62 protein-coding genes and 1 pseudogene (2 of these 63 running past the window's edge) are annotated in these 53,831 nt (G+C 68.3%); 20 read left to right on the top strand and 43 right to left on the bottom strand.

All coding sequences use genetic code 11. The annotated features are described in order from the left end of the window. The 7 genes from I8J34_RS11795 to metK form a co-directional block, all read right to left on the bottom strand. On the bottom strand, positions 1–237 hold the 5' portion of the coding sequence (locus I8J34_RS11795) for a hypothetical protein (RefSeq protein ID WP_214361605.1). Its footprint begins 39 nt before the window's first position; only the first 237 of its 276 coding nucleotides appear in the window; the start codon lies at positions 235–237; its stop codon lies off the left edge, out of view. A 2-nt stretch (positions 238–239) separates the two neighbouring features. Further along, complete coding sequence (gene ruvC / locus I8J34_RS11790) at positions 240–794, bottom strand: crossover junction endodeoxyribonuclease RuvC (protein ID WP_214361604.1); 555 nt, start codon at positions 792–794, stop codon at positions 240–242. After that, positions 791–1,348 carry a DinB family protein gene (locus I8J34_RS11785; protein ID WP_214361603.1) on the bottom strand — a complete coding sequence of 186 codons (558 nt, stop codon included), beginning with the start codon at positions 1,346–1,348 and terminating at the stop codon, positions 791–793. Before I8J34_RS11785 ends, ruvC begins: the two co-directional genes overlap by 4 nt. 10 nt (positions 1,349–1,358) lie before the next feature. Next, positions 1,359–1,679, bottom strand: a complete 321-nt coding sequence (locus tag I8J34_RS11780) for a heavy metal-binding domain-containing protein (RefSeq protein WP_214361602.1) — start codon at positions 1,677–1,679, stop codon at positions 1,359–1,361. Between the two features lie 57 nt (positions 1,680–1,736). Continuing rightward, entirely contained in the window at positions 1,737–2,345 is a 609-nt protein-coding gene (locus I8J34_RS11775) for a histidine phosphatase family protein (protein ID WP_230411805.1), read from the bottom strand. Between the two features lie 66 nt (positions 2,346–2,411). After that, the gene (locus tag I8J34_RS11770; RefSeq protein WP_214361601.1) at positions 2,412–3,293 is read right to left on the bottom strand and encodes a DMT family transporter; all 882 of its coding nucleotides are present in this window, start codon (positions 3,291–3,293) and stop codon (positions 2,412–2,414) included. Positions 3,294–3,413: 120 nt separating this feature from the next. Further along, positions 3,414–4,580 carry a methionine adenosyltransferase gene (metK, locus tag I8J34_RS11765; protein WP_214361600.1) on the bottom strand — a complete coding sequence of 389 codons (1,167 nt, stop codon included), beginning with the start codon at positions 4,578–4,580 and terminating at the stop codon, positions 3,414–3,416. A 229-nt stretch (positions 4,581–4,809) separates the two neighbouring features. On the opposite strand from metK, the gene I8J34_RS11760 reads away from it, so the two are divergent. Both I8J34_RS11760 and I8J34_RS11755 read left to right on the top strand, forming a co-directional pair. Beyond that, positions 4,810–5,670, top strand: a complete 861-nt coding sequence (locus I8J34_RS11760) for a lysophospholipid acyltransferase family protein (protein WP_214361599.1) — start codon at positions 4,810–4,812, stop codon at positions 5,668–5,670. 40 nt (positions 5,671–5,710) lie between these two features. Further along, the gene (locus I8J34_RS11755) at positions 5,711–6,583 is read left to right on the top strand and encodes a lysophospholipid acyltransferase family protein (protein WP_214361598.1); all 873 of its coding nucleotides are present in this window, start codon (positions 5,711–5,713) and stop codon (positions 6,581–6,583) included. Here I8J34_RS11755 and I8J34_RS11750 read toward each other — a convergent pair. Continuing rightward, positions 6,577–6,807 (bottom strand): hypothetical protein, encoded by a 231-nt coding sequence (locus I8J34_RS11750; RefSeq protein ID WP_214361597.1) that lies wholly within the window; start codon positions 6,805–6,807, stop codon positions 6,577–6,579. The genes I8J34_RS11755 and I8J34_RS11750 overlap by 7 nt on opposite strands. A gap of 1 nt (position 6,808) precedes the next feature. Continuing rightward, positions 6,809–8,362, bottom strand: a complete 1,554-nt coding sequence (locus tag I8J34_RS11745; protein ID WP_214361596.1) for a sigma 54-interacting transcriptional regulator — start codon at positions 8,360–8,362, stop codon at positions 6,809–6,811. 266 nt (positions 8,363–8,628) lie between these two features. Between I8J34_RS11745 and I8J34_RS11740 the strand changes: the two genes are divergently transcribed. From I8J34_RS11740 to xerC, 4 genes are all read left to right on the top strand, one after another. After that, a complete protein-coding gene (locus I8J34_RS11740) occupies positions 8,629–9,087 on the top strand; it encodes an Lrp/AsnC family transcriptional regulator (RefSeq protein ID WP_323132710.1) in 459 nt (152 codons plus the stop codon). Between the two features lie 83 nt (positions 9,088–9,170). Continuing rightward, positions 9,171–10,004, top strand: coding sequence for a diaminopimelate epimerase (dapF, locus tag I8J34_RS11735; RefSeq protein ID WP_214361595.1), 834 nt, complete (start codon positions 9,171–9,173; stop codon positions 10,002–10,004). 34 nt (positions 10,005–10,038) lie between these two features. After that, entirely contained in the window at positions 10,039–10,689 is a 651-nt protein-coding gene (locus I8J34_RS11730; RefSeq protein WP_214361594.1) for a DUF484 family protein, read from the top strand. A gap of 318 nt (positions 10,690–11,007) precedes the next feature. Continuing rightward, positions 11,008–11,928 carry a tyrosine recombinase XerC gene (gene xerC, locus I8J34_RS11725; RefSeq protein ID WP_214361593.1) on the top strand — a complete coding sequence of 307 codons (921 nt, stop codon included), beginning with the start codon at positions 11,008–11,010 and terminating at the stop codon, positions 11,926–11,928. A 3-nt stretch (positions 11,929–11,931) separates the two neighbouring features. On the opposite strand, the pseudogene I8J34_RS25100 reads toward xerC, so the two are convergent. Next, a pseudogene (locus I8J34_RS25100) lies at positions 11,932–12,042 on the bottom strand (DUF2242 domain-containing protein); the annotation flags it as partial. A gap of 194 nt (positions 12,043–12,236) precedes the next feature. After that, positions 12,237–12,725 (bottom strand): DUF2242 domain-containing protein, encoded by a 489-nt coding sequence (locus I8J34_RS11715; protein WP_214361592.1) that lies wholly within the window; start codon positions 12,723–12,725, stop codon positions 12,237–12,239. Between the two features lie 183 nt (positions 12,726–12,908). On the opposite strand from I8J34_RS11715, the gene I8J34_RS11710 reads away from it, so the two are divergent. From I8J34_RS11710 to I8J34_RS11695, 4 genes are all read left to right on the top strand, one after another. Further along, a complete protein-coding gene (locus tag I8J34_RS11710) occupies positions 12,909–14,096 on the top strand; it encodes a class I SAM-dependent rRNA methyltransferase (RefSeq protein WP_214361591.1) in 1,188 nt (395 codons plus the stop codon). Positions 14,097–14,229: 133 nt separating this feature from the next. After that, positions 14,230–14,892, top strand: coding sequence for a Z-ring associated ZapG family protein (locus I8J34_RS11705; protein ID WP_214361590.1), 663 nt, complete (start codon positions 14,230–14,232; stop codon positions 14,890–14,892). 48 nt (positions 14,893–14,940) lie between these two features. Next, positions 14,941–15,666: a polyamine aminopropyltransferase gene (locus I8J34_RS11700; protein WP_214361589.1), complete on the top strand. Its 726-nt coding sequence runs from the start codon at positions 14,941–14,943 to the stop codon at positions 15,664–15,666. A gap of 129 nt (positions 15,667–15,795) precedes the next feature. Further along, positions 15,796–16,125: a DUF2249 domain-containing protein gene (locus tag I8J34_RS11695; protein ID WP_214361588.1), complete on the top strand. Its 330-nt coding sequence runs from the start codon at positions 15,796–15,798 to the stop codon at positions 16,123–16,125. Between the two features lie 68 nt (positions 16,126–16,193). Here I8J34_RS11695 and I8J34_RS11690 read toward each other — a convergent pair whose 3' ends face one another. The 23 genes from I8J34_RS11690 to I8J34_RS11580 form a co-directional block, all read right to left on the bottom strand. Next, positions 16,194–17,243, bottom strand: a complete 1,050-nt coding sequence (locus I8J34_RS11690; RefSeq protein ID WP_214361587.1) for a 2Fe-2S iron-sulfur cluster-binding protein — start codon at positions 17,241–17,243, stop codon at positions 16,194–16,196. A 70-nt stretch (positions 17,244–17,313) separates the two neighbouring features. Beyond that, positions 17,314–18,336 carry a diiron oxygenase gene (locus tag I8J34_RS11685; protein ID WP_214361586.1) on the bottom strand — a complete coding sequence of 341 codons (1,023 nt, stop codon included), beginning with the start codon at positions 18,334–18,336 and terminating at the stop codon, positions 17,314–17,316. A 350-nt stretch (positions 18,337–18,686) separates the two neighbouring features. Beyond that, positions 18,687–19,046: a hypothetical protein gene (locus I8J34_RS11680; protein ID WP_214361585.1), complete on the bottom strand. Its 360-nt coding sequence runs from the start codon at positions 19,044–19,046 to the stop codon at positions 18,687–18,689. Then, positions 19,043–19,702 carry an SGNH/GDSL hydrolase family protein gene (locus I8J34_RS11675; protein WP_214361584.1) on the bottom strand — a complete coding sequence of 220 codons (660 nt, stop codon included), beginning with the start codon at positions 19,700–19,702 and terminating at the stop codon, positions 19,043–19,045. The genes I8J34_RS11680 and I8J34_RS11675 overlap by 4 nt, the downstream gene beginning before the upstream one ends. A gap of 22 nt (positions 19,703–19,724) precedes the next feature. After that, complete coding sequence (locus I8J34_RS11670; RefSeq protein ID WP_214361583.1) at positions 19,725–20,375, bottom strand: glycine-rich domain-containing protein; 651 nt, start codon at positions 20,373–20,375, stop codon at positions 19,725–19,727. Between the two features lie 3 nt (positions 20,376–20,378). Continuing rightward, entirely contained in the window at positions 20,379–21,431 is a 1,053-nt protein-coding gene (ruvB, locus tag I8J34_RS11665; RefSeq protein WP_214361582.1) for a Holliday junction branch migration DNA helicase RuvB, read from the bottom strand. Positions 21,432–21,517: 86 nt separating this feature from the next. Continuing rightward, on the bottom strand, positions 21,518–22,015 hold the full coding sequence (locus I8J34_RS11660) for a GNAT family N-acetyltransferase (protein ID WP_214361581.1): 498 nt from the start codon (positions 22,013–22,015) through the stop codon (positions 21,518–21,520). Positions 22,016–22,069: 54 nt separating this feature from the next. Further along, positions 22,070–22,585 (bottom strand): DUF4442 domain-containing protein, encoded by a 516-nt coding sequence (locus tag I8J34_RS11655; RefSeq protein WP_214361580.1) that lies wholly within the window; start codon positions 22,583–22,585, stop codon positions 22,070–22,072. Then, positions 22,585–23,184, bottom strand: a complete 600-nt coding sequence (gene ruvA / locus I8J34_RS11650) for a Holliday junction branch migration protein RuvA (protein ID WP_214361579.1) — start codon at positions 23,182–23,184, stop codon at positions 22,585–22,587. The genes I8J34_RS11655 and ruvA overlap by 1 nt, the downstream gene beginning before the upstream one ends. A gap of 10 nt (positions 23,185–23,194) precedes the next feature. Then, complete coding sequence (locus I8J34_RS11645; protein ID WP_214361578.1) at positions 23,195–23,803, bottom strand: glutathione S-transferase family protein; 609 nt, start codon at positions 23,801–23,803, stop codon at positions 23,195–23,197. A 30-nt stretch (positions 23,804–23,833) separates the two neighbouring features. Continuing rightward, positions 23,834–24,505: an HAD family hydrolase gene (locus tag I8J34_RS11640; protein ID WP_214361577.1), complete on the bottom strand. Its 672-nt coding sequence runs from the start codon at positions 24,503–24,505 to the stop codon at positions 23,834–23,836. 103 nt (positions 24,506–24,608) lie between these two features. Beyond that, complete coding sequence (locus I8J34_RS11635; RefSeq protein ID WP_214361576.1) at positions 24,609–25,310, bottom strand: VIT1/CCC1 transporter family protein; 702 nt, start codon at positions 25,308–25,310, stop codon at positions 24,609–24,611. 46 nt (positions 25,311–25,356) lie between these two features. Then, a complete protein-coding gene (rng, locus tag I8J34_RS11630; protein WP_214361575.1) occupies positions 25,357–26,811 on the bottom strand; it encodes a ribonuclease G in 1,455 nt (484 codons plus the stop codon). A gap of 25 nt (positions 26,812–26,836) precedes the next feature. Beyond that, positions 26,837–27,445 (bottom strand): Maf family protein, encoded by a 609-nt coding sequence (locus tag I8J34_RS11625; RefSeq protein ID WP_214361574.1) that lies wholly within the window; start codon positions 27,443–27,445, stop codon positions 26,837–26,839. Positions 27,446–27,582: 137 nt separating this feature from the next. Beyond that, entirely contained in the window at positions 27,583–28,053 is a 471-nt protein-coding gene (gene rlmH / locus I8J34_RS11620; protein WP_214361573.1) for a 23S rRNA (pseudouridine(1915)-N(3))-methyltransferase RlmH, read from the bottom strand. Then, positions 28,050–28,400, bottom strand: a complete 351-nt coding sequence (gene rsfS / locus I8J34_RS11615; RefSeq protein ID WP_214361572.1) for a ribosome silencing factor — start codon at positions 28,398–28,400, stop codon at positions 28,050–28,052. The genes rlmH and rsfS overlap by 4 nt, the downstream gene beginning before the upstream one ends. 4 nt (positions 28,401–28,404) lie before the next feature. After that, positions 28,405–29,067, bottom strand: a complete 663-nt coding sequence (gene nadD / locus I8J34_RS11610; protein WP_214361571.1) for a nicotinate-nucleotide adenylyltransferase — start codon at positions 29,065–29,067, stop codon at positions 28,405–28,407. Next, positions 29,060–29,833 carry a BPSS1780 family membrane protein gene (locus tag I8J34_RS11605; RefSeq protein WP_214361570.1) on the bottom strand — a complete coding sequence of 258 codons (774 nt, stop codon included), beginning with the start codon at positions 29,831–29,833 and terminating at the stop codon, positions 29,060–29,062. Before I8J34_RS11605 ends, nadD begins: the two co-directional genes overlap by 8 nt. Before the next feature lies 1 nt (position 29,834). Beyond that, positions 29,835–30,593: a BPSS1780 family membrane protein gene (locus I8J34_RS11600; protein ID WP_230411802.1), complete on the bottom strand. Its 759-nt coding sequence runs from the start codon at positions 30,591–30,593 to the stop codon at positions 29,835–29,837. A 49-nt stretch (positions 30,594–30,642) separates the two neighbouring features. Further along, complete coding sequence (locus tag I8J34_RS11595; RefSeq protein WP_214361569.1) at positions 30,643–31,590, bottom strand: homoserine kinase; 948 nt, start codon at positions 31,588–31,590, stop codon at positions 30,643–30,645. 48 nt (positions 31,591–31,638) lie between these two features. After that, positions 31,639–31,983, bottom strand: coding sequence for a DUF2782 domain-containing protein (locus I8J34_RS11590; RefSeq protein WP_214361568.1), 345 nt, complete (start codon positions 31,981–31,983; stop codon positions 31,639–31,641). Positions 31,984–32,058: 75 nt separating this feature from the next. Next, on the bottom strand, positions 32,059–32,910 hold the full coding sequence (locus I8J34_RS11585; protein WP_214361567.1) for a fumarylacetoacetate hydrolase family protein: 852 nt from the start codon (positions 32,908–32,910) through the stop codon (positions 32,059–32,061). Between the two features lie 234 nt (positions 32,911–33,144). Continuing rightward, the gene (locus I8J34_RS11580; RefSeq protein WP_214361566.1) at positions 33,145–33,870 is read right to left on the bottom strand and encodes an LOG family protein; all 726 of its coding nucleotides are present in this window, start codon (positions 33,868–33,870) and stop codon (positions 33,145–33,147) included. Between the two features lie 66 nt (positions 33,871–33,936). Here I8J34_RS11580 and polA point away from each other — a divergent pair, with 66 nt between their 5' ends. After that, positions 33,937–36,696 carry a DNA polymerase I gene (gene polA / locus I8J34_RS11575; RefSeq protein WP_214361565.1) on the top strand — a complete coding sequence of 920 codons (2,760 nt, stop codon included), beginning with the start codon at positions 33,937–33,939 and terminating at the stop codon, positions 36,694–36,696. 26 nt (positions 36,697–36,722) lie between these two features. Next, entirely contained in the window at positions 36,723–37,301 is a 579-nt protein-coding gene (locus I8J34_RS11570) for a hypothetical protein (RefSeq protein ID WP_214361564.1), read from the top strand. 389 nt (positions 37,302–37,690) lie between these two features. Here the strand turns inward: I8J34_RS11570 and I8J34_RS11565 are convergent, their stop codons facing one another. After that, complete coding sequence (locus I8J34_RS11565; protein ID WP_214361563.1) at positions 37,691–38,071, bottom strand: T6SS amidase immunity protein Tai4 family protein; 381 nt, start codon at positions 38,069–38,071, stop codon at positions 37,691–37,693. Beyond that, the gene (locus tag I8J34_RS25340; RefSeq protein WP_214361562.1) at positions 38,068–38,229 is read right to left on the bottom strand and encodes a T6SS effector amidase Tae4 family protein; all 162 of its coding nucleotides are present in this window, start codon (positions 38,227–38,229) and stop codon (positions 38,068–38,070) included. The genes I8J34_RS11565 and I8J34_RS25340 overlap by 4 nt, the downstream gene beginning before the upstream one ends. A gap of 345 nt (positions 38,230–38,574) precedes the next feature. On the opposite strand from I8J34_RS25340, the gene I8J34_RS11555 reads away from it, so the two are divergent. The 4 genes from I8J34_RS11555 to I8J34_RS11540 all read left to right on the top strand — a co-directional run bounded on the left by I8J34_RS11555 (position 38,575) and on the right by I8J34_RS11540 (position 44,357). Next, positions 38,575–40,464, top strand: coding sequence for a putative bifunctional diguanylate cyclase/phosphodiesterase (locus tag I8J34_RS11555; protein WP_214361561.1), 1,890 nt, complete (start codon positions 38,575–38,577; stop codon positions 40,462–40,464). Between the two features lie 207 nt (positions 40,465–40,671). Further along, the gene (locus tag I8J34_RS11550) at positions 40,672–42,012 is read left to right on the top strand and encodes a beta/alpha barrel domain-containing protein (protein WP_214361560.1); all 1,341 of its coding nucleotides are present in this window, start codon (positions 40,672–40,674) and stop codon (positions 42,010–42,012) included. Then, positions 42,009–42,950 (top strand): sensor domain-containing diguanylate cyclase, encoded by a 942-nt coding sequence (locus I8J34_RS11545; protein ID WP_214361559.1) that lies wholly within the window; start codon positions 42,009–42,011, stop codon positions 42,948–42,950. Before I8J34_RS11550 ends, I8J34_RS11545 begins: the two co-directional genes overlap by 4 nt. A gap of 474 nt (positions 42,951–43,424) precedes the next feature. Further along, on the top strand, positions 43,425–44,357 hold the full coding sequence (locus I8J34_RS11540; protein WP_214361558.1) for a PEP-CTERM sorting domain-containing protein: 933 nt from the start codon (positions 43,425–43,427) through the stop codon (positions 44,355–44,357). 33 nt (positions 44,358–44,390) lie between these two features. Here the strand turns inward: I8J34_RS11540 and I8J34_RS11535 are convergent, their stop codons facing one another. After that, positions 44,391–44,828 (bottom strand): DUF2721 domain-containing protein, encoded by a 438-nt coding sequence (locus I8J34_RS11535; protein ID WP_214361557.1) that lies wholly within the window; start codon positions 44,826–44,828, stop codon positions 44,391–44,393. Positions 44,829–44,914: 86 nt separating this feature from the next. Here I8J34_RS11535 and I8J34_RS11530 point away from each other — a divergent pair, with 86 nt between their 5' ends. From I8J34_RS11530 to I8J34_RS11520, 3 genes are all read left to right on the top strand, one after another. After that, complete coding sequence (locus I8J34_RS11530) at positions 44,915–45,748, top strand: DNA ligase (RefSeq protein WP_214361556.1); 834 nt, start codon at positions 44,915–44,917, stop codon at positions 45,746–45,748. Positions 45,749–45,790: 42 nt separating this feature from the next. Further along, positions 45,791–46,975, top strand: a complete 1,185-nt coding sequence (locus I8J34_RS11525; RefSeq protein WP_214361555.1) for a lytic murein transglycosylase — start codon at positions 45,791–45,793, stop codon at positions 46,973–46,975. Between the two features lie 128 nt (positions 46,976–47,103). Further along, positions 47,104–47,301, top strand: coding sequence for a zf-HC2 domain-containing protein (locus tag I8J34_RS11520; RefSeq protein WP_214361554.1), 198 nt, complete (start codon positions 47,104–47,106; stop codon positions 47,299–47,301). Positions 47,302–47,303: 2 nt separating this feature from the next. Here the strand turns inward: I8J34_RS11520 and I8J34_RS11515 are convergent, their stop codons facing one another. Genes I8J34_RS11515 through I8J34_RS11490 form a run of 6 tightly spaced genes read right to left on the bottom strand, consistent with a single transcriptional unit; the run spans position 47,304 to position 53,621 of the window. Further along, positions 47,304–48,074 (bottom strand): polysaccharide deacetylase family protein, encoded by a 771-nt coding sequence (locus I8J34_RS11515; protein ID WP_214361553.1) that lies wholly within the window; start codon positions 48,072–48,074, stop codon positions 47,304–47,306. Between the two features lies 1 nt (position 48,075). Beyond that, positions 48,076–49,146, bottom strand: coding sequence for a glycosyltransferase (locus I8J34_RS11510; RefSeq protein ID WP_214361552.1), 1,071 nt, complete (start codon positions 49,144–49,146; stop codon positions 48,076–48,078). Next, positions 49,143–50,225, bottom strand: a complete 1,083-nt coding sequence (locus I8J34_RS11505; RefSeq protein WP_214361551.1) for a glycosyltransferase — start codon at positions 50,223–50,225, stop codon at positions 49,143–49,145. Before I8J34_RS11505 ends, I8J34_RS11510 begins: the two co-directional genes overlap by 4 nt. Then, entirely contained in the window at positions 50,222–51,256 is a 1,035-nt protein-coding gene (locus I8J34_RS11500) for a glycosyltransferase family 9 protein (RefSeq protein WP_214361550.1), read from the bottom strand. Before I8J34_RS11500 ends, I8J34_RS11505 begins: the two co-directional genes overlap by 4 nt. Continuing rightward, on the bottom strand, positions 51,253–52,542 hold the full coding sequence (locus I8J34_RS11495) for an O-antigen ligase family protein (RefSeq protein WP_214361549.1): 1,290 nt from the start codon (positions 52,540–52,542) through the stop codon (positions 51,253–51,255). Before I8J34_RS11495 ends, I8J34_RS11500 begins: the two co-directional genes overlap by 4 nt. Further along, the gene (locus I8J34_RS11490) at positions 52,539–53,621 is read right to left on the bottom strand and encodes a glycosyltransferase family 4 protein (protein ID WP_214361548.1); all 1,083 of its coding nucleotides are present in this window, start codon (positions 53,619–53,621) and stop codon (positions 52,539–52,541) included. The genes I8J34_RS11495 and I8J34_RS11490 overlap by 4 nt, the downstream gene beginning before the upstream one ends. A 119-nt stretch (positions 53,622–53,740) precedes the next feature. Between I8J34_RS11490 and I8J34_RS11485 the strand changes: the two genes are divergently transcribed. Next, positions 53,741–53,831, top strand: the 5' portion of a protein-coding gene (locus tag I8J34_RS11485; protein WP_214361547.1) for a glycosyltransferase. It continues 1,022 nt past the right edge of the window; 91 of the gene's 1,113 nt are visible here — the first part of the coding sequence; its start codon is at positions 53,741–53,743; the stop codon falls past the right edge of the window.

The raw sequence follows: 53,831 nt of genomic DNA, 5'->3' as shown, positions 1-53,831 counted from the left end.
GCGCTTTCGCAGGAGGAGCCAAGTGACGATGCCGATGAGCACGCTGCCGAGCAAAGTGAGCGGAAAAACCACCAGTCCAATCAATATGCCGAAACCGAAGTCGTCCCCGAGCGCTTCACGTGTCGGCGTATTGGTACTGACCATTTCATGGTGAATGGCAATTTCAACGAACAGCCACCACAGTACAAAGGCGCTGAGGGCGCAGCTGAGGACGGAATAAAGCAGTCGCTTGAACACGGCTATCGCGCGCTGATGCGCCCACCGCGTCGGCGCATGCCCGCCGTGGCCAGCGCCCCCAGCCCCAGCCCGCCATGCGCATGGCAGATGGCGCAGGCCAGCGCGTCGGCGGCGTCGGCCTGCGGCGCGGCGGACAGCTCGAGCAGGCGCTGGACCATGTGCTGCACCTGGTCCTTGTGCGCCTTGCCATGGCCGACCACGGCCTGCTTGACCTGCAGCGCGGTGTATTCGAGCACCGGCAGATCGCAGGACACCGCGCCGCAGATCACCGCGCCGCGGGCCTGACCGAGCAGCAGGGTGGATTGCGGGTTGACGTTCACGAACACTTTCTCGACCGCCACTTGGTCGGGCTGGTAGGTGGTGATGACTTCGCGCACGCCGTCGAGCAGCGTCTTGAGCCGGCCGGGCAACTCGCCATCCTGGGTCTTGATGCAGCCGCTGGCCACATAGCGCAGCTGCTGGCCGAGGGTGTCGATGACGCCGAAGCCGGTCACCCGCAGGCCCGGGTCGAGCCCGAGGATGCGGGTGGCGGTGATGGCCGAGGCGGTGCCGTTCACGGGGTGGCGACCGGCGGGTCGGTCAGGTCGGGGATCAGCAGTAGCAGGTCGGTCGCGCCCATGTCGACGCCGGACTGCGAGAGCAGGGTAGTGGCCTGGCCGCGGTGATGGGTCTGGTGGTTGAAAAAGTGCATCAGCAGGGCGAAGAAGTTGCGCGTGGCCGGTACGCCGCGCATGTTCTTGTACGGCAGCGCGACATCGAGGTCGGCCTCGGTCAGTGTGCCGGCCCAGTCGTGGATGAGGGCGTCGAGCTTGGTGCGGTGCTCGGTCAGCGTTGGCAGGTCGGGGCAGCGCGGTGCGTCGAGCCCGGCGGGCATCGGCTCGTCGCGCAGCGGGGCCAGTGCCGTGAGGCAGGCCGGGTGGGTGGCGAAGCGCTTGAGCCAGATCGTGTCGGCGATCACGATGTGGTTGAGCGTGCCGAACAGCGAGCCGAAGAAGGCGCCGCGGTCGTCGTAGAGGGCCTTGTGGTCAAGCGTGGCGGCGGCCGCGTAGAGGCGCTCGTTCATCCAGCGGTTGTAGTGCGCCATGCTGCGCACATGGGCGATGCGGTCCATGGCCCTGCGCTCAGCCGACGACCACGGCGGTGCCGCTGACACACACCATCAGCATGCCGTTGTCGGCACCGAGCACTTCGTAGTCCACATCGATGCCGACGATGGCGTTGGCGCCGAGCCTGGCCGCGGCCTCGGCGGCTTCGTCGAAGGCGATCTGGCGGGCATCGGCGAGGGTGCGCTCGTAGGCCCCGGCGCGACCACCGACCACGTTGCGCACGGCGGCGAACATGTCCTTGAAGATGTTGGCGCCAATGATGGCTTCGCCATTGACGACGCCCAGGTAGCGGGTGATGGTCTGGCCTTCGAGGGTGGGGGTGGTGCTCATCAGCATGATCGAGGTCTCCGAGGGGCGCGATGACAGGATTCTACCGCCGTGCGCCGTTGCCGGTCAGGCGGGGTGCAGCCGGCCGAGCAGTTCGAGGCGCCAGCCGCCGTCCGCGGTGCGCGCCGGGCGCATCACCACCATCTCGCCGCTGGCCGGAAACACCCCGCTGAGGGCGGTGATGTTGACCTGGTGCGTCACCCAGATGCGGTTGCCGGCCACCGGCTCGGCGAGGCCGGCCAGCGCGGCCGCGGTGGCAGCGGGCTCGCGCTCTCGCGCCTCGAAGAACGAGTCGAGCGGCGGCCAGGGCGAGACCGGATGCGTATCGCCGAAGGCCAGGGTGGCCGTGTCCAGGCAGCGGCACCAGCGGCTGCTGCGCACCTCGCCCACCGAGATGCCCTGATCGCGAAACCAGCGGCCCAGGGCGCGCGCCTGCTCCCGGCCGGCCTCGGAGAGGTTGCGCTGGGTCGCGCAGTCGCCGAGCCGGAACTGCGGCGGGTCGCCGAGGCCCGGCACCGTGACAGCGTGCCGCACCAGCACTACCAAGCCGCCCCGGCGCAGTGCGTCGACGAGGGCGTCGTCGGCCAAGGCGGCCGGCGTCAGGCCGAGCAGCATGCAAAGGGCGGCGACCTGCATCAGTGCGCGGCGCAGCCGGTTCCGGCAGCGGTGGATCATCGGTGTTTCCTCCGTCCTGGGTCGCGCGGTCTCGAACCTCTATGAGCGCGACCGCGGACGGAAGGTTCAGCGTGCGCTGCGCTGGCGCGCCAGCCACACACCGCTGACGGCCACGGCCATGCCGACGATCGCCATCGGCGAGAGGGTCTCGTCGAACAGCGCCCAGGCGATGATGGCGGTCACCGGCGGGGTGAGGTAGAACAGGCTGGCCACATGGGTGGCGCTGCCCTGGCGGATCAGCAGGTTGAGCAGGCTGATGGCGCCGACCGACAGCACCAGCACCAGCCACAGCAGGGCGAAGATGAAGCGGCCGTGCCACTCGATATGCAGGGTTTCGGTCTGCGCGGCGACCAATGCGGTGAGCAGCAGCGCCGGCACGAACTGGATGACGCTGCCGGTGCGCAGGTCGAAGCTCGGGCAGTGGCGCTTCTGGTATAGCGTGCCGGCGGTGATGCCGAGCAGCGCCACCAGCGCCGGCCAGATCATGTGCCATAGGTCGCCGGCCGGCAGGCCCAGTTGGGCGCGGCCGCCGACCACCAGCGCCACCCCGACGAAGCCGAGCACCAGGCCCAGCCACTGGCGCGGGCTGACGCGCTCGCCCAGCAGCGCACCGGCGCCGACCGCGGTGAGCAGCGGCTGCATGCCCACGACCAGGGCCGTCACGCCGGCGGGCAGGCCATGCTTGATCGACATGAACACGCCGCCCAGGTAGAGGCCGTGCACCATCAGGCCGGTGGCGGCGATGTGGGCCGTCGCGCCCCAGCTGCGCGGCCACGGAGCGCGGCTGACGATGACGACCGCCAGCATCACCGCGATCACCAGCACATAGCGGGTGCTGAGGAAGGTCAGCGGTTCGGCGTAGGGCAGCCCGAGCTTGGCGCCGATGAAGCCGGTGCTCCACAGCAGGACGAAGAGCAGGGGAAGGAAGGCTTGGGCGCGAGGGTTCATGCGGCATTGTTGCGCAAGCGCCGGGGTTTGACCCGGAACGCATCGGCTCGGGGCGACCGGGCCAGTCAACGAAAAACCCCGCCACGCGGGCGGGGTTCGTCATGCCGGATGCAGCGCTGCTTACAGGCCGGCGTCGGCGCGCAGCTGGGCGGCCTTGTCGGTGGCCTCCCAGGTGAACTCCGGCTCGTCGCGGCCGAAGTGGCCGTAGGCGGCGGTCTTGCCGTAGATCGGGCGCAGCAGGTCGAGGGTCTGGATGATGCCTTTCGGACGCAGGTCGAAGTGGCGGCGCACCAGCGCTTCGATGTGGTCTTCCTCGATCTTGCCGGTGCCGAAGGTGTTGACCATCAGCGACACCGGCTGGGCCACGCCGATGGCGTAGGCGATCTGCACCTCGCACTTGTCGGCCAGGCCGGCGGCGACGATGTTCTTGGCCACGTAGCGCCCGGCGTAGGCGGCCGAGCGGTCGACCTTGGACGGATCCTTGCCCGAGAAGGCGCCTCCGCCGTGGTGGGCCGCGCCGCCGTAGGTGTCGACGATGATCTTGCGGCCGGTCAGGCCGCAGTCGCCGTGCGGGCCGCCGACCACGAAGCGGCCGGTGGGGTTGATCAGGTAGCGCACCTTCTCGCCGAGCATCTCGCTGGGCAGCACCGGCTTGATGATCTCCTCGATCACCGCCTCGGACAGCTGGGCATGGGAGATGTCCGGATGGTGCTGGGTCGACACCACCACGGTGTCGATCGCGACCGGCTTGCCATCCACATACTTGACGGTCAGCTGGCACTTGGCGTCCGGGCGCAGCCAAGTGAGGCGGCCGTCCTTGCGCAGCTCTGCCTGGCGCTGCATGACGCGGTGCGCGTAGTAGATCGGCAGCGGCATCAGTGCCGGGGTTTCGTTGCAGGCGTAGCCGAACATCAGGCCCTGGTCGCCGGCGCCCTGGTCGAGGTCCAGGCCTTCGCCTTCATTCACGCCTTGCGCGATGTCGGCCGACTGGCGGTTGATGGCGGTGAGGATGGCGCAGGACTTGTAGTCGAAGCCGGAGGACGAGTCGTCGTAGCCGATGCGGCGGATGGTGTCCTGGGCGACTTCGCGGTAGTTGATGTGCGTGCTGGTGGTGATCTCGCCCGAGATGACGACCAGACCGGTCGACACCAGGGTTTCGCAGGCGACGCGGCCGTGCGGGTCGTCGGCCAGGATGGCGTCGAGAATCGCGTCCGACACCTGGTCGGCGACTTTGTCGGGATGGCCTTCGGAGACGGACTCCGAAGTAAACAGGAAGGCATTGGCCATGAATCGGGTGCTCCAGAAACAAAATCCCCGTCAATCGCTGGCGAAGCCAGCTCCGGGGATTTCGGTCGAGCGGCGACGCTTTAGCAGTATTTGGCCGCGTTCGCAGCCTGCCGCCCTGCAAGTTGTCTTTAACTCGGCGGTAGGCGCGGATTATAAGTCAACTCATCGTGCATGCAAAATCGCCGGACCGCCCGCCCGCTGAGCGGCGGAATCGGTTATAAACGCGCTCGTGTTCGCCCAGTTTCTGTTCCGCATCCTTGCCGCCCTGCCGCTCTCGGTCGTCCACCGTCTCGGTGCGCTGATCGGGGTGATGGCTTATGCGCTGTCGCCGAAATACCGCGCGCGGCTGTGCGGCAACCTGACCCAGGCGATGGGGCCGCCGGCCACCCGGCTGCGCGGCGCCGTGATGCGCGAATCGGGCAAGCAGGCGCTGGAGCTGCCGTGGGTCCTGCTGCGCCCGCATGCCGAGGTGGTGGCCAAGGTGGTGAAGGTGAGCGGCTGGGAGCTGGTCGACGCCGCGCATGCCGAAGGCGCCGGCATCCTGTTTCTGGTGCCGCATCTGGGCTGCTTCGAGATCACCGCCCAGTACTACGCCTCGCGCGACCGGATCACGGTGCTGTACCGTCCGCCCAATTTTTCCGCCTTGATGCCGTTGATTGCCGCCGGCCGTCAGCGCGGCGGCATGAGCATCGCGCCGGCGGCAATGAGCGGGGTGCGCAAGCTGGTCAAGGCGCTGCGCAGCGGCGAGGCGATCGGCATGCTGCCGGATCAGACACCGGACGTGGGCGAAGGCATGTGGGCGCCCTTTTTCGATCGCCCGGCGTGGACCATGACGCTGGCGGCGCGGCTGAGCGAGGTCAAGGGCGTGCGGGTGATCTGCTGCTGGGCCGAGCGCCTTCCCGGCGGGCGTGGCTACCATGTGCGCTTCCAGGCGCCGACCGCGCCCATCGAGGGCGACACCGCCGCTCGGGTGGCGGCCATCAATCGCGAAATGGAAGCGATGATCCGCGCCTGCCCGACCCAGTATCTGTGGGGCTACCACCGCTACAAGCGCCCGTCCCGGGTGCCGCTGCCGGAGGGCGAGGCATGAGTGCATCCGACGGGCGCATCCGCGACAGGAGGGTCGGCCGATGAGCCGTGTGCTGGTGGGTCTGCTGTGGCTGCTGCACTGGCTGCCCTTGGCGGTGCTGGCGCCGATCGGCGAAGCGCTGGGGCTGATCCTGTACCGGGCGGCGCGCACGCGGCGCAAGGTGGTGCTGACCAACCTGCGCCACTGCTTTCCCGAATGGACGGAGGGTGAGTGCCGCCTGATGGCCGAGCGCCACTTCCGTTTGCTGGGGCGCAGCCTGCTCGAGCGCGGCCTGCTGTGGTGGGCGCCGCGCGAGCGGCTCGAACGGCTGATCCGCATCCGCGGCATCGAGCGGGTGCAGGCCTTGCTCGATGCCGGCACGCCGGTGATCCTCATGGCGCCGCATTTCGTCGGCCTCGATATGGGCGGCACGCGCGTCACCATGGCCTTCGACATCGTCAGCATCTACGCGCGTCAGCATGACGCGGTGATCGATCGCTGGCTCCATCACGGGCGCAGCCGCTTCGGCGATCAGCGCCTGTTGCCGCGCGACGAGAGCATCCGCAGCACGGTCAAGGCGATGAAGGCGGGGCGGCCGTTCTACTACCTGCCGGACATGGACCACGGGCGCAAAGAGTCGATCTTCGTGCCCTTCTTCGGTATTTCCACGGCGACCATCACCGGCCTGCCGCGCTTTGCCCGCATGGCCGGCGCGGCCGTGGTGCCGTGCCAGACGCGCATGCTGCGCGGTGGGGCGGGTTACGAGGTGACGCTGGGCGAGCCGTGGGCCGATTATCCGTCCGGCGACGTGACCGCCGACGTGGCGCGGATGAATGCCGAGATCGAGCGCATGGTGCGTGCCGAGCCCGAGCAGTACTACTGGGTGCACCGGCGCTTCAAGACCCGGCCCGAGGGCGAGCGGCGCTTCTACTGACGCGGTTCGCGGTCGTCGGCCGACAGGCGGGCGAACACCAGCGGAAAGGCGGCGCTGCCGGCCAGCGCGATCCCCGAGACGATGAACACGATGCCGGCGCCGTCGCTGGCCAGCAGCGGATGCCAGCCGGTGCCGATGCCGGCCGTCAGCGCCAGGCCGAAGAGCACGCACAGCGCGCCGAGTCCGATCAGCCACACGGGCAGGCGGGGCAGGGTGCGCGGCATCTCAGGCGCTCCGGGGGATGCTGTGCTTGCGCAGCTTGTTGGCGATCATGGTGTGCGAGGTCTTGAGCCGTGCCGCCAGGCGCCGGCTGGAGGGAAAGTGCGGGTACAGGCGCGTCAGCAGCTTGTGCTCGAAGGCCTCGATGGCGCTTGTCCAGTCGGCGATCGCTTCCGGGTGCAGGGCCTCGTCGGCCGGCCCGCCGGCGCCGGCCAAGTCGACGTCCTCGGCGTCGATCAGCGGGCGATCCTGCATGGTCACGGCGCGGAAGATCACGTTCTGCAACTGGCGCACATTGCCTGGCCAGTCGCTGGCGGTGAGCTTGTCGAGGGCCGCGCCGGACAGGCGCACCGGCGGCCGGCCGGACTGGGTGCAGGCGCGGCGGATGAAGTGGTGCGCCAGCAGCGGGATGTCCTCGCGCCGCTCGCGCAGCGGCGGCACCTGCAGTGTCAGCACGTTCAGCCGGTAGTACAGATCCTCGCGGAAATCGCCCTCGGCGACCATGCGCTCGAGGTGGCGATGGGTGGCGCTGATGATGCGCACGTCCACCTGCGTCTCGCGCGCGCCGCCGACGCGGCGGAAACGCCCGTCGTTGAGGAAGCGCAGCAGCTTGGCCTGCAAGTAGGGCGACATCTCGCCCACTTCGTCCAGAAACACCGTGCCACCGTCGGCCATCTCCAGCAAACCCGGCTTGCCACCGCGCTGCGCGCCGCTGAAGGCGCCGGGCGCGTAGCCGAACAGCTCGCTCTCGGCCAGGCTCTCGGGCAGGGCTGCGCAGTTGAGCGCCAGGAAAGGCGCCTCGTGCCGGCCGCTGGCCCGGTGGCAGGCCAGGGCGATCAGCTCCTTGCCGGTGCCGGTTTCGCCCAGCAGCATCAGCGGGCTGTCGGTGCCGGCCATGCGCATGGCGCGTTCCTTGACTGCGTGCAGGGCGGTGGAGCTGCCGAGGATGGTGTCGAAGCCATGGTCGTCCGGGTGTTGCAGGGCGTGCAGGCGCTCCCCGATGCGTTGCGGCGCATGCAGGGTGATCAGGCCGCCGGCAGGTGGCGCGTCGGCACCGTGCGCCGGGTCGTGGATGGGGCGCACGTCGAGCAAAAAGGGCTTGCCGCGCACGCTGACTTCGCGCGCCGGGAGACGGAAACCCTGTTGCAGCAACTCGTCGGCCAGCGCGCGGTCGTCGAGCAGGCGCTGCAACGTGGCCAGGCCGTCCGGGCCGCGGCTGCTGTCGGCCAGCGGTGTGGCGGCCGGGTTGGTGGTGATCAGCTGCCCGCCGGCGTCGACGGCCAGCACCGGATCGGCCATGGCGGCCAGCAAGGCCTCCAGGTGCAGGCGATGGCGCATGCCTGGCAGCATGTCGATGGCCTCGACGGCGACCACGCCGGGCACGCCGAACAAGGCCGCCCGGGTGTCGGGGAAGTAGGGTTCGTGCAGATCCGGGGCGTCGATGTAGACATGGGACATGTCCACTTCCACGTTCACCACGCTGAACTGCCGACGGGCCATCTGGGCGAGGATTTCCTGGGCGATGCCGACCCGATCCGTGAAGGTCACGACCAGACGCATGGGGAACCTGGGTGTAAACGAAAGGCAACAGTGTAACTGTTTGTGTACGGGCGCTGCAAGCAGTTGATTTTTTAAGTAGTTCTTGTGCGACACGATGGATTCTGCCGACTTGTTGTAAATGTTTGTTTACATCGCCCTGCGGCGTGGAGGCAGTTGATGTCGCCAAAGGCCCGGTAATACAAAGGATTTTGCGTTTGGCACGGCGATTGCATTGGTTGTTGCCCAGTCGCGCCGGAACCCTCCGGCACGCAGGGAGAGCGCCCGCCATGAAAATCGATCGCGTACAGCGTCAGTTGCTGAGCGAACTTCAGCTCAACGCCCGTGTGAGCAACCAGGAGCTGGCCGACCGGGTCGGCCTGTCGGTGTCGCCCTGTTGGCGGCGGGTGCGCGATCTGGAGACCTCCGGCCTGATCAAGCGCTACGTGGCAGTGCTGGATAGGCGCAAGCTCGGCCTGGGCACCTGCGTGCTGGTGAATCTGCAGCTCAAGACCCATGATGCGCGGGTGACCGAGCAGGTCGAGCGGCATATCCACTCGCGCCGCGAAATCGTCGAATGCTATGCCCTGTCCGGCGATAGCGACTATCAGCTGAAGCTCTTCCTGCCCGACGTGGAGAGCTACGCCATGTTCATGCACAACTTCCTGCTCAAGCTGCCGGAAGTGGCCACCGTGCGTTCCGTGGTGGCGCTGCGCGAGGTCAAGCACGACACCGCCTTGCCGATCTGAGGCTTCCCCCCGGCGCACGAAGTGGACGCGCCCTCGTCGCTGCGGGACAATGCCACCCCAGTGAACCCCGGCGGGATGCTGTCATGCGATTGCGCTTTACCAAGATGCACGGGCTGGGCAACGACTTCATCGTGGTCGATGCCACCCGCGCGCCCTTCGAACTGACGCCCGAGCGGATCCGCTTCCTGGCGGACCGCCATTTCGGCGTCGGCTGCGACCAGCTGCTGGTGGTCGAGGCGCCGACCCAGCCCGGCGTCGACTTCCGCTACCGTATCTTCAATGCCGATGGCGGCGAAGTTGAGCAATGCGGCAACGGCGCGCGCTGCTTCGTGCGCTTCGTGCACGACCGCAAACTCACCGACAAGACGCATATCCGGGTCGAAACCCAGGCCGGTCTGATCGAGCCGAAGCTCGAAGCCGACGGCCAAGTCACCGTCAATATGGGCGCGCCGCACCTGGCACCGGACGACATCCCGTTCGACGCCGACAGCGATGCCGTCGTCCAGCCCCTGTCGCTGGGCGATGTACGGGTGCTGATCACCGCCGTGAGCATGGGCAACCCCCATGCCGTGCAGGTGGTGGCCGATGTGGACAGCGCGCCGGTGACGGTGCAGGGGCCAGCCATCGAAAACCATGTGCGTTTCCCCGCGAGGGTCAACGCCGGCTTCATGCAGGTGGTCGATGCCCATCACATCCGCCTGCGCGTGTGGGAACGCGGCGCCGGCGAAACCCTGGCCTGCGGCACCGGCGCCTGCGCGGCGGTGGTGGCCGGCATCCTGCGCGAACTGCTGGTCAGCCCGGTACGGGTCGACACCCGCGGCGGATCGCTGAGCATCGCCTGGGCCGGGCCGGGGTCGCCGGTCTACATGACCGGCCCGGCCGTGACGGTGTTCGACGCCGAGATCGAACTGGACTGAAGGCGCCGCAAGCGGCGCGAGGAGCACACCCGAGATGAACACCGATGACATCGTCCGTTTTCTGCAGGACAACCCGGACTTTTTCGAACGCAACGGCGAGCTGCTCGGCTCCCTCTCCGTAGCCCATCCGCACAACGGCCAGGCCATTTCCCTGGCCGAGCGGCAGCTGCATGCCCTGCGCGAGAAGATCCGCCAGCTCGAAGTCAAACTCACCGAGCTGATCCGCTTCGGCGAAGAGAACGACGAGATCAGCGAAAAGGTGCACCGCCTGGTGCTCGCCCTGCTCGATGCCGACAGCTTCGAGGCGGTGCGCGACGCGGTGTTCAGCCACTTGCGCGAAGACTTCTCCGTGCCGCATGTGGCGATCCGCATCTGGAACAGCGTCCTCACCCGCGAGACCGTCGAGTTCGCCCCGGTGTCCGAAGACGTGCGCTTCTTCGCCGGCGACATGCGCCGCCCCTATTGCGGCAGCCCGGCCCAAGTCGAGATCACCGACTGGTTCGGCGAAGCCGCGCCGCATGTGCGCTCGGTGGCCCTGGTGCCGCTCCAGCGCGACCGGCGGGTGTTCGGCCTGCTGGCCATGGGCAGCGAAGACGCCGAGCGCTTCTACGCCGAGATGGGCACGCTGTATGTGAGCCGCATCGGCGAGATGGTCAGCGCCGCGGTGCAGCGCCGGCTCGGCTGACATGATCCTAGAAACCGCAGTTGACCGCTTGAGCATGTTGCCAAGGGGCTGACATATGCGAGAAATCCCGGCTCCGAGGCCGATCGCCCGTCCGGTGAGAGCGCTACGCACCCGATTGCACGTCTGGCGGGCCGCCTGGCCGCGTTGCTCCTCCTTACAGCGTGCAGGCTGTACGTCGTCCCGCCTTGTCCACCCGCTCGCCGGGCCGCCCCAAGAGCGGGTGCAGCCCCCTCGGGGGGCAGCGAACGAAGTGAGCGTGGGGGCCTGCCCTCATCCCGCCAGACGCACACTCGGCCGCGTCCAACTACGGTTTCTAGGATGATCGACGGCGGCGCCCCGTCGCCCTTCGACCGGCCGGTCGAGGCCTATCTCGACTACCTCGCCAGCCAGCGGCGTGCCAGCGCACACACCCTGACCAGCTACCGGCGCGAACTGCGCAAGCTGGCCGACCTGGCCGGGCCGGTCGATCCGGCCAGCCTCACCACTGCCCAGATCCGCCGTTTCGCCGCCCGCCTGCATGGTGCCGGCCTGTCGCCGCGCTCGGTGGCGCGCGCCTTGTCCGCCTGGCGCGGCTTCTTCCGCTGGCGGGTGCGTCACCAGGGCGCGACCGACAACCCGGCCGACGGCATTCGCCCGCCGCGCGCGCCGCGCACCCTGCCCAAGAACCTGTCGCCCGACGCCATGGTCGGCCTGCTCGATGTGTCGCCCGACGACCCGCTCGACGTGCGCGACCACGCCATGTTCGAGCTGCTCTACAGCGCCGGCCTGCGCCTGGCCGAGCTGTTGGCGCTGGACGTGGATCGCGGCGTGGATCGGGCCTTGGGCGAGGTGACCGTCACCGGCAAGCGCGGCAAGACGCGCATCGTGCCCGTCGGCCGCGCCGCGCTGGACGCCCTCGAGGCCTGGCGGGCCGTGCGAGCCGGCATCGCGCCGGCGCAGGAGACGGCCTTGTTCGTCACGCGCCAGGGCACGCGCCTGTCGCAGGCTGCAGTGCGCAGCCGGCTCGACCGCTGGGTGCGCCGCCATGGCGAGGGTAGCCATGTCCATCCGCATATGCTGCGCCACAGCTTCGCCAGCCATGTGTTGCAATCGAGCGGCGATTTGCGCGCCGTGCAGGAGATGCTCGGCCATGCCAGCATCCGCAGCACGCAGGTGTACACCCATCTCGATTTCCAGCACCTGGCCAAGGTGTACGACGCGGCCCACCCGCGTGCCAAAAAGCGCGGCCAGGACGACTGAGGCTCAGCGCTTCGGCGGTTTTGCGCGCGGCGCGTGGCGTGCCATCAGCGCGAAAAAGCGTGCATAGAATTCCGGATCGCTGATCGTCTGGGCGCCGACCTTGATCAGCGAGTCGGTGCTCGAACTCTAGGGCGTGTTCACAGTAGATCCATCAGTCCCGCTCGCCTGCCTTGGTACCCAGTGCAAGGCGTGCCGACGTGGCCTGGGTGGCCCCCAGGCGAGGAGGCGCAACGCTGCAATGGGCGCCAAGGCAGGCGAGCCCTTCGGGTTGGGCCCGAATGCGCCCGCTACCGCGTTGCGCTCCTTGCTCAGGGGGCCACCCTGAGCGGCGTCGCACGCCTTGTATCGGACGCATTCGGGCCCAACGGGACTGATGGATCTACTGTGAACACGCCCAAGGGCCGTGAAATCGAGCCCAGACGCGACACGCTGAGGCCCGCGCTCGACGCATTTTCCTTCAGCTCGTAGTAGGTCTCGACGGCATTGGCGTAGGCCGTGCTGGTCCCCCGGCCAGTGCCGGTGCAGACCACCACGAAGCTCAGCTCCAGGTGCTCGTCGTCATCGGGCTGAAAGGTCTTCATGGCGTCGATGACGTCGCGCTTGGCCGAGTGGACGGCATACCCCTGGCTGAGCAGCGCCAGCCGTGCCGCCTCGCAGGTCGCCTCGACCGTGGTATCGAAGTGCGCCACATACGGCGAGTCCGACGAAAAACGCTCGTCGCCATAAACGCTCGGCCCGCCGCTGGCCGTGAGCCCTGCCAGCGATACTGCCAGCAGGCAGGTGCGTGATGTGCTCATGTGCCCTCCTCGCAAGCGAGCGGCTAGTGGTTTCATTTTATGTCGCCATGCCGGGGCGCGCCGCCAAGGAATGCGCACTGGCCAGCCCACCGGCCCGGGCGCTGCGCCGTGGCCGAACGGCCAACTGGCCACAATCGGTCTCGCCGCGTACACTCGCAGGCTTTTGCTGCCCTCAACCGACCCATGGCTCAGCTCATTCTCAAAGCCGGCAAGGATCGCGCCCTGCTGCGCCGTCATCCCTGGATCTACGACTCCGCCGTGGCGCAGCTGGACGGCCGGGCGCGTCCCGGCGACACGGTGACGGTGCTGGCCGACAGCGGCAAGGTGCTGGGCAAGGCGGCCTGGTCGCCGGAGTCGAAGATCCGCGCACGGATGTGGACCTTCGACCCCGACACGACGGTCGACCATGCCTTCTTCAAGCGCGCGGTGGCCGCCTCGGTGGCACGGCGCCAGACGCATCCGGCGCTGGCGCGGCAGGACGGCCTGCGCCTGATCCACGGCGAATCCGACGGCCTGCCCGGCGTGGTGGTCGATCGCTACGGGCCGGTGGTGGTGATGCAGCTGACCAGCGCCGGTGCCGACAAGTGGCGCGACGCCATCGTCGCCGCGCTGGTGCAGGCCACCGGCTGCGTGGCGGTGTACGAGCGCTCCGACTCCGATGTACGCGCTCGCGAGGGCCTGGCAGCCGTGACCGGCTGCGTGTATGGCGAATTGCCGGCCGATCTGTCGATCGTCGAAAACGGCGTGCGCATGGCGGTGGATGTGGTCGGCGGGCACAAGACCGGCTTCTACCTCGACCAGCGCGACAACCGCCGCCTGACCGGTGAGCTGGCGGCCGGGCGACGGGTGCTCAACTGCTTCTGCTACACCGGCGGCTTCTCGCTGCAGGCGCTGGCCGGCGGCGCGACATCGGCGCTGTCGATCGACTCCTCCGGCCCGGCGCTGGCCACCGCCGCGGCCAACCTGGCGCTGAACCCGCAACTCGACGCCAGCCGGGCCGAATGGCGCGAGGCCGATGTGTTCGCCGCGCTGCGTGAATTGCGCGATGCCGGCGAGCGCTTCGACATGATCATTCTCGACCCGCCCAAGTTCGCCCCCTCGGCGGCGCATGCCGACCGCGCCGCGCGCGCCTACAAGGACATCAACATGCTCGGTTTCCGCCTGCTGAACCCGGGCGGGCTGCTGATGACCTACTCGTGCTCGGGCGGCATCGGTATCGAGCTGTTCCACAAGATCATCGCCGGTGCGGCGGCCGATGCCGGGGTGGACGGACGCATCCTGCACCGCCTCTCGGCGGCGCCGGATCACCCGGTCGGCCTGTCGGTGCCGGAAGGCGAGTACCTCAAAGGGCTGACCTGCCAGGTCGGATAGCGCGCGCGTCGTCGCCGTCGGCCCGGACCGGTTGTTTGCCGCCGGGCCCACGCCGCTATACTGGCCGTGAAATGCTCGATTGACACCGTGATGGGCGCAGCCCGGTGTGCCGAAAGACGTGACAGGGAGATGCATGATGGATCAGACCGGCTGGAGTGTGGTTGTTGTTGTAGCGCTGGTGGCGTTGGCCGTGGGTTTCCTGATTGGGCGCATGATGGGCAGTGCCCGGCAGCGCGTGGTGGATCTGCAGCTGGAGCTGGATCGCCAGAAGACCGAGCTGTCGGACTACAAGCAGGAGGTCGAAGCCCATTTCGACAAGACCGCCTCGCTGTTCGTGTCGATGGCCGGCTCGTACAAGGATTTGTTCGACCACCTGTCGTCGGGCTCCGAGCGGATTTCCGCAGGCCCCGCACGCAAGCGCTTCCGCGAGCGGGTCGATGCCTTGCTGCTGGGTGATGACGACGGCCGTCCGAAGCTGTCGGCCGCGGCGGCGGGTGCCGCGGCCGCAGCCTCGGCGCAGGCGGATGCCTCCGACGATGCCGACGACTCCGATGACGCAAGCCCGGGGGTCGGCGAGGTGACCTGGGGGCCCGAGGCCGATGCGATACCGCCCTCGGCGCCGGCCGGCGAGCCGCGCGGTCGTGACGCCGCAGACACCGAGGATGACCCGGCGGACCGCCGCGAAGAGGCGGGCGCCGCTGAGGCGCCCGCTGGCGACGACACTACCGCGGCCGAGCGCGCGGCCGACGGCGAAGACGCCCCGGCGCCGGACGCGACCAAGCACAAGGCCGATTGAAGGGCCGGGGCGGCGGCCATCCCGGCCGCGCCCGCAGGGGAGCAAGACATGGCCTTCGTGTTCGAAGAGCTGGATTTCCAGCACACGCCGCTGGGCGACATCAGCCTGCGCCGGCGGGCCGAGCCGCGGCTGGCGGGGCGCATCGTGTACGAGGTCAAGCTCAACGACGATTTCCTGATGTCCAGCCTGTTCACCGAGTCCGAAATCCAGCTGGCCCGGCTCGGCCTGGCGCCGCTGTCGGGCGCGTTGGATGTGGTGGTCGGCGGTCTGGGTCTGGGCTACACGGCGATCACCGCGCTGGAAAATCCGGCCGTGCGCTCGCTGCGTGTGATCGACGTGATGCAGCCGGTGATCGACTGGCATCGCCAGGGGCGGGTGCCGCTGGGCGAGGCGCTGGTGGCCGACCCCCGCACCACCTTGATGCAGGCCGATTTCTTCGCCGTGGCGGCGTCGCCCGACGGCAGCTTCGATCCGGCCGCGCCCGAGGCCAAGGTGCATGCGGTGCTGCTGGACATCGACCACTCGCCGCGGCACTGGCTCAACCCCGGCAACCAGGCCTTCTATGGCGAGACGGGTTTTCGCCATCTGGCGGCCAAGATCCACCCGGGCGGGGTGTTCGCGGTGTGGTCGAACGACCCGCCGGATGCCGATTTCACGCGTCTGCTCGGCAGCGTCTTCGTCGATCCCCAGACCCATGTCGTGCCCTTCCCGAACCCCTATACCGGCGGTGAATCATCGTGCACGGTGTATGTGGCGCGCACGCCGGCCGGCTGAAACCACGGCGCCGGTGCGACGGAAATTTGCGTTATCTCAAGGTGTTGGGCACCGCAAGTGCGGATGATCGGCGGACGCGGTCGGCGATAGGTGCCGGCCGTCCGGCAAACCCCTGAGAGAGAATCGGACATGAACCCAAGCAACGTCTATCCGTTCGACGCCCGCGGCGTGGCCAAGCGCTTCCGCCATGCGTCGATCTTCGGTGCGCTCGAGTCCCTCGCCGATGGCGAGACCATGCGCTTTGTGAACGACCACGACCCGCTGCCCCTGCTGGGCCAGATCCAGCAGCGCTACGGCAACCAGGTCGGCATCAACTATGTGACCCGTGAGGCCGGCGAGATCGTCATCGACTTCACCATCCAGCTCGGCGCGCAGAACGATGCGCCGGCCGAATCGGCGCCCGGCCAGGGCGGCGGTTGCGGCGGCGGCGGGGGTGGCTGCGGTTGCTCGGGCGGCTGATTCCGAGCTGCCGTGTCAAAAAAAGCGCGCCCTTCGAGGCGCGCTTTTTCGTTGACCGCCGGGTCGGCTCAGTAGGGCGTCAGATGGCTTTGCGGCGCCGTCTGCGGCTGGGCCTGACCGAAGTAGCCTTCGGTGTGGATCATGTCGTCGGTGGCGCCGAGCGCCCGCGCGGCGGCCACGCAGTCGGCGACGAAATCGGGGCTGCCGGCGATGAAGACGCTGTGTTTGGACAGATCCGGGAACTGCTTGGCGAGTATCTGCGGGATCCGCCCATGCAGCATGCCCTCGCAGGTCTCGCGGGTCAGCGTCGGGCGGTAGGTGAAGTTGCGGTGCTTGGTTTCCCAGTACGTCATCAGGCCGCCGTCGTAGAGGTCGGCGCGCTCGCGGGCGGAGAACACGAGGTCCACCGGCTTGCGGTAGCCGCGACGCAGCGCCGCCTCGGTCAGCGACAGGATCGGCGCCAGGCCCGAGCCGGCGGCCAGGCACAGCACCGGCGATTCCACGGCCGGGTCGCCGATGAAGGTGCCGTAGGCGCCCGAGACCTTGACCACGTCGCCGATGGCGAGTTTGTCATGCACCCACAGGCTGGTCTGGCCGTCGTCCACGCGGCTCACCTGCAGCACGATCTCGCCGTCGGGGCGCGGGGCGTTGGCGATCGAGTAGCAGCGCGGCGGCGCGCCGTCGCGTTCGCTGCCGAGGGTCACATACTGACCGGGCCAGAAGCGCATCGGCGGGCCGACCGGGCGCAGGCGCAACTCGACGATGCGCGGCGTGCGCGGAATGCGGTCGGTGACGACGAAGCGTTGGTTCTCGCGCGGCGGAAACAGCTTGGGCTTCGCGTCTTCGGTGCCCCACTCGATGACCAGTTCCTCGGACAGCGGCTTGGCCATGCACATCAGGCCGAAGCCCTGTTTGCGTTCGTCCTGCGACAGTGCCATGTCGAGCACCATGCCTTGGTCGAAGTTGCCCGACACGACCTTGACCTTGCATTCGCCGCAGGCGCCGGCGCGGCAGTTGTTGGGCAACGCGTAGCCGGCCTTTTCGAGGGCGCCGAGCACGGTGTCGCCGGCGGCACACGCCACTTCCCGGCCGGAGGGATGCAGGCGGATTCGACTCATGGTGGGGTCTCCTGTTGAAGCGTGAGCGGGTCGCCGCCTGCGCGACGACCCGTCGGTGGCCAGACGGCGCTCAGAACACCGGGATGATGTCGTCCATGTCGACCTGGGAGATCTCCTGGCCCGAAATGCCCACTTCCGGAATCGCCGGGAAGGGGATGTCGTAGCGGTCGAGCACGCCCTTCAGGTTGAGCATGGCGTTCTTCCAGTTCTCTTTCTTGGCCTCGTAGGTGGGAATGCCGAAGCCCGCGCCGCGGGCGACTTCCTCGGCCTCGCGCTGCACCTCGATGAAATCGGCGGGCAGATCCCAGAATTCCATCGGCGGCTCGAACAGCACGGCCGAGAGGAAGAGGTAGCCGGCGCGGATCTGCTTGGTGACGATGGCGCGATCCTCCGCCGGCAGCTTCGGATAGTCGCGCTCCATCAGCGCCATGCAGATGGCCATGTGGCGGCCCTCGTCGCGGCCGATGTTGCGGAAGGCTTCCTTGAACACCAGTTCGCGGGTGTTGTCATGCATCTGCTTGAAGATGGTGGCGGCGGCGATCTCGCCCATCAGGAAGGAGCTGAACAGCACGGCCAGGCTGTACTTGGGCACCGCCTTCTTGTAGCCCGTCCAGTAGCGCCCGCCGTTGAAGTACAGCCAGTGGGCGTTTCTCTGCAGCTTCTTGCCCAGCGCGGTTTTCGGCGTGTAGGTGAGCGGATCCGGATGCTCCAGCAGACGGGTGATGGCCAGGCCGCACATCTGCTCGTGGTTCTGCTCGTCGCGCGTCACCGAGAAGAAGCAGCGGCGCACCGGGTCTTCTTCATGGTCTTCGTAGCACTTGATCAGCGCCTCGGCAAAGACCGGGGGCGCCGATGCGTCGAAACAGGACAGCAGGGTCCACCAGTAGGCGATGGCTTCGCGCTCCTCCCAGCTGTAGCTCTCGACATCGAAAGTGTCCCAGGCCAGCTGCTTGGGATCCCAGTTCTCGCGCTGGGCGGCGTCCCAGACTTCTTCCATCTTGGCGGTGTGCGCGTTCCATGACAGCGGGAACACATTGGGCTGCTCGGTGACCGGCGGCAGCGCCATGGTGTGGGCGATTTTTTCCTTGTGCATTGACTGTCTCCTCCTGACGATGCGGGCGTCGTCGCAGACGGCGTCCAGTAGCTGCCAGCCAGCGTCATGCGCGCGGCGGCGGAATCGGCTTCTTGATGCAGGTCAAGAGGTTAAACATTAACCGACCGGTCGGTCAATGTTTAAATTTCAAGAAATGACGAACGGCGCTGTGTGGCCGGCCGAGCCGCCGACTCAGAACGTGTGAATCAATCGACTGCGCGCCCCGATTGCCACGTTGTTCACTCGCTCACGCCTCGCCGATCTCATTGATATGTCTCGTCGTTCGCTCGCGTAATTGCCAAGTGCGGCCTTGCACTCGGCACTGCTCGCGACGATTCCTTCACACGTTCTCAATGGGTTTGCGCGGCGCTGCGCGCGGGGGCGCGGTAGTCGGGATTCAGCCCGACCTCGGCGTTGATGAAGGCCGCAGTGAACAGGGCGATGCTCAAGGCAATGAGCACGAAGTGCCGGATGTGCCAGGCGCGGTCTGCGCCGGCCGGCATCCCCCGGGCCATGCGTTGCATGAAACTGATGCCGGCCGCGCACAGGCACAGCAGCGCGCCGGCCAGCAGGCGGGCGGAGAGCCCGCTGAAGTGCGTGGCCAGGGCCAGGTTGAAGCGGTTGGGCAGATAGAACTCGCCGCGCATCAGCAGCCAGAGGCCGGCCATGCCGCAGAGCATGACCGCAAACAGCGACAGCGTGCGCATCATGACGCGGCGCGGTCTCCTGCGGCGAGGGCGGCGAGCACCGGCTCGACCAGCGCATCGCCGAGCTGCTCATGCGCATGGGCGTCCAGATGCACGCCGTCGGTCGCGCTGCTGTGGATGACGCGGGCGGCGTCGAAAAAGGCGCAGCCGGTGTCGTGGGCGACCTGTGCCAGCGCCTGGGAGAGCCCGGTGCACTTGACGTCGCCGTCGCGGAATTTTTCGGCCATGGTGCCGGCCGGGATACCGATCGGCGGCGGCGCGACGATGAGGATCGGCGGTACCGGCATCTCCGGTTCGATCGGCGCCTTGCGGATGGTGTCGACAATCGCGGCGACGCCCTGGGCCGAATGCCAGGCCTTGAGCGGATGCATCGACTGGAAGTCGTTGTTGCCGAGCATCAGGATGACGAGGTCGAGCGGGCTGTTCACCTCGATGCGCTGGGCCAGCCCATCAATACCCTTGCGGCCGGCCTTGAAGGGGTCGTCCCACACCGTGCGCCGGCCGTTGAGGCAGTCCTCGATGAGGCGCACGTCATGGCCGGCCTCGCGCAGCGCGATCTCCAACCGGCCCGGCCAGCGCACCGGAAATGGGTGCCGCTGCCGGGTGCCGGGGATGATGCCCCAGGACAAGGAATCGCCGTAAACCAGGATCTGCTGCATGTGTGTGTCCTCGTTGTGAGTGTCAATCGCCGCCGCAGCCGCTGCCGCATCCGCCGTCCGAATCGCCGCCACAGCCGCTGCACCCGCCGCCGCAACCGATGTGTCCGGCACAATATGCGCCGCTCCCGGCCGCGCCGGCCTTCATGCAGTCGAGCTGGTAGCGGAAGCCGTCGCTCAAGCCTAGCGCCGCGTCGATGGCAAACAGGCGCGGCAGGCGGGTGGGCAACTTCGGGTCGATGCCCTCGTGGCCGCAGGCCAGCCGCCAGACGCGCCGCAGGCCGCGTTGTGCCTGGGTTGGCGAATCCATGGCTTCGGCCGGCACATGGTGCAGGAAGCGGCCCAGGCCCTGGCGGCAGAAGGCCTGGTAATTGCGGGTGAACAGGATGAACTCGTGCCAGGCGTCGTCCACCGCTTGCGACGGCATCGACAGCTTGCGTCGGCCGGCTTTGCGGTTGATCTGGAACCAGTCGCGCAGGCCGGCGAAAACGTCGCTCCGCTGCGCGGCATCGAGCTCGGGGCGCCGGGCGGCGAGGCGCTTGTCGAGCAGGCGCTGGAAGTCGTAGTCGGCGATGAACTGGTCGCGCCCCTGGGCCACGCTCTTGCGCCAGACGATCACGCCGAGCAGGGCGGCCACGGCGCTGCCGAAGAGCAGGGGGACGGTGACGTCGGGCATCGCTCAGCTGCCGAACAGGTCGGCCGCCTTGCCCGGCGGCGTCAGGCCGAAATGCTGCCAGATGGCATGGGTGGCGATGCGCCCGCGCGGGGTGCGCTGCAGGTAGCCTTGCTGGATCAGGTAGGGTTCGAGCACGTCCTCGATGGTGTCGGGCGACTCGCCGATGGCGGCGGCGATGTTGTCCAGCCCGACCGGGCCGCCGCCGAACTTTTCGAGCACCGCGCCGAGCAGCTTGCGGTCCATCAGATCGAGGCCGAGGCCGTCCACATCGAGCATCGACAGCGCCGCGTCGGCGACCGGCGAGGAGATGTGCCCGTCGGCGCGCACCTCGGCATAGTCGCGCACCCGGCGCAGCAGGCGGTTGGCGATGCGCGGCGTGCCGCGGGCGCGGCGGGCGATTTCGAGCGCGCCGGCGTCGTCGATGTCGACACCCAGCAGACCGGACGAGCGGCTGACGATGGTGCGCAGCTCGTCGGCGGTGTAGAACTCCAGCCGCGAGACGATGCCGAAGCGGTCGCGCAGCGGGTTGGTGAGCATGCCGGCGCGGGTGGTGGCGCCGACCAGGGTGAAGGGTGGCAGGTCGAGCTTGACCGAGCGTGCCGCCGGCCCTTCGCCGATCATGATGTCGATCTGGAAGTCTTCCAGCGCCGGGTAGAGGATCTCCTCGACCACCGGCGACAGGCGGTGGATCTCGTCGATGAACAGCACGTCGTGCGGTTCGAGGTTGGTCAGCAGTGCGGCCAGATCGCCGGCGCGCTCCAGCACCGGGCCGGAGGTTTGGCGCAGATTGACGCCCATCTCGGCCGCCACGATATGCGCCAGCGTGGTCTTGCCCAGCCCGGGCGGGCCGAACAGCAGCACATGATCGAGCGCCTCCGAGCGCCGCCGCGCGGCCTGGATGAAGATCTCCAGCTGCTCGCGGATCTTCTGCTGCCCGACATAGTCGGCCAGCCGCTTCGGCCGCAGCGCGCGCTCGATGGCGTCTTCCTGCTTGCCCGCCGTCTGTGGCGCGATCAGCCGCTCGGTGCTGGCCTGGAGTTTGTCGGTTTCGATCATGGCGGAAGTTTAACTGATCGGTGTGCCGCTGCATCCCGTTGGCGTCGGACGCGGGGGCACGATTCGTGCCGTCCGCGGGCCTGGCGTCAAAGCGTCGAGCTGGTCGTTACGGTGTAGGACATGTAGCGCACCGAAAATGGCAGGTGCGGGAAGTGCTGGATGTCGCCGGGCTGGAAGCCGAGCCGGGCATACCAGGCTTGGAGTTCGAGGTGTTCGCCGATGACGCCGATGCTGATGGTGCGGATACCGGCGTCGCGCGCCAGGCGGATGATGTGATCGACCAGGCGTGCGCCGGCGCCGGCGCGGCGATACGCCGGCAGGACCGACAGCCGGTTGAGGTAGGCCAGGTCGGGGCGCGGGCGTTCAAAGGCGACGCATCCGAGCGGCCGCCCATCCGCTTCGAGAATGTAATACCGCTCGCCGCGTGCGAGATCGGCCGCGATCCATGCGTCGGTGCAAAACGAGGGGTGCTTCGGGCAGTTGCCCGCATGCAGCCCGAATCTGGCCGCGACATCCTTATTGGATTCGCTGACCAACATGGCCAGCGTGGCCAGGTCGTCATGGGTGGCATCTCTGATCTTCATGGGGTATCCAGGGGGGGCGTTGGCGGGGAGGGTGTCGTCAGCGCCGGCGCGATGCTAGGCGACTTCCGGTCGCGGCGCCGCCTTGCGGACATAGACCGTCTTCTCCACCCGCGCGCACACCTCGCCGTCGGCATCGACGACCTCGACGGTGAACACCGGCAGATGCTTCTCGCCGTCGGCGGTGGCCTCGCGCACGGCGGCGAGCCTGGCGTCGTCGAGCACGAAGCGGACCGTCACCGTGCCCTTGGCCGGGTGCAGGAAGTCGATCTTCGCCGCGCGATCCCACACCACGTAGCCTCTGCCCAGGCGGTGCATCAGCATCAGCATGTAGAACGGATCGGTCATCGAGAACAGCGAGCCGCCGAAGTGGGTGCCGACGTAATTGCGGTTGAACAGGCCCATCTTCAGGGCGACCACGATCTCGCTGAAATCGGGCGCGATGTGCTGCACGCGGATGCCGGCGCCGAGGAATGGCGGCCACAAGTTGATGCCCCACTTGAACAGGCGCGGGCCGACCCGGATGTTGCGCAGGAAGCCCTGTCGCGGTGGCGACGATGCGGTGGTGCGCATCAGGGCTTGGCGAGCAGCTTGAGCGCCTGGCGGATGCCGTCGGACACGCCGGCGTCGTCGGCTAGGCCTTTCATGGCGCCGAGCGCTTCCTTCTCGTTGTAGCCGAGGGCCATCAGCGCGTTGAGGATGTCGCTGCGCGCATCGGGGGCGGCGGCCGTGTCGCTCGGCGCGAGGCCGGCGGCGACGGTGGGCAGGGCCTTGCCGAGCTTGTCCTTGAGTTCGAGCAGCAGGCGCTCGGCGGTTTTCTTGCCGATGCCGGGGATCTTCACCAGCCGGCCGGCTTCCTGCAGGGCGATGGCCTGGGCCAGATCGCCGACCGACAGGCCGGAGAGCACCGCCAGCGCAGTGCGCGCGCCGATGCCGGAGACCTTGATCAGCTGGCGGAAAACGGCGCGTTCTTCCTCGCTGCCGAAGCCGTAGAGGAAATGGCCGTCTTCGCGCACTGCGAGGTGGGTATGCAGGCTCACCGCCTGGCCGGTGGCGGGCAGGTGGTAGAAGGTGCTCATCGGCACATCGACTTCGTAGCCGACGCCGCTCACATCGACGAGGATTTGCGGCGGATTCTTTTCCAGCAGGGTGCCACGCAGGCGTCCGATCATGAAGTCGCGCTCAGTAGTCGGCGGCCTGGAAGGCCGGCAGGGCCTCGGCCTTGGCCGAAAGGGCGGCCAGTCGAGGATAGTGGGCCGGATCGACGATGCCGGGCAGCTTGGTCTGGGTAAAGCGCCAGGCCACCGCCGTGGTGACGTCGGCCTGGGTGATCTCGTTGCCGCACAGCCAGGGGCTTGCGCCAAGTTCCGCTTCGAGCATGTCGTAGCTGGCGAGCAGTTGCTCGGTGACGCGACCGGTCCAGTCGAGCCAGCGGTGGACCTCGGGGCGCACGCTGGTTTCGTAGTAGCGCTGCACCGAGCGGTCACAGGCGGCCAGGGCCACACTGGTCAGGCGCAGGCAGCGTTGGCGCGCGGCGGGGTCGGCCGGCGTCAGCCGGTCTTTGGGGGCGGCGAGGGTTTCCAGGTACTGCAGGATGATCTGACTTTCGACCATCACGGTGCCGTCGTCGAAGACCAGGGTCGGCGCCTTGACCAAGGGGTTGAGCGCGCGGAACTGGTCGAACTGGCGGAAGACGGAGATCTGCTCGTGATCCAGCGCCAGATGCATCAGGTGCGCGGACACCACGGTGCGGCGCACAAAAGGGGAGTCGAGCATGCCGATCAGTTTCATGGCGAGCAATGAGGCAAATCAAACGGGCGTTTATTGGCGCGTGAACCGGGTGGCGATGTCAAGCAGGCTGTCGACCACCAGGATGCCGCCGTCGCGGATGTCCTCGGCCGGCGCCAGCAGGTCGGGCACCATCACCACGTGCATGCCGGCATCGCGGGCGGCGCGCACGCCGGCGTTGGAGTCTTCCAGCGCCAGGCAGTGCGCCGGCGCCTGGCCGAGCCGCTCGGCGGCGGCCAGGAAGATATCCGGCGCCGGCTTGCCGCGCGCCACCTCGTCGCCGGCCACCACCACCTGCACCCGCGCCAGCAGGCCGACCGCGTCGAGCTTGGGCAGGGCGCGGCTGCGCCGGGTCGACGTGGCCACGGCGCGCGGCAGGCCGGCGGCATCGAGCGCGTCGAACAGCTCGGTGACGCCGGGCTTGAGCGGGATCGTTCCGGCGGCGATCACCGCCTCGTAGCGCTTCCCGAACTCGGCGCGGTGGGCCTCGAGCGGGTAGTCCTCGCCGAAGGCGCCCTTGAGCAGGGTTTCGTGCTCGCGCGAGTTGAGGCCAATCATCTGCATCGCCACTTCGTGGGTCCACGGAATGCCCAGGTCGAGGCTGACCTGACGGCCGATGGCATAGGCGATGCGCTCGCTGTCGAGCAGCAGGCCATCCATGTCGAAGACCACGGCGCGCAGGCCGTCGGTGGAAATGTCGTTCATCGTGGGGTGGCGGAGGTGTCGGTCGGCATGGTTTGAGGTGGGCGAGCGCTGTGTTGCAGGGGGGCCAGTGTATCGGATGCGGACGGTGGTGGCCGCTGCCCGCTCATAGCGCCGCACCGAACAGGCGGCCGATGCCGGCGGTCAGCGCCATCGCCAGCGCCCCCCAGAAGGCGACGCGCAGGGCGGCATGGGCCATCGGGGCGCCGCCGGCGCGTGCGCCCAGCGCCCCCAGTGCGGTGAGCACCACCAGCGAGGTGACGGACACCATCGGCAACAGCAGCGGTGCCGGTGCGAGAGCGGCGGCGGTCAGCGGCAGGGCGGCGCCGACGGCGAAGGCGGCGGCCGAGGTCAGCGCGGCCTGCACCGGCCGGGCGCTCAGGGTCTGGGTGATGCCCAGCTCGTCGCGGGCATGGGCGCCGAGCGCGTCATGCGCCATCAGCTGGCGGGCCACCTGGTTGGCCAGCGTGGGACTGAGGCCGCGCTGGATGTAGATGGCGGCCAGCTCCTGGTGTTCGTGGATCGGGTGGGCGTCCAGCTCGGCGCGCTCGCGGCGCAGATCGGCCGCTTCGGTGTCGGCCTGGGAGCTGACCGACACATACTCGCCGGCGGCCATCGACATGGCGCCGGCCACCAGCGCGGCTACGCCGGCGATCATCAGGGCGTCGCGGCCGGCGTCGGCAGCGGCCACGCCGAGCAGCAGGCTGGCGGTCGACACGATGCCGTCGTTGGCGCCGAGCACTGCGGCGCGCAGCCAGCCGGTGCGATGGCTGTGGTGGGTTTCGGGGTGGTAGCGTCTGCGGGCCATGGTGCCTCCGCGCGGGGTTCAGGACGCCGCCGCCTGCGGCGCGACCCTAGAGCAGCACGATGTCGTACTGCTCTTGAGTGTAGCTGGCCTCGGGGTGCAGCGAGATGGTCTTGTCGATGAAGTCCGACAGCATGGCCAGCGATTGCGACTCTTCGTCGAGGAACAGATCGATGACGTTCGGCGCGGCCAGCACGCGGAATTCGCGCGCGTTGTATTGGCGTGCCTCGCGCAGCAGTTCGCGCAGGATCTCGTAGCACACGGTGCGCGCCGTGCGTACCTCGCCGCGGCCTTCGCAGGTCGGGCAGGGTTCGCACAGGGTGTGGGCCAGCGACTCGCGGGTGCGCTTGCGGGTCATCTCCACCAGCCCCAGCGCGGTGAAGCCGTTGACCGTCATCTTGGTGTGGTCGCGTTCGAGCGAGCGGCGGAACTCGGCGAGCACCGCCTCGCGGTGCTCGGGCGTTTCCATGTCGATGAAGTCGATGATGATGATGCCGCCGAGGTTGCGCAGGCGCAGCTGGCGGGCGATGGTCTGCGCCGCTTCGAGGTTGGTCTTGAAAATGGTGTCGTCGAAGCTGCGCGCACCGACGAAGCCGCCGGTGTTCACATCGATGGTGGTCATCGCCTCGGTCTGGTCGATGATCAGGTAGCCGCCGCTCTTGAGCTCGACCCGGCGCGCCAGCGCCTTCTGGATCTCGTCCTCGACATTGTGCAGGTCGAACAGCGGGCGCTCGCCGGTGTAGTGGGTGATCAGCGGCAGCACCCGCGGCATGTATTCCTTGGCGAAGGCGGTGAGCTTGAGATAGTTCTCGCGCGAGTCGACGATGATGCGCGAGGTCGAGTCGGTGACCAGGTCGCGCAGTACCCGCTGGCCGAGGGTCAGGTCCTGGTACAGCACCAGCGGCGGTTTGGCGCCGGCGGCGCGGCTCATGATCTCCTGCCACAGCTTGCGCAGGTAGGCGATGTCGGTGGCCAGCTCCGCGTCGCTGGCTTGCTCGGCCATGGTGCGCACGATGAAGCCGCCGGCTTCGGATTCTCCCATCAGCCGGGTGAGGCGCTCGCGCAAGGCCTCGCGGCCGGCTTCGTCCTCGATGCGCTGGGAGATACCGATGTGCTTTTCCTGCGGCAGATACACCAGCAGCCGGCCGGCGATGCTGATCTGGGTCGACAGGCGCGCGCCCTTGGTGCCGATCGGGTCCTTGAGCACCTGCACCATCAGGCTCTGGCCTTCGGTCAGGATCTTTTCGATCGGGCGGGCATGTTCGCCGTTATGGCGGTCGCTCCAGATGTCGGCCACATGCAGGAAGGCCGTGCGCTCCAGGCCGATGTCGATGAAGGCCGACTGCATGCCCGGCAGCACCCGCACCACCTTGCCCTGGTAGACATTGCCGACGATGCCCCGGCTGGCGGTGCGCTCGACATGCAGCTCCTGCACCACGCCTTGCTGCATGAGGGCGGCGCGGGTTTCCTGCGGGGTGAAATTGATCAGAAAGTCTTCGGTCATTGAGAGGTCGGCCAAGCAGATGAATTCAGGGAGCGAGGCCGAAGCGGCCGAGCAGCTCGGCGGTCTCGAACAGGGGCAGGCCCATGATGCCGGTGTAGCTGCCCTCGATATGCTCGACGAACATCGCCGCGCGCCCCTGGATGCCGTAGGCGCCGGCTTTGTCCATGGGTTCGCCGGTGGCGATGTAGCGGCGGATGTCGTCCTCGCCCAGCGTGCGGAAGCGCACGCGGTTGGTGTTGAGCCGATGCTCGATGCGCTGATCGTCGCCCAGGGCGACGGCGGTGAGCACGGTATGCGTGGTGCCGGACAGGGCGCGCAGGATCTCGCGGGCATGCGCGGCGTCTTCCGGTTTGCCGATGATCCGGCCCTCGAGCGCGAGCGTGGTGTCGGCGGCGAGCACCGGCCGGGCGGGCAGGTGGCGCCAGTTCACACGCTGCAAACCGCCTTCGGCCTTGGCCAGGGCGACGCGCTGGACGTAGTCGTCCGGCGCTTCGTTCGGATGCGGCGTTTCGTCCACATCCTGGTCGAACCGGGTATCACCGCGGAACACCAGCACATCGAAGCGCACGCCGATCTGGCGGAGCAATTCGCGACGGCGCGGGCTGTTGGAGGCGAGGTAGATGGATGTGTGCATGGCGGCGGTCGATGACGATCTGCGCCATTTTACGGGATTCGGGCCCCGCCCGGCCGATGATGGACCTTGACCGGGCAGCCTAGGGCCGGTTTCAACCGGCCGGGATACCACGGCGGTGTCGGCGGCTTGAACCCGCCCTATTCCCGATGGTAGGGGTGATTGCGGGTCAGGCTCCAGGCGCGATACAGCGCCTCGGCCAGCAGCGGGCGCACCAGGGCGTGGGGCAGGGTCAGGCCGGAGAGGCGCACGGTGTCGTGGGCGGTGGCCTTGAGGGCGGGGTCGAGGCCGTCCGGGCCGCCGATGATGAAGGCCACGTCCTGGCCGTCGGCGAGCCAGCGCTCGAAGCGCTCGGCCAGCTTGCGGGTGGTCAGCTCAAGGCCGCGCTCGTCGAGGATCACGCGGTGGCAGCGCTCGGGCAGCGCGGCTTCGATGCGGGCGGCTTCGGCGGCCATCATGGCCGGCACCGTCTTGCCGGTGGTGCGCGGCTCGGCCTTGACTTCGAGGAGTTCGATCGATGCCTCGCGCGGCATGCGCTTGGCGTAGTCGTCGTAGCCCGCGCTGACCCACTCGGGCATGCGCGTGCCGACGGCGACGATCAGCAGTTTCACGGCTTGCTGGGTTTGGGGTGGCTCGGCGTGGCCTTCCAGAGTTCTTCGAGGTTGTAATAGGCGCGCACGGCCGGTTGCATGATGTGCACGATGATGGTGCCCAGGTCGACCAGCACCCAGTCGCCCCCGTCTTCGCCTTCGACACTGTTGACGGCGCCGCCGGCTTTCTTCACCTCGTCCTGCACATTGCGCGCGAGGGCGCGGGTCTGCCGGCCGGAGTTGCCGCTGGCGATGATCATGCGGTCGAACAGCGCAGTCAGCTTGGTGGTGTCGATGACTTCGATGTTCGTCGCCTTGACGTCTTCGAGCGCGTTCACGACGGTTTGTTGGAGTTGGTCGAGTTCCATGGGGTCAGCTATAGAGGGAGTGCGCCGCAATATAGTCGAGAACCGGAGCGGGGAGCAAATAACGGACGCTGTGCCCCTGGGCCAGCAGTTCGCGGATGTGGGTGGCCGAAATGGCCAGCGGGGTCATGTCGAAAGACAGCAGACCACCGGCTGGCGCGGCGCGCAGCTGATCGGGGTGCTTCAGCCGGCGCCCCCGGCAGGCGGCATCGAGCTCGGCCGACAGCACCGCCGGCCAGCGCCGGCCGTGCGGCGCGTAGCCGGGCCGGTTGGCGACGGCGATATGGGCCAGGGCGAAGAGCTTCTCCCAGCGGTGCCAGCCGGGCAGGCCTTCGAAGGCGTCGGCGCCGAGGATCAATACCAGCGGCCGCTCGGGGCCGACCTGCGCCCGCAGGCGTTCGAGGGTGAGCACGGTGTAGCTCGGGCCTTCGCTGCGGACTTCGCTGTCGTCGACTGTCAGCAGCGGGTTGTCGGCTACCGCCAGCCGGGCCATGGCCAGGCGGTGTTCGCCGGGGCAGCGCGGGGTGTCGCGGTGCGGCGGTTCGCCGGCCGGGATCAGGCGCAGCTCGGCCAGGCCGAGGGTTTCGCGCGCTTCTTCGGCCAGGCGCAGATGGCCGATGTGGATCGGGTCGAAGGTGCCGCCGAGCAGTCCGATCGGGCCGTCAGGCATGGGCGGTGTGCGGCACGTCCTGGCCGAAGATGTCGAGCGCGTTGGGCAGGAAGGAGGCGAAGACGATGGGAATGGTGATCAGCGGCAGCGGCACGGTGAGCAGGCTGGCCAGCGCCGGCGAGCCCTGTGCGATCACCGAGATCAAGAGCGCCGGCCCGCCCAGCACCAGGAAGAAGATCCCCAGCACATACAGGCTGAAGGCGCCGAAGCTGCGCCAGCAGGCGATCAGGCTGAAGAACATGGCCTTGGGCGCCGACAGGCCGCACCAGCCCACCAGCATGGCGGCGAACCAGTAGGCCATCATCAGCGGGGTGGTCAGCAAGGTGCCGAAGAGCGAGGCGCCCATCAGCCCCGGCGTGGCCATGGTGGCTTCGTCGAGGGCTTGGTTGCCGACCATGATGCGCAGCAGGGCGCCGCCGTCGATCAACGCGGTGGCGGCCAGCGCCAGCAGGGTGCCGGTGAGGTAGAGCCCGCCGACCGTCACCAGGCCGCCGACATTGCTCTTGAAGCCCGACAGCAGCACTTCGGGGCCGGCCTTGCGCCCTTCGTGAATCGCCAGCATGCCGTTGAGCACGCCGAGCGAGATGATCGGCAGGATCAGCGAGGCGACGGCCTGGCCGATCAGGGGAATGACGCTGAGCAGCACCAGGATCAGCAGATAGCCGAAGGTCAGGTAGGTGACCAGCGCCGGGCTGCGCTTCCACAGGCGGAAGCCGTCGACCAGCCAGGCGAAGCCGCGGGTGGGGTTGCGTTTGTACGCTTGCATGTCAGAGAGATCCTGCGGGCGGCAGTTCGGGCCGCTCGCCGAAGGTGTCGCGCCAGGCGGCGTGTTGGGCGCCGGCCACCACCGGCACCAGCACCAGCATGCCGAGGCCGGCCGGCAGCAGGGCGAGCCAGGCGAGTACGTAGAGGCACAGCGCCAGCACGAAGAAGGCGGGCAGGTTGCGCAGGCAGGCCATGGCCGAGTGGCGCAAGGCAGCCAGCGGCTCGGCCTGGTGGAAGACGATCAGCGCCGGGGCGTACCACAGCGCCATCATCAGCCCGAGCCACAAGGCCATGAAGACGATGCTGGCGAGCATCACGCCACCGACGGTCAGGCCGGCGGCGGCCAGCGGGCCGATCAGTGCGCCGGTGAGCGCGGCGCTGCTGCCGATGGCGGCCGCGACGAAGGCGGTGAGCAGGCCGCCGACCAGGTAGCAGATGCCGAGCATCACATGCTGGCCGGCATTGCGGCGCAGGCCGTCGAACAGGCCGTCGATGCGGACCGGCCGCCCGGCGGCGGTGTCGTCGGCCACCGTCAGCAGGCCGGCGGAGAGCACCGGCAGGCCGACCAGGCTGATCGCCCAGCCGACCAGCGGCACCAGGCCGAGCGCGGCGAGGATCAGCACGAACAGCAGGGCGATGATGGCCCAGCGTGCCGGGTCGCGCAGGAACAGCTGCCAGCCGTGTGCCAGCCAGGCCAGGCAGGCGCCGGCCGGGAGCTGGCGGGCCGGGGGCAGGGCGGGCGGGGAGACGGGGTCGGTCATGCGCGTTGGCGGTTGGGCGTGAGGCGGTATTGTCGCGTGTGACCGGCCATCAGTCGAGCCAGGGCAGGGCGTCGCCGGCCGCGATGCGCTGGCGCAGGATGTCGCGGTATTCGTTGGGGTCTTTCACCAGCACCATTTCGCCGTCGCGCGGCAGGTGGAAGTCCTCGGCGCGCGACAGCCAGAAGCGCAGCGCCGCGGCGCGCAGCATGGCCGGCCAGGCGGCGTGCTCGGCCTCGGTGAGCGGGCGCTCGGCATGGTAGCCGGCGAGCAGGGCGCGGGTGCGCGTGGTGTCGAGATGGCCGTCGGCGTCGGTGCACCAGTCGTTGGCGGTGACGGCCAGATCGAACAGCAGCGCGTCGTTGCCGGCGAAGTAGAAGTCGATCACGCCACCGACCTCGTCGCCGTCCCACAGCAGGTTGTCGCGGAACAGGTCGGCGTGGATCACGCCTTCGGGCAGGGCCGCGGTGTCGATGCCGGCCTGGAAGGCCAGCTCGGTGTCGAGCAGGGTTTGCTCGTCGGCCGGCAGGTAGGGGCGCACCGCCTGTGCCGTGATGGCGCGCCATTCGGGGCCGCGCGGGTTGATCTGGCGACGGCCGAAGCGCTGCCCGGCCAGGTGCAGGCCGGCCATCATGGTGCCGACCTTGGTGCAGCGCGCGGCATCGGGGGCCATGTCGGCGCCGCCGGAGAGCCGGCGCACCAGGGCCGAGGGCTTGCCGGAGAGGGTGCCGAGGTATTCGTTGTCGAGGTCGGCGATGGGGGCCGGCACCGGCAGGCCGTGGCGCGCCAGGTGGGCCATCAGGTGCAGGTAGAAGGGCAGCTCGGCGCGCGGCAGGGTCTCGAACAGCGTCAGCACGTAGCGGCCGAGGCTGGTGGTGACGAAAAAGTTGCTGTTCTGCACCCCTTCGGAGATGCCGCGCAGCTCGACCAGGTGGCCGATGGCGTAGTTGGACAGCCACTCGTCGAGGGCGTCGGGGGTGACGGGTGTGAAGACGGACATGATGAAGTCACCGGCCGCGAGTGTGCGCGGCCGGTGCGAGTGTTGGCGTTACCAGGATTTGATGACCCACATCGGGACGGACAAGGGCTTTTCGCCGGCGATGTGCTCGAAAGTGCCATCGCCGCGGCGGTCGATCAGGTAGTAGGGGGTGCCGTGCGGAGGGGTCACCTTGACCATGTAGAGCTTGCCGTGCGCGCGGTATTCCTCGACCACGTCGTCGCCACGCTTGACGATGGTCACTTGCGGTTCGAAGTCCTCCTCGGTCACGCCGGCCGGAATCGGCGGCGGGGCGGGCACGTCTTCAAGCTTGGGCTGGCTGTCTTGAGCCGATGCCATCTGCGTGGCAGCGAGCAGGGCGGTGGCGATGATCAGGGTGAAAATCGGCTTGCGCATGGGATTCTCCTTGGATGTCGCCATTCTAGCAGTTGGCGCCGATCGGCAGGCGAGCCGGCGTGTGGCGCGGTGGGTTCAGGCGGCCGGTGCGCGGACCCGTTGCACCTGCACGCCGAGCCCGTCGATGCCGGCCTCGACCACGTCGCCCGGCTGCAGATAGCGCGGCGGCTGGTGGCCCATGCCGACGCCGGGCGGCGTGCCGGTGATGATCAGGTCGCCCGGCTCGAGCGTCATCACCCGGCTGCATTCGGCGACGAGGCGCGCGCAGGAGAAGATCATCTTGGCGCTGTTGCCGGTCTGCATGCGTTCGCCATTGACGCTCAGCCACAGGCCGAGCGCCTGCGGGTCGGGGATCTCGTCGGCGGTGACCAGCCACGGGCCGACCGGCCCGAAGGTGTCGAAGCCCTTGCCCTTGCCCCACTGCCCGCCCGAGCGGTCGAACTGGTAGGTGCGCTCCGAGATGTCGTTGGCCACGCAGTAGCCGGCCACGTAGTCGAGCGCCTCGGCCTCGCTCACCGAGCGCGCGCGGCGGCCGATGACCATGCCCAGCTCGACTTCCCAGTCGAGCCGCGAAAAATCGGGCGGCGGCACGATGTCGTCGTTGGCGCCGCACAGGCAGCTGGTCCACTTGGGGAACATCACCGGCTCGGTCGGTGTGGGCAGGCCGGCCTCGGCGGCATGGTCGGAGTAGTTGAGACCGATGGCGACGAACTTGCCGCAGCCGCTCCACGGCACGCCGAGGCGCTGGGCGCCCGGCACCGCGGGCAGGCTGGCGGGGTCGAGGCTGCGCAGCGCGGCCAGGGCGTCGGGCGCGAGCGTGGCCGGCGTGATGTCGCCGACCACATCGGACAGGTCGCGCACCACCCCGTGGGCATCGAGCAGGCCGGGACGCTCTTCGCCCGCCGGGCCGTAGCGCAGCAGTTTCAACCTGGAATCCGTAGTTGGACGTGGCCGAGTGTGCGTCTGGCGAGATGTCTGGCAAGGCGCGACGACGCACAGCCTGCACGCTGTAAGGAGGAGCAACGCAGCCAGGCGGCTCGCCAGGCGTGCAATCGGGCGCGTAGCGCTCTCCCCCGATGGGTGATCGGGCCCGGAGCCGGGATATCTTGCATATTCAGCCTCTTGTTAAAAAGCTCAAGCGGTCAACTGCGGTTTCTAGGTTCATAGATTGAGCATCAGTTCGTGTTCGTCGGGTAGCGGCAGGAAGCCGCGCGATTCGTAATGCTTGAAGATCGCCTCGACCACCTGGTCCGGCTCGTCGATGATCTGGATCAGATCCAGATCTTCGGGGTTGATCATGCGCTCGCTCACCAGCCGGTCCTTGAACCACTCGAGCAGCCCGGCCCAGAACGGCCGGTGCACCATGATGATCGGGATGTTGCGGGTCTTCTTGGTCTGCATCAGCGTCATCGCTTCGAGCAACTCGTCGAGCGTGCCGAATCCGCCGGGCATCACCACATAGGCGGAGGCGAACTTCACGAACATGAACTTGCGCGCGAAAAAGTGCTGGAAGGTCTGCGAGATGTCCTGGTAGGGGTTCGCCTGTTGCTCGTGGGGCAACTGGATGTTCAGCCCGACCGAGGGGCTTTTGCCGAAGAAGGCGCCCTTGTTGGCCGCCTCCATGATGCCCGGGCCGCCGCCCGAGATGACCGAAAAACCGGCATCGGACAGCTTCCGGGCGATCTGCTCGGTGAGCACGTAATAGGGGTGGTCGGCCGGTGTGCGGGCGCTGCCGAAGATGGAGACCGCCGGACGGATCGCGTTGAGCCGTTCGGTGCCCTCCACGAACTCTGACATAATTCCGAAGATTCGCCAGGATTCGCGCGCGTTGTACTGCGGCACGGCGGCATTGGGCAGGTCGGCGGGGAGTTTGTCCTTGGCGTTCATGTGGCCTCGTGCGCGGTGCGTGGCGGCGGATCCGCCTTCCGACAACCTCTGCCGGTGACATCTCCCATGCCCACGCTACTGCTCGTTGATGGATCGAGTTATCTGTTCCGCGCCTTCCATGCCATGCCCGACCTGCGAAATGCCGCAGGCGAGCCGACTGGCGCGGTATACGGGGTTCTGAACATGCTACGTCGGCTCGATGCCGACTACAAGGCGGACTACCGCGCCTGCGTGTTCGACGCCAAGGGCAAGACCTTCCGCGACGACTGGTTTCCCGAGTACAAATCGCACCGTCCGCCCATGCCCGAGGACCTGGCGGTGCAGATCGCGCCGCTGCATGAGGCGATCCGCGCGCGCGGTTGGCCGCTGCTGATGGTCGACGGCGTCGAGGCCGACGACGTGATCGGCACGTTGGCGCGCCAGGCCAGCGAAGCGGGCATGGACGTGGTGATCTCCACCGGCGACAAGGACCTCACCCAGCTGGTGGATGAACGCGTGCGCTGGGTCAACACCATGAGCAACGAAGTGCTCGACCCGGCCGGAGTCGAAGCCAAGTTCGGCGTACCGCCCGAGCGCATCATCGACTACCTGGCGCTGGTCGGCGACACCGTCGACAACATCCCCGGCGTGGACAAATGCGGCCCGAAAACGGCGGTCAAGTGGCTGACCCAGTTCGGCACGCTGGACGACATCGTTGCCCATGCCGGCGAAGTGGGCGGCAAGGTCGGCGAGAACCTGCGCAAGCATCTGGACTTCCTGCCGCTCGGGCGCAAGCTGGTGACCGTGGCCACCGACCTCGACCTCGGCCTCGGCCCCACCGATCTGGTCCAGCGCGAGGAGGACCGCGAAAAGCTGGTCGAACTGTTCTCGCACCTCGAATTCAAGAGCTGGCTGCGCGAAGTGCAGCAGGCGAGTGACGCTCCCGCCAAGGACGCCGCCGGCCAACCCGCCGCCCCGGCCGCCGTCGAGCACCCCGCCGCCCCGGCCGCCGTCGAGCACCCCGCCGACCCGACCAGCCACCGTCAGGGCTACGACACCGTGCTCGACGCCGAGGCGCTGGCCGCTTGGGTGGTCAAGCTGCGCAGCGCGCCGATCGCCGCCTTCGACACCGAAACCACCAGCCTCGACCCGATGGCCGCCAAGCTGGTCGGCCTGTCCTTTGCCGTGCCCGGCGGTGGCGCCGCCTATGTGCCCATCCATCACCGCTACGCCGGCGCGCCCGACCAGCTCGGTCTGGATGCCGTGCTGCTCGCCCTGCGCCCCTGGCTGGAGAGCGACAAGTACAAAAAGGCCGGCCAGAACCTCAAGTACGACAAGCATGTGCTGGCCAACCACGGCGTGCGCCTGCGCGGCATCGCCGACGACACCCTGCTCGCCTCCTATGTGCTGGAGAGCGACAAGTCGCACGACATGGACAGCCTCGCCAAGCGTCACCTCGGGCTGGAGACGATTCCCTACACCGCCCTGTGCGGCAAGGGCGCCAAGCAGATCGGCTTCGACGAGGTGGCCATCGACCAGGCCAGCGAATACGCCGCCGAAGACGCCGATATCACCCTGCGCCTGCAGCAATGCTTTGCCGGCCAGCTGGCCGCCGAGCCGCAGCTCGAATCGGTCTATCGCGACATCGAACTGCCCACCATGGAAGTGCTGTTCGAGATGGAGCGCAACGGCGTGCTGATCGACGACTTCCTGCTGGCTCAGCACAGCGAGGAACTCGGTCGCCGGCTGGTCGAACTCGAAGCCGAGGCCCACAAGCTCGCCGGCCAGCCCTTCAACCTCAACTCGCCCAAGCAGCTCGGTGAGCTGCTGTTCGGCAAACTCGAACTGCCGGTGGTCAAGAAAACCGCCACCGGCCAGCCCTCCACCGACGAAGAAGTGCTGCAAAAGCTCGCCGAAGACTACCCGCTGCCCAAGCTGCTGCTCGACTACCGGGGCTTGGCCAAGCTCAAGAACACCTATGCCGACAAGCTGCCGCTGATGGTCAATCGCCACACCGGCCGGGTGCACACCAGCTTCTCCCAGGCCGTCGCCGTCACCGGCCGCCTCGCCAGCTCCGACCCCAACCTGCAGAACATCCCGATTCGCACCGAAGAAGGCCGCCGCATCCGCGCCGCCTTCATCGCGCCGAAAGGGCATCGCCTGGTCAGCGCCGACTACTCGCAGATCGAGCTGCGCATCATGGCCCACCTGTCGGGCGACAAGCGCCTGCTGCAGGCCTTCGCCGACGGCGAAGATGTGCACCGCGCCACCGCCGCAGAGATCTTCGGCGTCAAGCCGGCCGAGGTGGACAAGGAACAGCGCCGCTACGCCAAGGTCATCAACTTCGGCCTCATCTACGGCATGAGTGCCCATGGCCTCGCCAAGAACCTCGGCATCGAACGCAGCGCCGCCGCCAGCTACATCGACCGCTACTTCGCCCGCTACCCCGGCGTCGCCGACTACATGGCCCGCACCCGTGCCGAAGTGGCCGACAAGGGCTATGTCGAAACCGCCTTCGGCCGCCGCCTCCACCTGCCCGACATCCACGCCAGCCAGGCCGGCCGCCGCCAGGGCGCCGAACGCGCCGCGATCAACGCCCCCATGCAAGGCACCGCCGCCGACCTCATCAAAAAAGCCATGATCGCCTGCTCGGCCTGGCTCAAGCGCGACAAGCTCGCCTCAAAGCTGATCCTGCAGGTGCATGACGAACTGGTGCTCGAAGTGCCGGACGAGGAGCTGGCGACGGTGCGCGAGCAGTTGCCGAAGCTGATGGCCGGCGTGGCCAAGCTGTCGGTGCCGCTGGTGGCCGAAGTGGGGGATGGGGCGAATTGGGATGAGGCGCATTAGCGTCCATGCTGCGCGGAGCGAGAACCATGAACTTTGATGAAGTAAAAGGAAAGCTCGAAAAAGTTTCTTCCTTGATTCGCGGCGACGACTCTCAACGAAACATTGGTCGCCTCAACACATTCGTGAAGTACGCAGTCGAGGCTTGGATGCTGATCGATCCGCTTACTGGCGCGGTTGGTACAGGAATGCAACTGCTTACCACAGTTTTGGACGATGTCTTGAACAGTGTCAAAGGAGCCGATCAGCAGGACGTGAATACCATTGTTCATCAGGTCCTTGAGCGCCATTCTGGGGAGCTCGCCGAATTGAGGCATCTGATAGCAATGCTGATGCCGCGGGCGAGTGTTGTCTTCGACGGAGGAGGGGCGGTTACCCTGAGGGCCGGCCATCGTGTAGCGTCAGTGACGGATTGTGGCGGGGATCATTTTTTGGTCAATTTTGATGAATCTCTAGATTTTCCTGATGATTTCATGGCTCTTTGTAGTGTATCTGGCGCGATATCCGTTGTTCATCGAGATTGGATTGAAGTGCGCCTTCCGGTTGGAACTCATCGATTGGCGAGTATTCCGATCAAGGTTGCGTTGATACGAATCGGCTTTCCCTGAGGCGCAGATCGCGTAGTCCGGCCGGGGGCAGCAGAGCTCGTAGGGCGGATAAGCGAAGCGCCATCCGCCGTATGTGCTCGTTCGGTAAGCCGATATGGCGGATGGCGCCTTCGGCTTATCCGCCCTACATGGCTTGCCGCCCGCAGATACGACGCGGCCTCGTGCCGACGAGTCGTCCGCAGCAAGCGTAGCCCGGCCGAGGGCCGCAGGCCCGACGCCGGGGGCATCGTGCCCAGCTGGCGACGCTGATCCCGGCGTCGCTGCGCTCGGCCGGGCTACGGGGGTGGCGGCTTGCGTCGCGCGTAGCCCGGATGCAGCGAAGCGGAATCCGGGATTGGTTGGTGGATCAACCGCAAACCCCGGATTCCGGCCTTTGGCCCGCATTCGGGCTACGGCGCCTGTTTCACCCATGTGTCGACCAAGCGCTCAAGCGCGTCGCTGTGGTAGAGGTCGATGCATTTCATCGTGTTGAATTCCGACGCAATTGACCCCGAGTACGTGCGTTCCGCATAGCGCTTTGCAAGCTTGCCGAGCGCTTCGTATGCCTCGATGGGCTGGTTGCCGAATTCGAGGTAGGCGCTGGCGGTGGCGTTGGCGTCGTCGCGGTCCGCCGGGCTCTTGGCGATCGTCGCCAGGCAGGCGCTCAGAGCCCAGTTCTTGAGCAGTTCCCGTTGCGAGTAGTTGGCCGTTTGAGGCATGGCCATCGACGAGGTGTCGGTGGCGCAGGCGGGGAGGGCGAGGGCGGCGAGCAGGATGGCGGCGTGTTTCATGGAAGTACCCAGAGGGCGCCCGATTCGGGCACGAAGCTGCCGTTGTCGGGGTCGCCGAGCAGGTGGCAGCTGTCGGCGCACAGTGTGCCATTCCACAGGGTCACATGCCCGCTTGCGTTGCCCCAGCCATGGCCTTTGATGACGACGATGCCTTGCATCTGGCTGAAGTCGTCCGGCGTTGGAGTGGCGGTGTCCTTGTCCGAAAAAGCGACGGGGCATCGAGCCTCCGTCGGCGGCCATCGCGCGTAGCCCGGCCGAGGGCCGCAGGCCCGACGCCGGGGACAACGTGCTCGGCCGGCAAGGCGGACCCCGGCGTCGCTGCGCTCAGCCGGGCTACGGGTGGCGGTGGCTTGCGGTGCCCCGTTGCCGTCCGCCGTTTGCCGACCCCGTCGATTGCATGCGCCAGTCTTCAAGTCCGCCGCGATGCCGCCGTAGATCGTTTGTGATAGGCGAAGATCCCCGGCGAGGGGTGCCGGACGAGGAGAGGCGAGCGGGTGGTGTCGGTGAGCAAGGTCCTGCGGGATATCCGTATGCGGCGGGCGGGGTTGTTGGTGGCTGCGCCGGCGGCGGTGCTGTGCCTGGTGGCGGGGGCGTGGCGGGCGTCGGAGGGCGCGCTGGCGGCCGGGATCGGGCTGCTGGCGGTGGCGGTGCTGCTCGGCTGGCAGGAGCTGCGCCATCTGCATGAGACCTTCCGTGCGCACGGGCTGGCGATGCGCGGGGCGCATGACGGGCTGTGGTCGTGGAACCCGGAGACCAAGCGGCTGTGGGTGGGCGACCGGCTGCTGGCGATCCTCGGTTATTCGAGCAATTTCCTGCTCGATACGCACGGCTGGCTGGCGCTGGTGCATCCGGACGACCGGGCCAACTACAACCGGGCGGTGGCCCGGCACCTCAAGGGCGAGACACCGTTTTTCTACTTTGAATACCGGGTATGTGCCCGCGACGGCAGTTATCGCTGGATCGCGTCACGCGGCGAGGCGGTGCGCAACCGGCGCGGCCGGGCGGTGCTGATGGCCGGCTCGGTGTCGGACATCACCGAGCGCAAGCAGACCGAGGCGCGCATCCAGTACCTGGCCTATCACGACCAACTCACCGGCCTGGCCAATCGGGCGCTGCTGGCCGACCGTCTCGACCAGGCCATCGCCCAGCGGCAGCGCGGCGCTCCGAGCGGGGTGGCGGTGCTGTTCATCGATATCGACCGCTTCAAGGATGTGAATGACGTGCATGGCCATGCGGTCGGCGACGTGCTGCTGGTCGAGCTGGGCCGGCGTCTGCATGACTGCGTGCGCGAGTCCGACACGCTGGTGCGCCAGGGCGGGGACGAATTCATCATGGTGATGTCGGCGGTCGATTCGCCGGCCAGCGTGGTGCCGGTGGCGACCAAGCTACTCGAGGCGGTGCGCCAGCCGTTGCATGCGGGGGAGGTCGAGCTGTGCGTGAGCGCGAGTATCGGCGTGAGCCTGTTGCCGGACGACGCGGCCGACGCGCAGACCCTGCTGCGCAATGCCGATACGGCGATGTACGAGGCCAAGCGCTCGGGCGGCAATCTGGTGCGCTTCTACACCCGGGCGATGAACGACGCGGTGCGGGCGCGGGTAGAGATCGAGAGCGGCTTGCGCCAGGCGATCGCGCGCAAGGAGCTGTCGCTGCATTTCCAGCCGCAGCTGAGCATCGCCACCGGCGCGCTGGTCGGCTGCGAGGCCTTGCTGCGTTGGCGCGATGCCGAGGGGCATAGCGTGCCGCCGGATCGCTTCATTCCGGTGGCGGAGGCGTCGGGCCAGATCATCGCGATCGGCGAGTGGGTGGTGGGCGCCGCGCTCGACCAGATCCTGGCATGGCGGGGAGACGGTTTCGTGCCGCCGCGGGTGGCGATCAACGTATCGGCGCGGCAGCTGGCCCAGCCCGGTTTTGCCGCCGTGGTGCTGGCGGCGTTGGCGGCCCGCGCGCTGTCGCCCGAGGTGCTGGAGGTGGAGGTGACCGAGTCGGTCTTCCTGTATCCGGACAGCGCGGCGCTGGGCGAGCTGCGCCAGTTGCGCCGGGCCGGCATCCGGCTGGCGCTGGACGATTTCGGCACCGGCTACTCCTCGTTGTCCTACCTGGGCGTGCTGCCCTTCGACACGCTGAAGATCGACCGCAGTTTCGTGGCCACCGTCGATGCGCCGGACGATGCGCGCGGCGACGCGATCCTGAAGGCGACGATCGCCATGTCGCGCGCCTTCGCCATGCAGGTGGTGGCCGAAGGGGTCGAACGCCCCTCGCAACTGGCGGCCTTGCAGGCGCTGTCCTGCGATGTGTGCCAGGGCTATCTGTTCAGCCCGCCGGTGACCGGCGAGCAGTTCGCGGAACGCTGCCTGACGCCACACGGCGCGTCGGCCCTTCGCTGCGCCGGCTGAGCGCCTGGATCAGGCCGTCTTTGGTGCGCCGCTTGGCCACACCCGAAAAACGCTCAGGCGCTGAGGGGGTAGCGGGCGCATGCCCGAAGAATGGCAAAAAAGTGTCAAGCCTTTGCGGTATTGTCCGCTCTGTGCCAGTGCACAGCCGGCCGCCGACGGCCGGATGCCCGAATGCAAGTTCTCGAACACGCGTCATCGGAGCCCGACATGTCCCCCAGTCCCAGCACTTTGCAACGCGCCCGCCAGATCCTGGACGAGGCGCATGGCAAGCTCGACCGGCTGCGCCGCATCGAGCCCTATCTCATCGACCTGTCGCTGCGCGAGAACCCGGTCGGCGCCCGCATCGGCCAGACGCTGGCCGACAAGCTGGCGATCCTGCCGCGGCTGCGTGAATTCGGCTTTCGCAACATCCTGCTCGGCACGCTCGACTATTCGATGCCCGACGAGCTGGAGGTCGACGACGATTTCATGATCCATCTGCGCGACACCGGTGCCGATCTGCGCGGCTGCTTCGCGTTTACCGACATCGGCATCGCCGCGCCCGACGGCAGCTTCACCCCGTCGCCCTCGCAGTTGAAGCTGCGCGACTACGGCGTGCCCAACACGCTGCACGAGATCTATCTGAGCCAGGCTGGGCGAGAGGGGCTGTACGACCTGGATACCCTGCGCCGCAGCGTGACGGCCAGCGTGGCCTGGCTCAACGCCAACATCCGGGGCGACGACGGCGCACCACCCCGCATCCTGATCAACATCGTCGATGGCTGCGATGCCTTCGCCGAAGACCCGGACACCACCTGCGCCATGCTGGCGCTGCTGGCCGAGTTGCCGATCGAGGGCGTCAGCATGGAAGACGACCGCGGCACTTACCTGCCTTTCCAGGTGGGCGCTTACGTGGCGGTGGCACGCAGCCTGTTGCCGCCGCCGCTCAAGCTGCTGGTGCATCTGCATGCCGGCGGCGGTTTCGAAAACGCCTCGGTGATCGAGGCGCTGCTCAATGGCGCCGACGGCGCCTGGGGTGGCCTGCCCAAGCGGGCGGCGATCATCGGCCATGCCTCGCTGGGCGAGCTGATCGCCAACCTGGTGCGGGTCGGCAATCCGCACATGCAAGGCTACCGGCTTGACCAGCTGTTGCCGCTGGCCACCGGCCTGCAGGTGCTCGACGAGAACGAGGCGGTGCCCGACGACCTGCCGATTCTCGGCCGCAACGCCTACCGCCTGCCGCTGAGTTTCTTCCGCCAGACGGCGGAGCGCTTCATGGATCTGGTGCCCGAGGCCATCGGCGGCACCTACCGCTACCGTGTCTGCCCGGTGGTCAGCGATGCCGCGGTGATCGCCGGTCGGCTGGCCGAGGTCACCGGCCGGCCCGCCGAGGGCTTTCCCGAGGCCGTCCTGACGCAGATGATCCGCCTGATGCGCCGCGAGTTGCGCCAGGGGCTGCGCATTGCCTACGATGAGCCCGATGCGCTGCTGGCCTTGCATGCGCGCGCGATCGCGTCGCTGCGCGAGGCCGCTCCGCCGTCTTCTGCTGCCGAGGATGCTGCGCCATGACCCGACCCGCCGACCACACGCCTGCCGATGCCGCGGTCTATAAGACCCTGCTCGAATCGACCAAGGCCATCCCCTGGCAGATCGACTGGAAGACGCTGACATTCACCTACATCGGCCCGCAGATCGAGCAGCTGCTCGGCTGGTCGCCGTCGAGCTGGGTGACGGTGCAGGACTGGGCCGAGCGCATGCACCCGGAAGACCGCGAGACGGTGGTCAATTTCTGTGTGGCACAGTCCCAGGCCGGCACCGATCACGAGGCCGACTACCGTGCGCTGACCAAGGACGGCGAACATGTGTGGATCCGCGACGTGGTGCACGTGATGCGCAACGAGGCCGGCGAGGTAGAGTCGCTGGTCGGCTTCATGTTCGACATCAGCGAGCGCAAGAAGACCGAGCAGCAACTGCTCGATTTGCAAAAGGAACTCGAGTCGTTGTCGTTCAAGGACGGCCTCACCGGCGTCTCCAACCGGCGCATGTTCGATGCCATCCTCGAAGCCGAGTGGGTGGCCGCCCGCCGCACCGGCCAGCCGCTGTCGCTGATCCTCATCGATATCGACTACTTCAAGCAGTACAACGACAGCTACGGTCACATCCAGGGCGATGCCTGCCTCAAGCAAGTGGCGCGGGCCCTCGCCGGCGCAGCCACGCGCGCGCGCGACGCGTTCGCCCGCTTCGGCGGCGAGGAGTTCGTGCTGATCCTGCCGGCCACCGACGAGGCCGCGGCGAGCAAGATCGCCGAGCGCTGCCGCCGCCTGATCTTCAAGGAACAGATCCCGCACGACAGTTCGCCCGTCGGCCAGTTGCTGACGATCAGCCTCGGCGTCGGCACCATCGTGCCCACCCACCAGGAGACGGCCATCGACTTCGTCGAAGCGGTCGACCGGCGGCTCTACCAGGCCAAGCAGCGCGGCCGCAACTGCATCGTCAGCGCGCTCTGACCGTCGCGGCGCGCCTTCGGTCGCGCCGCGTTCCCGGATACCGTGGCAGGCAGGCCGGCAGCGGCCTTGCGTGCGTCGGGCGCAACGTTCGCCTGGTGCGCGTGCCTCCGCCCGGCGGCTGCCGGGAAGGGTGTCGGCGCGTCTTACACCAGCCCCATGGTCCGGCTGGCCTGACTTTGCAAGTGACTGATATTGCAACAGTTTTAATCGTGGCACGGCCGATGCTTCGCGGTTGACGTCCTTCGCCTTGACCGCAAGAACCCCGAGCAACTTCCCCATGCGGGGCGCCATGCGGTAGGTGGTCAGTCCGTTCGCGCTGCCACCGCTTTCCGATGCGCAACCTTCGCTGCGTGTCGATGGGGTTGCCGTGTCCGGCAGCCGGGCTCACATTCCGCGCCGCAGACCTTCGAGACGATGCCCTGCGGGCGGATCCGAAGGAGCAAGATCATGACTCTCATCTCAGACAATGCGCATTTGGCGCAGCGCCTGCTTGCGCGCGTGCTGCTGGCCTGCATCGGACTGGGCGCCCCGGCCGCGGCCTCGGCGCTGCCGATGTATGCCTATTCCAAGAACGAAATTTCCGACGTGATCGTCCAGACCGGGACCGAGGCGGGGGGCTTCATCAGCATTGCGCCCTTCCTCGGGACGGGCTTTCAACAAGCGGTGCACGGCGGCGACGGTCTCGACAGCCAGGGGGTCAGCGCCGATCCGCAACAGGCCAAATCGGGACCGGGGCCGTTCCCCGGCGAAAACGACTTCGACCCCTCGGGTGAGCGGGGTGCCTATGCACGGGCCGACACCTGCGTGTTCAGCGACAAGTGCCAAGACACGGCGTCGAATGTGGCCGAGGTTTTCCGGCCGTCGGCCGGCGAGGACCGGGCCAGCGCCGAGGTGGAAATGCGCTGGGACCTCAAGCTCAACGCCGGCGACGACGTGCGCATCTCCTTCTGGGCCTGGCCGGACATGCATGTCAAGACCAGTGGCGACAGGGAGCACGCCGCGGCGCTGTATGACGTCTTCTTGTCGATCTCGCCTCTGGGCAATTTCGACAAAACGCTGTTTTCCTGGTCGCCCTGCGGCGATGCGGACGATAGCGACTGCCGGGAACGGGATGCGTCGGTGAGCGTCTTCGGCATTACCGATCCGTTCGACCTGCACCAGTTCATCGAGTGTGTCGGCCACTGCGACAGACGCGCGCCCGGCGAGGGCGTGGCGCCCAGTCGATTCGAAATCTCCGTGCGTGGCTTGGGCGGTATCGAGGGGCAGGAAGTGATCCTGTTCCTGGAATCTACCGAAGCGGTTCGAGTATGGATTCCCGAGCCGGGCTCATTGGCCCTGCTGGGCGCGGCGCTGCTGGCCGGGTGGGCAAGTCGCGGCGCGAAGGCGGGCCGCGCGCCCCTCACCTGAGTCGCCGGAGACCGGCCGGCGTCTGCGAGATCGTCAAGGCTCCCAGTGCGTCGGCCGGCGCACCGCGATATACACCTCGCGCAGGAACAGGCCCAGGCCGCAGATCATCGACAGCATGGCGAGGATGAACAGGGTGGCGATGGCATGGGTGAGATCGACCCGCACCAACGTGCCGACAAAGGCGCCGGCCACCACCAGGCAGACCAGCAACGCGCTCAGCACCTGGCAGAAAATCGCCTGGTAGATCTGCGTGCCGCGGCGCGCCAGCAGCATCAGTTCCCGCTCCAGCGAGTCGCGCTGCTCCGGTGCCGTCAGCTCCTGCAGACGGCGCCGGACGACCCGGCGCCGATCCACCACCCGCGCCAGTCGGCCGTTCAGGGCGTTGATCAGCGTGGCCAGCGCCGTGAGCAGGAACACCGGGGCGACGGCGAGCTGAATGGCGTGGGACAGGTCGGTGAGGTGCTCGGGCATGGTTGCGCTTGAAAAGACGAAGGTCGATAGCATACCGCGGCAGTGGCGTCGTGCGCCGCGAGCGGGTAGGCTTGCGCGTCATGCGAATGACATGTCTTCTGATCCTGCTCTGCGGCCTGTCGGCGCCAGCCCCGGCGAGCGCCGAGCCGCCCCCGCCGCTGCTGCTGGCCCGCGAGGCGACCGAGGGCATCGACCCCGCGCCCTACTGGATCAGCGAAAAGCTCGACGGCGTGCGCGCGCTGTGGGACGGGCAGCGCTTGCGCTTTCGCAGCGGCCGGCCGGTGCCGGCCCCGGCGTGGTTCGTGCGCGCCCTGCCGGCGCAGGCGATGGATGGCGAGCTGTGGCTGGGGCGCGGGCGCTTCGGCGAGCTGTCGGGCATTGTGCGTACCGAGGTGCCGGTCGATGCCGACTGGCGGGCGGTGCGCTACCTGATTTTCGAGCTGCCCGATGCGCCGGGCGATTTCTCCGCGCGTGTGATGGCGATGCGCACACTCGTCGACACCGCCGGCGTGCCCTGGCTGGGCGCGGTGGCGCAGTTTCGCCTGGTGCAGCGCGACACGCTGAGCGAACGCCTGGCCGAGGTGCTGGCCGGCGGCGGCGAGGGCCTGATGCTGCACCGGGCCGACGCGCCGTATCTCACCGGTCGCAGCGACGCGCTGCTCAAGCTGAAGCCCTGGCAGGACGCCGAGGCGACCGTGGTGGCGCACCGGCCGGGGCAGGGGCGTTTCGCCGGCCTGCTCGGCGCGCTGGAGGTGGTGCTCGACGACGGGCGCCGCCTGCGCCTGGGCAGCGGCTTCAGCGACGCGGAGCGCCGCCACCCGCCACCGATCGGCAGCCGCGTCAGCTTTCGCTACCGCGGCCTGACCCGCACCGGCCTGCCGCGCTTCGCCAGCTTCTGGCGGGTGCGTGAGCCTTTGTAACGCGGGCTGCGAAAGCCGGTGCATCGCGCCTAAAATGGCGCGATGAAAAATGCCCTGACCTTCGCCCTGCTGCTGGCCGCGCTGCCCGCCGCGCATGCCGACACCGACTTCGACGCCTGCCTGGCGCGCCTGCGTGGCGAGGCGGCCTCGCACCAGGTGAGCACCGACACCTTCGACCGCCTGACCGCTGGCCTCGCGCCCGACCCGACGGTGCTCGAAGCGCTCGACCGCCAGCCCGAGTTCGTCACCCCCATCTGGGACTACCTCGCCGCGCTGGTCGACGACGAGCGCATCGCGGACGGCAAGGCCATGCTCGGGCAATGGCGCGAGGTGCTGGACAAGGTCGAGGCCGAGTACGGCGTCGATCCGGCCACGGTGGTGGCAGTATGGGGCGTGGAGAGCAATTTCGGGCGCAACTTCGGCAGCCGCTCGCTGATCACCTCGCTGGCCACGTTGTCCTGCGAGGGGCGGCGGCAGAGCTACTTCCGCGGCGAGTTTTTCACCACCTTGCAGATCGTGCAGGCCGGGCATATCGCGCCCGAGCGGCTGACCGGCTCCTGGGCCGGTGCCTTCGGTCACACCCAGTTCATGCCCTCGACCTTCATGCGCGTGGCGGTGGATTTCGACGGCGACGGCCGGCGCGATCTGATCGACAGCGTGCCCGACGCCTTGGCCTCGACCGCCAACTACCTCAAGCGTGCCGGCTGGCGCACGGGCGAGCCCTGGGGCTACGAGGTGCGTCTGCCGGCCGGCTTCGACGCCAGCGTGACCGGGCGCAAGGCACGCCGACCGCTGGCCGAGTGGGTGCGCCTGGGCGTGCGACGTGTCGATGGCACGGCGATCGCCCCCGACGACACCTCGGCTGCGCTGCTGCTGCCGGCCGGCGTCGACGGCCCGGCCTTCATGGTGTTTCGCAACTTCCACGCCATCTACAGCTACAACGCGGCCGAGAGCTATGCGCTGGCGATTGCGCACCTGTCGGACCGCCTGCGTGGCGGCCAGCCATTCGTCACCGCCTGGCCGACCGACGACCCGGGCATCGGCCGCAACGAGCGGCGCGAGCTGCAGACCTTGCTGTTGGCCCGCGGCCACGACATCGGCGAGGTGGACGGCATGATCGGCAGCCGCACCCGCCAGGCGATTGCCGCCGAGCAGACCCGCCTGGGTTTCGACGCCAACGGCCGGGCCGGGCGCAAGATCCTCGACGCCCTGCGTGCCGGGCACTGACGCCTCCGACTGTAAGAACGGCGCTCGCGCGGCGTCTATTGACCGGATGGGCGTCGCATGGCGCTCGGTCCGTTCAATACGCGAGCCGCACCGCGCGAGTGGCGGCGGTGGGCGAGGGAGGTGGCGTGATGCTCAATTGCAAACAGGTGACGCGGCTGGCGTCGGCGCGGCTGGACCGCCGGCTGACGCTGCGTGAGCGCCTGTCGTTTCGTCTGCACCTGATGATGTGCGCAGCCTGCCGCCGCTTCGACGCGCAACTGCAGTTCATGCATGGCGCCATGTCGCGCTTTGGGCGTGGCGAGCGCCCTGACCGCGAGGACCGCTGAGATCAGGCAGGAGAGGTGTCGAAGGTCTCGCCGGGGCGCCGGATGAAGGCGTGCTTGGGCGTGTTCTTCATGTGCAGGCGCCAGAAGTAGCCGAGCAGGTTGTCGCCATAGGAGATGGCCTTGCGCGGCAGGGTCAGCGGGTCGTCGGCCATCGTGGCCGGGGCGCGCACGCAGGTGGTCGCGCTGCGGAAACCGGCATCGGCGACGGCATCCACGGCGCGGCGGTCATGGCTGCCGAAGGGGTAGCAGAAGTGATCGACCGCTTCGCCCAGCACGTCTTCCAGCGTCGCCTTGGAGCGCCCGATCTCCTCGCGGATGCGCGCCGTGTCCTGCTCCGCGAGGCGGATGTGCGAGGCGGTGTGCGAGCCGAAGTCCACCCCCTCGCCGCGCAGCTGACGCACTCGCGCCGCGCTCATCAGCGGCGGGGTGGCGCGGCCGTCGGCGGCGAACCAGCTGGAGGGCTGGCCGAGCAGGTCGGAGATGAGATAGACCATGGCCGGAAATCCGTGCTTTTGCAGCACCGGCCAGGCGTATTCGTAGAAGTTCTCGTAACCGTCGTCGAAGGTCAGCGCCACCGCTTTGTGCGGGATCGGCCGCTCGCCGCGCAGGCAGGCCAGCACCTGGTCCATCGACAGCACGGTGTAGCCGAAGCGCGCGAGGTAGGCCATCTGGCGCGCGAAGCGCTTGTGATGGCAGTAGGTCGAGCGGTGCCCCTTCATGGGGGGAAAGTCGCCCACCTGGTGATACATCAGGATGTTGATGGACTCGGACATGTCAGCGATTGTCCAGCAATTGCGCGTAAAGCGCACGGTATTGGTCGATGACTGCCGCCTCGCTGAACTCGGCCTCGATGCGGCGCTGCCCGGCGCGTACCAGGTCGCGCTGCAGCGCTTCGTTGGTGATTACTTCGCGCATGCCCTCGGCCAGCGCGGGCGCGTCGTCGCAGGGCGAGACCCAGGCGTCGCGGCCGTGGCGGGCGATCTCGCGCGCGCCACGGAAGGCGGTGCAGGCCAGCGGCTTGCCATAGGCCCAGGCTTCGAGGATCACGTTGCCCAGGGTTTCGGCATCGCGCGAGGGGAAGGCCACCATGTCGGCCAGATGGAACCATTGCGACGGGTCATGCTGCCAGCCGGCGAAATGCACCCGGCTGGCCACGCCGAGCTGGCGCGCCTGGGTCTCGAGCGCCTCGCGCAGCGGGCCGTCGCCGAGCATCGCCAGGCGCAGGCGCTTGCCGGCCAGTTCGGCGGGCAGCTGGCTGAAGGCCTCGATCAGCGTGGCCTGGCCCTTGACGTCGATGAGGCGGCCGGCGGTGACGATCAGCCAGTCGTCGGGCTGGAGTGCGAGCTGCTGGCGCAGCGCATGCTGGGCCTCGGGGTCGAGCGCTTTGGCCGGGTCGGCGAAGTTGGTGATGTGGAAGACGCGCTCGGCCGGCAGCCCGCCCTGGATCATCCAGTCGCACAGCCCCTTGGTGTTGCCGATCCAGGCGTGGGCATGGCGGAAGGGGGTGAGCTTGTAATAGCCGCCCAGGCGCGACAGATGGACCTTGCCGCGGCCGCGTTCGAGGTGGGTGAGGCGGGTGGCGCGGCCCATGTAGGTTTGCACGATGGGGGCTTCGCTGGCGGCGATGAGGCGCGAGAGCTCCCAGCGCGAGAGCGGGTCCCACACCGTGCGCATGGGCGATTCGCGCATGTCGACGCCGTCGAGGTGGTGGCGGGCGAGGTCGGAATTGCGTCGCACGATCACTTCCACCGATTCGCCATGGCGGAGCATGGCGCGCACGAAGCGCACCAGCCAGCGCTCGGCGCCGCCCATCTCCTTGCTGCCGAGGATGTGCAGGGATTTCATCGCGCCAGTACCTTGTGGTAGATGGCGAGGTTGCCCTCGCACATCGCATCGACCGAGAACTCGCTCAGCACCCGTGCCCGGCCGGCCTCGCCCATGCGCGCGCGCAGCGCGGCATCGCCGAGCAGGCGCTTCATGGCGGCGGTGAGCGCGGTGACGTTGCCGACCTCGATCAGCACGCCATTTTCGCCGTCGACCACGGCTTCGGGCATGCCGCCGGCACGGCTGGCGATGATCGGCACGCGCGCCGCCGAGGCCTGCAGCAGCGAGACGCCGAGGCCCTCCATGTCGGCCGGGTGCACCAGCAGATCGAGGCCGCCGAGCTGGGCCGGCAGGTCGTCGACGAAGCCCATCAGCGTCACATGGCCGGCAAAGCCCAGGTCGGCAACCGCTTGGCGCAGTTCGGCCTCCAGCGGCCCGCGGCCATAGATCAGCACTTGCAGCCTGGGGTGCTCGGCGAGCACGGCGGGCAGCGCGGCGAGCAGGTGGCGATGGCCCTTGCGTGGGATCAGCTGGGCGACCATGCCGGCGATTGGCGTGTCGGCGGCAAAGCCGAGATCGGCGCGGAAGGCGGCCTTGTCGACCTCGTGCAGATAAGGCGCGGGGTCGACCGCGCTGCGCACGCAGCTCACCTTTTCCGGCGCCAGCCCCTCGGCCAGCAGCACCTGGCGGATGCCTTCGGAGATGGTGATCACATGCTCGAAGAGGCGGTACTTGAGTGCCACCGCCCAGCGCGCCTCGGGGTTGTCCACCCGGCGCGAGAGTACGCAGGGCACGCCGGCGAGCTTCGCCGCAATACCGCCCCACAGGTCCGCGCCGCGCCGGCTGTGGATGTGCACGATGTCCGGCCGATGGGTGTGGATCGTCTGCTTGAGCCGCAGCACCAGCCCGAGGTCGGCGTCGCCGCCCATCGGCATCTCGACCACCTCGGCAAGCGCGCGCGCCTCGGCGGCGATGTGCGCCCCGCTCGGGCAGGCCAGCACATTGGTCACGCCGCGCGCGGCCAGCCCCTGCAGGATGTAGAGCACCTGTTTGGCGCCGCCGTAGAGATGGCGGCCGGCTTCGACATGCAGCACCTTCATGCGGCCAGCACCTCGCGGGCCACGGCCATGACGCGCGCCGGCCGGATGTCGCGCAGACAGGTGAAGGCGCCGTGGCAGGTCGGCCGGCGGCGGCAGGGCGAACATTCGAGCCCGAGCCAGATCACGCGCGCGTTGGCGCGACCGGTGTCGAGATAGGGGCGGGTCGAGCCGAACAGCGCCACCGTCGGTGTGCCGAAGGCGATGCCCATGTGGGTCAGGCCGGTGTCGACGCCGATCAGCAGGCCGGCGCGTTCGATGATGGCGGCCGCGTCGGCCAGACCGGTCTGCCCGGCCAGCGACACCGCGCCGGGGATGGCCGTGGCCATGCGCTCGGCCGTCTCTCGTTCGGCGGGGCCGCCGAGGATCACCGGCGTGAGGCCGAGATCGTCGCTCACCTGCGGGCCGAGTGCGCCCCAGGCATCCTCGAACCAGTGCTTCTGCGGCCGGGTGGTGAAGGGCGCGAACACCGCATAGCCGCCGCGCGTCAGGCCGCGCTCGGCGAGCAGCGCGTCGACCCGCGCCGCGGTGGCCTCGGCCACGCACAGGCGCGGCAGGAACTCGCCGGTGTCGAGGCCGAGCTGCTGGGCCAGATAGAAGTATTCGGAGCTGATCCGCCCGGGGTCGCCGCCCTTGGGCACCACCTCGGTCATCAGATGCTGGCTGCCCTCGCGCGAGCCCAGCCCGATGCGACGCGGCGCGCCCGACAGCCAAGTCAGCACGCCGCTCTTGAGCAGGCTCTGCAGGTCGATGGCGGTGTCGAACCGGCGGGCCTTCAGCTCACGCGAGAAGGCCCGCGCCGCACTGAAGAAGGCGCCGAAGCGCCGCGCCTGCCAGAGTTTTTTCCACTCGCCTTTGGGCCACAGGATCAACTCGTCGATGCACGGATCGGCGTCGAGCAGGGTGTGGATGCCCGGCTCCACCAGCCAGGCCACATGCGCGTTCGGGTAGGTGCGCTTGAGTGCGGCGGCGAAGGGCGAGGCGAAGACCACGTCGCCGATGGCCGAGGCACGGACGATGAGGATGCGCTTCATCGCCGGTGCTCCTTCGGATTGCATTGGCCGAGCAGACGCAGCGACAGCAGCAGCAGGATCGAGAAGAAGCGCATGTCGGGATGCGACAGGCGGTAATCGAACATCGCCCATACGGCGGTGAAGGCCAGTACCGCCCACATCGCCGGCAGCAGTGCCCGACGCTGGCGGTCGGTGCGGGCCGCGCGCACGGCGTCGCGGATCAGCACCAGTGCCAGCGCCGCCCACAAGGCGGTGCCGATCAGGCCCTGGCCCCACAGGGTCTGCAGGTAGCTGTTGTGCACATGGTCGTAGCGCTCGCCCTCGAGCAGCGCCGCATGCGGGCGCACGTCGCGGTCGATGATGTCCTTCACGTCGCCAAAACCATGACCAATCAACGGGGCGTCGGGAAGGCGTTGCAGCACGTAGCGCCATAGGCGCAGCCGGACGGTGACCGAGGCGGCCGGTGCGGCGTCCAGTCCCTCGTCGAGGACGGTTGCGATGGTGGCGCGTTCCGCCGCGATGCGTTGCTGCACGGCATCGAGATTTCCGGCGAGCACGAAGCCGGCGATCAGTGCGCCGATCAGCCCCAGCGCCAGGCGCCGTTGGCCGGGCCGGGCATGGCGGTCGCGCAGGGTGCGCCATACGGCGATGGCGACCGCGCCGGCAGTGACGATGGCCAAGGCCAGATAGGTACTGCGGTTCTGGGCGGTGAGCAGGACTTCAAGATTCAGCGCAATCAGCGCGATACCGGCAATGCGCGCGGGCCAGCGCAGGCTGCCGTTCACCGACCACCACTGTCGGGTCGTCGCGATCAGCGCCACGGCAAACGCGCCGGCGTAAAGACCGACGCCCAGCGCGCGGTTCAGGTGGAAGCCGAGCCGCTCGCCCGACCACAGCACGGCGAGGCCGCGTTGCCAGAGAAAACTGATGACGCCGAGCGTAAAGCCAAGGATGGCCAGCATCCACAATCGTCGCAGGCGGCGCACCGGGTCGTCGCAGGGGAGGATCGCCAGCAGCGCGAACACCGGCACGAACAGCCAGTCGATGAAGACGTCTTTCGGTGTCAGCAGACCGGGCTCGGCCAAGCCGCCCCAGGTCTGCAGTGCATAGCGGGCGCTCAGCCACAGCGCGACTGCCGCAGCGAGTGCATTGGCGGTGTCCCAGGGCTGGTCGCGGCGCTGCCACAAAGCGAGCGCGATGGCGGGCAGGCACAGGGCGATGCCGATATGGCCAGGCGCGGTTTTCCAGACGCTGGTCAAGGCGAACAGGCCGAGACCGAACACGCCGATGCGGTGAATCCAGTTCATGAAGGTCGTCCGTGGGCGCGCACGAAGGCGAGCAGTTTCGCGGCGCGGGCGTCCCAGCCATAGTCGCGGGCGGTCAGGCGGCCGGCCTCGGCCATGGCCTGGGCGGCGGCGGGATCGTTCTGGACCTGGCGCATGGCCGCGATCCAGGCTGATGTATCGCCGGCCGGTACCAACAGGCCGTTCTCGCCATGGCGGACCACTTCGCGGATCGGCGGCAGGTCGGAGGCGATCACCAGGCGGCCAGCCGCCATGGCCTCGAAGAGCTTGATCGGGCTGATGGTGGCGGCATGGCGCAGGTCGGCCTGGTAGGGCATCAGCGCCACGGCGCCGCGGGCGAGCGCGGCCGGCACTTCGGCGTGCGGCACCGGGTCCTCGATGCGCAGACGGGGGCTCTGGTGGGCCGGTACATGGTCGAGCGGGCCGATCAGCGTGACCGGGAAGCCGGCGTCGGCGATGGCTTCGAACAGCGGCAGGCCGCGATCCCGGCTGATGCGCCCCACATACAGCGCGTGCGGATCGGCGAAATCGGCCGCGCGGGCCACGGGGATGGCGTTGAAAGCATCCAGGTCGACGCCGCTGGGCAGGACGGCGATGCGTTCGCCGGCGAATCCCAGCGCCATCAGCGCCTCGCGGCCGGCGTCGCTGATGGCGGCCAGCCCGCGCAGCAGGCCGCGGGCAGCGGCGTCGCGCAAGGGGGCGATCAGGCCGTCGGCGATCAGCGATTCGGTGTCATGCACTTCCAGAAAATGCGGCAGTCCGGTACGCGCCAGCAGCACTGAAAAGTCCGGCACCCGGGTGTAGACGACATCGGCCGCGCGCAACTCCCGGCGATGCGTGAGCACGAAGGGCCAGCCCTTCCATTGGCTGTGCAGGGTCAGCGCGCCACGCAGGTCGATCGGGTGGCGAATGCCCATGCCGGCCAGAAACCCGTCGGTGTCGAAACCGCGCGGCAGCGGCGGCACGTAGAGGCGCACGTCCACGCCGGCCTTGGCAATCGCCTCGACCGTGTGCAGGGTCTGGATCAGGTTGGCGCGGGGGCGCTGCGGGCGTCCGCGGGCGAGGTAGACGAAGTGCGGCATGACGCCCGGTGGAAAATCAAAGCGGCAAGTATATCGCGCTCTCACGGCATCCACGCCGGCCGCGCTTCGGGGCGGCTGGTGCCCTCGGCTATACTCGCAGCCTTGTCCCGGAGCCCTGCATGCGTGTTGCCATCTTCATTCCTTCGTTCGGTGACGGCGGTGCCGAGCGGATGCTCGTGAATCTGGCCAGCGCACTGAGCGCGCGCGGGG

The organism is Denitromonas iodatirespirans (assembly GCF_018524365.1).
GTDB classification, from domain to species: Bacteria; Pseudomonadota; Gammaproteobacteria; order Burkholderiales; family Rhodocyclaceae; genus Nitrogeniibacter; species Nitrogeniibacter iodatirespirans.
Note: the sequence above shows the minus strand (reverse complement) of the source record. Positions and strands in the feature narration are given on the sequence as shown.

Bases quoted from the DNA above. Each gene is read 5' to 3' on its own strand.
- I8J34_RS11530 (WP_214361556.1), top strand. From the start codon at position 44,915: ATGACATGTCTTCTGATCCTGCTCTGCGGCCTGTCGGCGCCAGCCCCG.
- I8J34_RS11510 (WP_214361552.1), bottom strand. From the start codon at position 49,146: ATGAAATCCCTGCACATCCTCGGCAGCAAGGAGATGGGCGGCGCCGAG.
- I8J34_RS11490 (WP_214361548.1), bottom strand. From the start codon at position 53,621: ATGCCGCACTTCGTCTACCTCGCCCGCGGACGCCCGCAGCGCCCCCGC.
- I8J34_RS11785 (WP_214361603.1), bottom strand. From the start codon at position 1,348: ATGGACCGCATCGCCCATGTGCGCAGCATGGCGCACTACAACCGCTGG.
- I8J34_RS11500 (WP_214361550.1), bottom strand. From the start codon at position 51,256: ATGAAGCGCATCCTCATCGTCCGTGCCTCGGCCATCGGCGACGTGGTC.
- xerC (WP_214361593.1), top strand. From the start codon at position 11,008: ATGATCGACGGCGGCGCCCCGTCGCCCTTCGACCGGCCGGTCGAGGCC.
- I8J34_RS11670 (WP_214361583.1), bottom strand. From the start codon at position 20,375: ATGCCCGACGTCACCGTCCCCCTGCTCTTCGGCAGCGCCGTGGCCGCC.
- I8J34_RS11570 (WP_214361564.1), top strand. From the start codon at position 36,723: ATGAACTTTGATGAAGTAAAAGGAAAGCTCGAAAAAGTTTCTTCCTTG.
- I8J34_RS11590 (WP_214361568.1), bottom strand. From the start codon at position 31,983: ATGCGCAAGCCGATTTTCACCCTGATCATCGCCACCGCCCTGCTCGCT.
- I8J34_RS11715 (WP_214361592.1), bottom strand. From the start codon at position 12,725: ATGAGCACATCACGCACCTGCCTGCTGGCAGTATCGCTGGCAGGGCTC.
- I8J34_RS11695 (WP_214361588.1), top strand. From the start codon at position 15,796: ATGAACCCAAGCAACGTCTATCCGTTCGACGCCCGCGGCGTGGCCAAG.
- polA (WP_214361565.1), top strand. From the start codon at position 33,937: ATGCCCACGCTACTGCTCGTTGATGGATCGAGTTATCTGTTCCGCGCC.
- I8J34_RS11730 (WP_214361594.1), top strand. From the start codon at position 10,039: ATGAACACCGATGACATCGTCCGTTTTCTGCAGGACAACCCGGACTTT.
- ruvB (WP_214361582.1), bottom strand. From the start codon at position 21,431: ATGATCGAAACCGACAAACTCCAGGCCAGCACCGAGCGGCTGATCGCG.
- I8J34_RS11640 (WP_214361577.1), bottom strand. From the start codon at position 24,505: ATGAACGACATTTCCACCGACGGCCTGCGCGCCGTGGTCTTCGACATG.
- I8J34_RS11675 (WP_214361584.1), bottom strand. From the start codon at position 19,702: ATGCAGCAGATCCTGGTTTACGGCGATTCCTTGTCCTGGGGCATCATC.
- I8J34_RS11545 (WP_214361559.1), top strand. From the start codon at position 42,009: ATGACCCGACCCGCCGACCACACGCCTGCCGATGCCGCGGTCTATAAG.
- rsfS (WP_214361572.1), bottom strand. From the start codon at position 28,400: ATGGAACTCGACCAACTCCAACAAACCGTCGTGAACGCGCTCGAAGAC.
- I8J34_RS11680 (WP_214361585.1), bottom strand. From the start codon at position 19,046: ATGATGCGCACGCTGTCGCTGTTTGCGGTCATGCTCTGCGGCATGGCC.
- I8J34_RS11750 (WP_214361597.1), bottom strand. From the start codon at position 6,807: ATGCCGCGCACCCTGCCCCGCCTGCCCGTGTGGCTGATCGGACTCGGC.
- nadD (WP_214361571.1), bottom strand. From the start codon at position 29,067: ATGCCTGACGGCCCGATCGGACTGCTCGGCGGCACCTTCGACCCGATC.
- rng (WP_214361575.1), bottom strand. From the start codon at position 26,811: ATGACCGAAGACTTTCTGATCAATTTCACCCCGCAGGAAACCCGCGCC.
- I8J34_RS11525 (WP_214361555.1), top strand. From the start codon at position 45,791: ATGAAAAATGCCCTGACCTTCGCCCTGCTGCTGGCCGCGCTGCCCGCC.
- ruvA (WP_214361579.1), bottom strand. From the start codon at position 23,184: ATGATCGGACGCCTGCGTGGCACCCTGCTGGAAAAGAATCCGCCGCAA.
- I8J34_RS11505 (WP_214361551.1), bottom strand. From the start codon at position 50,225: ATGAAGGTGCTGCATGTCGAAGCCGGCCGCCATCTCTACGGCGGCGCC.
- I8J34_RS25340 (WP_214361562.1), bottom strand. From the start codon at position 38,229: ATGCAAGGCATCGTCGTCATCAAAGGCCATGGCTGGGGCAACGCAAGC.
- I8J34_RS11625 (WP_214361574.1), bottom strand. From the start codon at position 27,445: ATGCACACATCCATCTACCTCGCCTCCAACAGCCCGCGCCGTCGCGAA.
- I8J34_RS11755 (WP_214361598.1), top strand. From the start codon at position 5,711: ATGAGCCGTGTGCTGGTGGGTCTGCTGTGGCTGCTGCACTGGCTGCCC.
- I8J34_RS11775 (WP_230411805.1), bottom strand. From the start codon at position 2,345: ATGATCCACCGCTGCCGGAACCGGCTGCGCCGCGCACTGATGCAGGTC.
- I8J34_RS11565 (WP_214361563.1), bottom strand. From the start codon at position 38,071: ATGAAACACGCCGCCATCCTGCTCGCCGCCCTCGCCCTCCCCGCCTGC.
- I8J34_RS11685 (WP_214361586.1), bottom strand. From the start codon at position 18,336: ATGCACAAGGAAAAAATCGCCCACACCATGGCGCTGCCGCCGGTCACC.
- I8J34_RS11535 (WP_214361557.1), bottom strand. From the start codon at position 44,828: ATGCCCGAGCACCTCACCGACCTGTCCCACGCCATTCAGCTCGCCGTC.
- I8J34_RS11605 (WP_214361570.1), bottom strand. From the start codon at position 29,833: ATGCAAGCGTACAAACGCAACCCCACCCGCGGCTTCGCCTGGCTGGTC.
- I8J34_RS11700 (WP_214361589.1), top strand. From the start codon at position 14,941: ATGGCCTTCGTGTTCGAAGAGCTGGATTTCCAGCACACGCCGCTGGGC.
- I8J34_RS11780 (WP_214361602.1), bottom strand. From the start codon at position 1,679: ATGCTGATGAGCACCACCCCCACCCTCGAAGGCCAGACCATCACCCGC.
- I8J34_RS11515 (WP_214361553.1), bottom strand. From the start codon at position 48,074: ATGTCCGAGTCCATCAACATCCTGATGTATCACCAGGTGGGCGACTTT.
- I8J34_RS11705 (WP_214361590.1), top strand. From the start codon at position 14,230: ATGATGGATCAGACCGGCTGGAGTGTGGTTGTTGTTGTAGCGCTGGTG.
- I8J34_RS11595 (WP_214361569.1), bottom strand. From the start codon at position 31,590: ATGTCCGTCTTCACACCCGTCACCCCCGACGCCCTCGACGAGTGGCTG.
- I8J34_RS11740 (WP_323132710.1), top strand. From the start codon at position 8,629: ATGAAAATCGATCGCGTACAGCGTCAGTTGCTGAGCGAACTTCAGCTC.
- I8J34_RS11745 (WP_214361596.1), bottom strand. From the start codon at position 8,362: ATGCGTCTGGTCGTGACCTTCACGGATCGGGTCGGCATCGCCCAGGAA.
- I8J34_RS11495 (WP_214361549.1), bottom strand. From the start codon at position 52,542: ATGAACTGGATTCACCGCATCGGCGTGTTCGGTCTCGGCCTGTTCGCC.
- I8J34_RS11645 (WP_214361578.1), bottom strand. From the start codon at position 23,803: ATGAAACTGATCGGCATGCTCGACTCCCCTTTTGTGCGCCGCACCGTG.
- I8J34_RS11660 (WP_214361581.1), bottom strand. From the start codon at position 22,015: ATGAAGATCAGAGATGCCACCCATGACGACCTGGCCACGCTGGCCATG.
- dapF (WP_214361595.1), top strand. From the start codon at position 9,171: ATGCGATTGCGCTTTACCAAGATGCACGGGCTGGGCAACGACTTCATC.
- I8J34_RS11520 (WP_214361554.1), top strand. From the start codon at position 47,104: ATGCTCAATTGCAAACAGGTGACGCGGCTGGCGTCGGCGCGGCTGGAC.
- I8J34_RS11655 (WP_214361580.1), bottom strand. From the start codon at position 22,585: ATGCGCACCACCGCATCGTCGCCACCGCGACAGGGCTTCCTGCGCAAC.
- metK (WP_214361600.1), bottom strand. From the start codon at position 4,580: ATGGCCAATGCCTTCCTGTTTACTTCGGAGTCCGTCTCCGAAGGCCAT.
- I8J34_RS11690 (WP_214361587.1), bottom strand. From the start codon at position 17,243: ATGAGTCGAATCCGCCTGCATCCCTCCGGCCGGGAAGTGGCGTGTGCC.
- I8J34_RS11580 (WP_214361566.1), bottom strand. From the start codon at position 33,870: ATGAACGCCAAGGACAAACTCCCCGCCGACCTGCCCAATGCCGCCGTG.
- I8J34_RS11600 (WP_230411802.1), bottom strand. From the start codon at position 30,593: ATGACCGACCCCGTCTCCCCGCCCGCCCTGCCCCCGGCCCGCCAGCTC.
- I8J34_RS11550 (WP_214361560.1), top strand. From the start codon at position 40,672: ATGTCCCCCAGTCCCAGCACTTTGCAACGCGCCCGCCAGATCCTGGAC.
- I8J34_RS11635 (WP_214361576.1), bottom strand. From the start codon at position 25,310: ATGGCCCGCAGACGCTACCACCCCGAAACCCACCACAGCCATCGCACC.
- I8J34_RS11710 (WP_214361591.1), top strand. From the start codon at position 12,909: ATGGCTCAGCTCATTCTCAAAGCCGGCAAGGATCGCGCCCTGCTGCGC.
- I8J34_RS11770 (WP_214361601.1), bottom strand. From the start codon at position 3,293: ATGAACCCTCGCGCCCAAGCCTTCCTTCCCCTGCTCTTCGTCCTGCTG.